This is a genomic window from Clostridiaceae bacterium (assembly GCA_012840395.1).
Lineage (GTDB): Bacteria > Bacillota > Clostridia > Acetivibrionales > DULL01 > DULL01.
On the sequence record DULL01000103.1, the window covers coordinates 1 to 42,053 of the forward strand.

Consider the following 42,053-nt stretch of genomic DNA (forward strand, 5'->3'; position numbering starts at 1 on the left):
AGCATCCATAATCATAACCGCGCCTATCGGAGCACTGCTTATTGACAGAACATATAAGAAACTCCTGTCAAAATAACGTAAGGTATGAAAATGGGCCCAGGACATCAATCCAAGCGGCTCGTGCCATGTGGAGTGCTTATTATTGATATCCTGTAAGATATAATATTACATATAGCCAATACATGGTCGCATATTTTACTTATAATTTGTGAAAGGATGTTTTAAATGGAGATACTGGATGTTGTTGATGAATGCGGCAATCCGACAGGAGAAACAGTCGAACGAGAAAAAGCTCATGAGGAAGGTATTATGCATAGGACATCTCATGTATGGGTTCTCAGAAAGAACCAGGATAAGGTTCAGATTCTGCTTCAGAAAAGAAGTGAGACCAAAGAATCTTTTCCGGGCTGTTATGACATTTCAAGTGCGGGGCATATTACTGCAGGAATGAATTTTGTCGAATCTGCCATAAGAGAGTTGCAAGAGGAACTTGGCATTTCAGCTTCTGATGATGAACTTCTATACTGTGGAGACAGAATTGTAATCTGGGATGATTGTTTCTGTGGGAAACCTTTTCATGACAGGCAGTTTACGCGAGTATTCATTTTGTGGCGTGATATGGACGAGGAAGAATTTTTACTTCAAAAAGAAGAGGTCGATAGTGTACTTTGGATGGATCTGGACGAGTGCATTGCAGCAGTCGAGAAGGATCAAATAAAGCACTGCATTTATCCTGGAGAGCTGAAAATGGTAAAGGATGCATGCGAATGAAAGTTAATGATACCAACCAATCTCTGGCTCTCAGAATATATTACTGCTTATAAGTGATAGGTTTATGAGTTACTAATGTATTGAAATGAATGAAACTCCCAGACATTGATCCTTCCCCTCGGCTGTTCTGCCTGAGGTGATAATGTCATTGCCTCGGCGGATAAACCCTGCAGTGGAATTGGACTGCGTTCCGGTTAAGGAGGGTTGCTCATTCGTTAAGCAGCTGATCTCTCCTTCTCACATACCATTCAGTATGCAATAGTTCAACAGGGAATCACCATTGGAAATCAACAGGTTTTTCAACCTGCGGATAATCATCATACGAGCATTCGCCTGGTATGATCCTTTCATATGTATCGGTCTCACAATTATAAACGGCAACTCCTGTCTGCCATAGGTTCATATCCTCGGCAAAATAGTAAGAAAGTAACGCCTTTTTGCTATCGGGGCTCCATTCCAGAAAATGAACCGCCGGATTGTCCCACTGATATTCACCAATTTTATAGCCGAATTCCTCGCTGTTTTCAGCAAGAAATGCGTACAAACTCTGTTTATTTGCAGAAAATGAAGACATATTAAATATCACCGTATCCGACCATGTCCGTCCGCCATTTCCAACAGCCAGCTTTTGTCCATCAGGACTCCAGTTAATATAGCCAGCGCCACCGCTGTCCCCTCCAATGCTTATAAGCTGTAAAATCATTGACAACTGATGACTTTCGAAAGAATAGATCCACAGCTTACCATCATTAAAACGGGTATTTCGATAAGGATTGAACGCGACATATTTTCCATTGGGAGAATAAACAAATTCCGGACCCGAAAAGGTCTCTGCCAGCACCTCCATAGAGAACCTGGCTGAATCCCGTACGTGTTCATCAGGGTCAGTCAATAGCGGCTGCAGGGCTGTAATGATTTCCTGCCTTCTGGGATCCGCAAAATATTCAAACGCTTTATAAGAGCAAACCCAACGAACATAGGAATTTTCATGCTGCATTCCGGCAAGATACAATGGCAGCAAATCAACATCCATAGGCAGATATTCATAATTAGCACGTGAACCACCATAATTTTCGGCAAATGTATCCCAATAGGACACTAAATATTTCTCCGGAGATTTATTTACCTTAGAAGTTTGTGGTCCTTCTGATTCGCTGACCGATTGGCTGCCAGTTGGTTGTTTTTCATCAATCGGTGCTATAACGGATGAGCCTGTGGAATCTGACGGTTCATCCATGTTTATTACGTTTTGGCTTTGGCAACCAGTCAGGTTCAAACAAAAAATCCATACTATAGCAATGACAAGCAACCTTTGTTTCATAATACATTTTCATCCTTTGTCTATATTTCAAGCTTTTTCTGTTTGCAGGACCATTCCATTTAATTATAGCAATGGAAGCAGTTGCCTGCAATACGGAGATCTGCCTGCAAAACAGTATTCAGGCACTCTTCAAAAAACATATGATGATCCACATTACTACGTCGATTTTGGAAAGGAATAGAGGTAATCTAAAACAACTGCATCCATTGAGAAAAGCAGAAAGGCTGTAGATACTATTCCTGGAATTGTTAAAATAATAATACACTATTTAATTCAACTTCTGATAATGTTTATAAAGAAATCAATAAGACAAAATTGATTCATCACATTGATGCAGATGATGATAATATGACTTTCTGTTTGGTGATGCAACTCAAGAAAAGGGATAAACTATTGGCATTTGTGTATGACAACGAGGAAATTCATCACATTCACTGACTGTTTAAACCTGAGAAACTAAGTGATATTATTAATGGTGAAACAGTTTTTAACATGCCATGAGGAAACACAGTGTTTAATGCAAGCTTTGAATCTACACATAGTTATACTTTGAAAAAAGAAAAGATGTGATAATATGGTAATATGTGGCTATTAGAAAAATAATTAATTGGTACTTACTCAAAGGAGGTTAAAGTATGGTAATAGTTTATGAATCAAAAACAGGGTTTACTAAGAGATATGCTGAAATGCTTGCTGCGAAAACAAGACTGAAGGTATTCCATGTAAAGGAAATCTCAAAAATCAATCAGGGTGAAGAAATTATTTTTCTTGGCTGAATAAAAGCCGGGAAAATACAGGGCCTTAATAGAGTGAGAAGATTTAATGTCAAAGCTGTTTGTGCCACCGGTACAGCGCGAACTGTTGAACCTAATGTCGAAACGGTTGTTGCCAGGAACAATATTGAGGGTATACCGTTTTTTTACTTGCGCGGAGGCTGTTTACCGTTGAAAAAAATAAAGGGTATGGATAAAATCATGCTGTCAATGTTTGTAAAGATGTTAAAAAGCCGCAAAGAAAAAGATGAAAGAACAGAAGAAGCAATTGATATTATTGTAAACGGATTCGACGGTGTTAGAGAGGAAAACCTTGAACCTTTGCTCGAATGGCTTAAGAACCAGCCCACATTTAGGAGCGATGAATAGATATATAGTGTTATGCGGATGAATTAACAGTTGATGAACTTGAAAAATATTCAAATTTTAAAGGGTGAGTGGACATTCATTAATGCCTTTTACATTGTTGTAACAGATTGAGGTGAATAAATTTATGGAAAGACGGTTGACGTACCGCTTGTTTACCAATGTCACAAAAATGCATTGAGCATAAGAACTCGCTATTGTCGGAGAAAATATGAATAGGGACCGTGTAACTGCTTATCTCACAGGACGTGGCATCCACAGATTATTGATACATATAAAAAGGAAAATTGCTGTAATATGGAGAATACTGCTGAGCATTAAAAACTGATTCAGAATTATAGTAGAAGTAAAGTTATTGAGTTTTAAATACTCTGGAGGTATAGGTGTGGTTGAGAGTATATTAAAAGGTGAAGTGATGCTTGCGACAGCCGATGATATTCCAAATTGGATGAAACTTGTAGATGTAGTAAAAGAAAATTTTCCTGGACTTCAGAAAGAAAGCTACCTAGTAACCCTTCGAAAGAACATAGCTCGAAAAACGGCTCTTTGCTTTAAGGAAAATGGTAATATTGTAGGGATACTGCTTTTCTCACCTAACCAAAATCGCTTGTCCTGTGTGGCAGTACATCCAGATTACCGTCGCCTTGGAATTGCTTCAAAATTGATTGAAAAGATGCTGGTATTACTGCAACCTAATAGGGAAATCACTGTAACAACTTTTCGTGAGGGTGACGAAAAAGGTGTTGCTCCAAGAAAACTGTACAAAAAATTCGGATTCGAAGAAGCAGAACTTTTGACGGAGTTTGGTTATCCTGTGCAGAGATTTGTATTACGCCCAGATAATCTGGATTGTATCCTTGGTGTTAAGCACTCTGAAGTAAAGCTTGTGCCATATAGTGAATTGTACAATTTATTATTTGCACATGAAAGTAAGAAAATTGCAGAAGCTCTTGGAGATAATGTGTTCCAGATATACCATGTAGGTAGTACAGCAATAGTAGGGGCTATTGCAAAGCCATTACTTGATATTTCAGTATGTGTCAGAGATATAAATGCAATAGATGTACATGCTATGAAGACTTTGGGGTATGAATGCATGGGCGAATATGGTATTCCCGGAAGATGTTATTTTGTAAAAAGAAAAAATGAGGATATTTCAACACATCATGTTCATTGCTTTACTGATGGAAATGAAAACCTTACTAATCAATTATTATTTCGGGAATATTTGAATACCCATCCCGAAGCAGTTCGTGAATACAATAAATTAAAGCTATCACTATTCGAAAAGTATCCAAAAGAACGGCATAAATATACCGAATGCAAAACTGATTTCATTATGAACATAGTACAGTTAGCACAAAAAGGTAGATGAAATAATGTATAGAAAGAGATTCTTGATAATGATCTTTCAACTTTTTGAAAAAACAAGTGAGCCATACTGTGTATAAGGAGAGTTGTCACATGAATTATGATTATGTTATAAACGCTCCGATTTCTGTAAAGCAGATAGCTGACCTGCGTGAAGCGGTTGGCTGGAATCGCATGGAGAGTTGTTATGAAAACAAGCTTATGACCTCTTATTTTCACATAAGTGGGGTAACATATGCAAAGTGTTTGAAAAAGCGTATATTATGAATGGGATATTACCGGAAAAAGCATGTTTTTATGCAAAAGAAGCGAGGAGACATATTATTGCCCCGGAGCATTATAAACTTTACGAGGATACTTTGGAGATATAGATAAAACATTGCGTGATAGACTATTGTCATCAGAATATGCATGATTGAGCATCTCAAGGATGGGATAAAGATACGGCCTTTAAAGCTGTAAATAAATAAATTTCAAATATTTAGCTTTTTTATTTCTACTTTATCGGATGTTGTAATGTAAGGAAGTACTTATTTATATCGTTAAAGAGAATACACAAATGGTTCTGAAAATTTATATTTTGTTGGCAGGTTGTTTTTCTTTAGTGAGGAGGAGATATATTGAGACGTTTTGTACGTTTTTGTGAAAAGGTTCAATATCTGGGCCTTCTTGGCCTGCTAAGTTTCATTTTTGACAATAAATTGCTTGGGTTACTATGGCTGTTCTGGTTATTTGGATTAATCCCCATTTTTTATAATCCCGCCGTATTTTTACAATCGCTGAAACAGTTAGGGGGGGCGATGATCATTTACTTACGATATGGCTCTGGCATCCCAAGTGCGGAGTACTACAATGGAAGTGTAAAATTTTCATTGCCCTTTCATGGGACATGGACGGTAGTTAATGGGGGAGTTGAAAAAGCGACTTCCCATTCCTGGGGAATCCTGACACAGCGGTATGCCTATGACTTTTTAATCCTTGATGAAAAAGGGCATAGCTTTTCTGGTAATCGCATGAATCCTGAGAATTACTATTGCTATGGGAAAGAGATATTAGCACCAGCGGACGGTGAAGTTATTGAAGTTAAAGATAAATATCCCGACAGCGTAATATTGGATAATGGTAAAGCGGATTGTGCTGCAAAAGATATCCGGGGTAATTATATTCTCATTCGCCACGCGGACAAGGAATACGGATTGCTGGCTCATTTGAAACATGGCAGTATTCGTGTGAAGCCGGGTGATATTGTAAAACGTGGACAGCACATTGCAGATTGTGGCAATTCCGGCAACACGTCGGAACCACACCTTCACTTTCACGTACAAGATGGCAGGAGCTTTTTTACATCTACGTTTCTTGCTTAAGCTAACCATAGCTGATGTAAAGATTACTTTTCTAAGCAACTTGGAACCTCGTTTAGACATCTTGTTTCCAGCGCCTTCAAATTGACCAGATTGTGTAACAGAGGGATCGATACCGAAGTAAGCGACCAGCTTCTCCGGCTTGGAAAACACCCTGAATCCTCAATTTCACCAACAATTATAGCCGCAGTGAGAAGTCCGATATCTGGGATGGAGCAAAATATATCGATAGTAAAGAATAAAACCGACTAGGCTTTTTAGCATCTTCTTCTAACAGCTTAAGTATTGACTCAAGTACTGCTGCATCCAGGGATGCCATCAAAGTTTTTATCGTAGCAAGAGATATTCTCTTATCTTACCAGCAATATTTATACATTACCTTTTATACATCAGCATACACAAATGTCAAATAAGAAAAGCCTCCTGTTCAAGTTTTATGTTTTTCTCAAGCATTAGTTTGATAACTTCACTAAATTCACTGTAGTATTTATTTTTCAGTAATAATTTTAGTTTTTCCGCATACTTGAGATCAAATTTTTTTCCATACTTGATCTTGCTTTCAAATGCTTCTATATCCATTAAATAAGGTCTTAAAGACGGGATAATGCTTGATTTAAGTCTCTGAAAAATCATAAAACCACCCAGATCAATATCACCCCAATGGAAGAATTCAATTCCGTATGGATGGGCTGCATCGTATAACTTTTTAAAAAACGCCCCCTTAACGGGACTATAGAAACCGCCATGAAATACGACCATCAATGTATCGTCACTGTTTTCATTGAGCAATTGAATATAATTTGCTTTGTTTTCGATAAAGAGAATTTTACGGACCCTGCCAATTCCAGTAATGACTAAATTCTTTACTGTATCGGCATTCAAGGAAACACCATATATAAACGATGAAAAATCTATCTCTTTTCCACCTAATATACCAACAATTCCACCTTTGAAATCAATCTGCTCTGGCGACTGGAGTATCCCAACCTGTGCCAGTATATCATCGTCTGACATTTCATCAGGCACTTCCTGAGCCAGGTAATATCTTTTTATAATTTCCGTGAGTCTTTTTTTGACTTTCTTTCCAAAATATTTGGAATCATTGAAGCATCGAAGGCTGAACACTCTTTCAAGGCATTGGCCGCCATTCAGATTTCTGAGATAATCCAACGCTTTTAAAACCGCCATTGCATGCTCCTCATCGGAGGGAAGCAAACCGGCTGTAGATGACTTTTCCTTTATAGCTTGTTCTGCGTCCGCCAAAAAAGACGATATCCAACTGCTCGTAGTCTTTTCTTTAAGATCCGTAATCCTCTCAAGCAATGCATCAAGAACAGCTTGTCTGGCCTTTCTTCCTGTTTCGGTGTAACAGTCTTCAACTTTTGAAACATTCAGCCATACCTTTTCAATAATATTTCCTTCTTCATACCGGGCCCATTCGAAATTGACCAGGCCCTTATCAGCAAATTCTTTAATTACGCTGTTGAAAGTTTCTCTCACCAATGGCTTTTCTATGTCATACTCAGGCATGTCGCCCCTCGTCATTTTTAGCATGATTCTTCTTCTCGAATTTTCATCTTTAAAGGATTTGCTCTTTTCATACCGATCAAGAAGCCTGTTCAGTACAAGGTTTTTATACTCCATCAAATTCCTCCTCCATAAGCTTTTTAGGTTCGAACGCCTTAATTATTGATGTGTTCTTATCCCTGATAACACAAAGCGTTCTATCTACCAAAGGAGCAATATCGCCTATCTTTTCCGGAGGCGCTGAGAGGATGCACTGGAAATCGAATTTCCTGAGGAGCCGGACGCTTTCCCGTATTCTTTCGCTGTCCATCTTGCTGAAGGCTTCATCGAACACGATGAGCCGCATGCGGTTATAAGCGGGATCATTAATTTTGTACATCTGGGCAAAAGATGCAAGTACAGAAATATAGAAGGGCGTCTGGGTTTCTCCACCTGATTTCTTCCGGAGAGTTCTGGAAAGTCTCTGGGTTTTTTCCTCCTCATCAGTGACAATGAGGTCAAAACTGAGGTAGGTTCTATAGTCGGTAAACCTCTTAATATTTTTTTCAAGTTCTACCCTTGCATCCGCATTGAGCTCGGAATCAACATCCGTTATCTGCCTGAAAAGTTCATCTATGGCATCCCGATGTTTATCCCTGAAAGCCTGCGAAGCAATATTATAGCCTTCCATCAGCATCTCTTCGGTAATCATATCATAGTACTTTTTATATTCAGGCTTGGGTGAGCAGGTAAACCTGTACCGTTCATTTCCCCATCTACTTTCCTTGAGAGCATTATTCAGTTCATTTATTTGCGACTTTACGGTATCGATATTTGCTTTGAGCTTCGCAAGGAAATCGTCCTCAAACTGTTGAAATGCCTTATCCTTGGCGTCCCCGATCTGGTTCTTGTATTCAGGAAGCCTGATATTCCTGAGCTCTTCCAACTCCTTGTCATAGGATGAATTGTTCTCCTGCTTAATATCATATGACATCGTATATTCTCTGTTATAGTCAGACCTTGCCTTTTCCAGATCATCTTTCTTTTTGACAGTCTGATTTTTAGTTCTCTCAAGTTGTGAGCTGAAATTCTGGATTATCTCCTTCGATGATTTTCTATTCTCCAATTCTCTTAAAAACCTGGGTTCTCCTTTTTCATTAACCCAGGATGTATCGTACCGGGTCAGGATCACCCTCGCTTCTGCTTCTCGTTCCCCGGCATTAGGCAGTTTTTCCTGGACGATTGTCTTCATTGCATTTTCTGATTCTGCAATAGAGCTTATACATTTCTTCTCTTCTTCTTCAAACCTGGTTATCCTGTCCTCGCATTTCCTGATTTTTTCGTCCAGGCTGAAAAGCCAAGTAAGGTCAAGTTTATCCAATTCATCAACGACTTCATTCAACTTGTTTTTCAGATCTGGCAGTTTCCTGGCCTCCTCGATTACCCTCAGGTACTGCACATACTCATTTGGATTAATAACTGTTATATTAGCTGCATTTGACAGAATGTCGCTTAAGGATTTACAAGCCTCAAGCTCCTCCTTATTCTTTTCTATAGCTATTTTCACGGTTTCCTTCTGTTCTTCCAGCGCTTTTCTTCCTATGAATGGATATTTCCACCTATCGGGATTAAGCTGTCTTGCAACATAGCCCTGGTACAGCATGCATGAATCGGTGATGGCCCTGTCATGGTTTCGCAATTCCTCGACCTTGTCACATTTGATTACTCTTCCCATAACGTAATCGATAAACATCCTGGCATAAATATTGTCTGTAACGACTTCCTCAGCAAGACTTCCTTCCTGTGCCTGAGGACTAAAACGTTCAAGTTTGCCTGCATCAATAAGGCCCCAGTCATAAAAGCCCTTGCTGAACTTCAGCCTGTCATATACCTTTAAGGCGTCAATAAAGTATTTTGGTTCCACGAGCAGGTAATATTTCTGGGTGTGCAGATATGCCTCCACTGCATTTCGCCAGCGCATATTCCGTATATCGAGAAGGTCGGCCAGGATATACACCGGGATATCCTGGCCGTACTTCCCGGCAAGTTCCTTCCTGATCTCATCACGCAATGCCATGAGTTTCGGGTCATATGATTTTATCCCTTTTTCCAGATCAGCAAGGGTTCCTTCCAGCCTTTTCATTTCCGACTCCATATCGACTTTCTTCCTGCTTGCGGAATACAACAGCAGCGCGGACGAATTTTTAAATCTGTTCAAACCTTCAATTATGCCATTGAACTTATGGGCTGACAGCGTGTCAAGGCTTTTATCATCAATATCCAGCAAGCTTACTGCATAACCCTGTGCCAATGCTGCACATTTTTCTACATCCTGTATTTCATTGATAAACGAATCCTTTATCTCACTTTCGGGGAGGTGCTGCAGGCTTGAACACCATTTTACAGCCACTCTCCATTCATGAGCATATTTCCGAAGTGTCTGAACGGTCGCATCGACCTCGCTGTTCAGCTTTTTTATCAATTGAGAAAGTTCTTCCTTCCGTGACTCCAGCTGCTCCTTCTTTGTATAGATGTCTGACCTTTGCTTGGCAGCAATAAGTTCGTCTCTTTTTTTCCTTTCATTCAGAAGCTCCACGGCAATATCAGCTTGTTTTTTGGAATAGGCGGCAATCTCCTTTTCCAGCCTTTCTATCTCTTCATTAAGAGTTTTTTTCTCATCAAGTATAATCTGCAACTTTGCCCTGTCTATCAGGTAGCTCTGTATTTGCAGTCTTTGTTTTTCATCCAGGTATGATCTGTACATATCAGCAATGCTCTGAAGCGCTGACACACGTTTTTCAAGGAGATCTGCCTCAAGTTCCATACGTTTATACTGCCTTATGTTTTCCTGCATCAGCGATATATCCACTGGATTCTTGACATCACACACATAGTCAGTGATAAACGTCTCAATATCGGTGATGGGAGTGAATGAAACAGCCTTCTTGAAAAGGTCGAAGTACTTATTTTTCAGGCCGCCTAGCTTTCCCTTCAGAATCTCCTGGTATCCTCTGTCTGAATCGGGAAAATCGAATTTTCCTTTTTTGTAGTTTTTATTTACATATGTTCTCAATTCCTTGTATGACATCGGAACATTATTGACAATAAAGTGATTTTCCGGCAGTTCGGAATCCAGGACAAAAAAACGGTGTTCATCGGAGCTATCCTCATAACATTCAAATACAATGCCCAGGGTGAAGCTTGATTTTCTTACATCGTCATAAAACTCGCAGGCAATATAACTGGTAAAACGGCCTTCTCTCAGATATCTGAAACCTGCGTCTCCGTCATCTCCAAGCTCGCCTCTCAAATACCCTTTAAGGCTCCTGGCGGATTTTTCATTGGCAGCCTTATTGAAAAAACTCCTTCCGTTCACATCTCCAAGCATAATGACCTGCAACGCATCAATCATCGTTGTTTTGCCTGATGCGTTTTTCCCGGTAAGGAAGTTGATTTTATCGAATTCTACAAGTTCGTAATTAAAGAAATGCCAGTGTATTAAAAGAAGCTTTTTCAGCAGCTTCATGCATCTTCGCCTTCCCCTCTTATGATTTCGGATACCGTTACATTATATTGGCTGTTCTCATCCTGAGTATATTCTCCGTTTTCAACAAGCTCATAAATCCTGCTTATTCTTTCATTGGATACCACAAAGAGCACAGAGGGCAGTATTAGGATTTTGGTATCCGCGTTTTCCCATGGGCCCGATATTTTATGGATCATGTTGTGGTTTGACAAAAGCCTGAGAGAATCCGAAATGTCATGATCCGAAGGTTTCTTTTTTATAAGGTTTAGGTTGATCATTTTGTGAATTATCTGTCCTGTGGTAGTTATGACCTCATTTCTTAAGGAAATGTGTTCCCGCTCTTCCTCGTATATCAGTCTGATTGTATACAGAATAAAAGTGGTGAACCGGTCCAGCTTAAGCCTGTTGTATTCATATATGCTTTCAATTGAAATTACGCCATATTGGTTATCCTTGTGCAAATCCCAGCCGGAACAGGAAAAATAACCGGAAAACAGGTCAAAATTCCGCTCAATAAACCTGTACTCCGGGCTTATCTTCATCATCTCTTCCTTGTTGTCATAATAGTCCCTTATTATGAACGTCTTTGACAGCAGCATGTTCGCAAGGCGTTTGAATTCTTCCTTTTCAGAGTTTGTAAGTTTTTCATAAGATTCAATCCACATTCGTTTTTTCTCTCCTTATAAACCTCATACGTGGTATGGTATACCCGTTGCACTGGTCATACCCGTCTTCAAATTCCACCTTGTAGAAAACGCCTTTTTCGCCTTTTTTCAAAGTTGCCAGAACGATCATGATAAATTCATCATCGTTGGCAATTCTGATTTCAGAACTGTTCAGAACATGCTTGTCCCTCATAAGCTCTTTTATAAATGCCATTATTTTTTGATAGCTGTACTGCTTTCTTGCCTTCTTCAGAAAATCTTCAAAAGCTTTATCACCGATATTTTCGTCTATTATCTCAAGGCCAAGGGGTTTTCCTTCTTTGCGCCCTGTTCTGTTAGGTTTTACATACAGTGACCTTTCATCTATGTAGCCCTGTTTGAACAGATTTACATTGTCAACCAGTATTTCCGCCCATCTTTCCTGATCTGCAGCAGCTACAGAGAGAATGCCCGCAATCTTGCCTTTTATACTCCTGTCAGTAGTCAGAAGATACCGCATTTTTTCCATTGATGCCCGGGTGTAAGCCGTCTTCTTTCTGTCAATTTCAGCAAGCATTTCGTCCAGGTCTTCATATATATCGTTTATTTCATTTATTCTACGTATGATATCATCCATAGCATCATCCATGATATTATATTTGCCGCGCTGGACGGCCTGCTCGGCCATTTTTTGCCTTATTCCGAAATCTGAAAGCCAGTCGGACAGGATTTTCATTATGGGAACCTTGTAACGGGGAACTGAGTCCATAGTTTTAAGCGGATGGTATATGCGGTCCATGATAAGTTCCTTGTATTCATCGAAATGGCCTTTCAGGATATCATTTACGGTAAAGTAATCATTGAGGGCTTGATGATATCTTCTTATATTGTTATGCAGCGTCTTCAATTCATCCACAAGCTTCAGGGTGTTTTCATGGGCTGTCAGCAAGGCGTTATACATGAAATCGTCTCTTTCTGCATCGGCTGTGCGCAGAGAGGAATAGGTGGAATAAACATATGAATTATACTCGCTCACCGAATCATCCGTAAATGAATATAAAAGGTCCAGGAGTTTTATTGTATAATCGGGAAGAGTAATAATTTCCTCAAACGAATCCATCTGATACTCAACTTCAATCCATTTTGTAGTCATGAGCCTCCTGAGAATCAAATGCGCGGTGGCAGACTGTCCCTGCCCGTTTTTTAATTCTTCCTCTGCTTCTTCAAATTCATATTTTTCTGCTTCCAAATCAAGATCCAATAATGCTTCATCAAGACCGGCAATGAGCATTGCCACAAGATCACTCTTGCTTATGATCATATGTTGCTTAAATGCCTTGCGCAGGACAAACAAAGCTTCAGCGTAAAGTGCCTTGTTCTTGGAACCCAGTATGGAAAAAAGATTAGGAGGCAATCTGTCAAAAAGCTTCATTTGTTGATTCCTTCCAAGCTTTCTTTGCATTTATTGACACAACCTTACTCATAATGATATTTAAGCATATTAGAAATTATTTTTCAACAATGCTATGTTCAGAGCTTCATGAACTGGCTGGTGAATTCATTAGATAAGTCAGTATCTTATATAAAACTTTCATTTAGATGTATAATAATGGATATCACTTATATACCTTTTAAGGTAAAAGGTCGAAACCAAGAACTAATATGAAACTTCGATATATAAAAACTAAGTTTTCTGAGTATTTAAGTTGGCATCAGTCTGAAAGAAAAAATTAAAAAGAAATCCGAAATGCTTTGATTTTTTTTCGTATCTTTACTATTATATATTGTGATTATATACTATGATAGGACATTATACAGATTACACATCGTCAAACATGCCACGAAAAAATGGATAATATCTTAGTGCAGGGTACAAGTAATATGTTAACAAGGCTGGAAAAATCATATCTATCTAATAAAAGAAATATGAGGGAATACGAAATGGAGAAAAATATGGATATTATCAGGATTTTATTAAAGATCATCATGTGGTTCTTAATAGCGGAGTTTGGATGCAATTTTATTATGCAAACAATAAGCTATTCATTTTATAAGAACGCAAAAAAGATGACAGATATTTCTTGTACTCCGCAATTCATTCAGTTTAAAGATACATTAACTGGTTATGGCAATAACCTTGATTCGAAAAATAACAGTAAGATCATATTGTTTTTTGGTGGTTCTAATTATATTGCGTACAATTCTGTTGGAAAATATTCCTCTAAATTTAATTACCCGTTTATTTCAGTAGATTATTACGGAACTCAGGATAGCAGTGGTAAATTGAATTTAAAAACGATGAAGCAATCCGCGGAAGATTTATATGAATGGGCAAGGAATCGCTATCCCGATAGTGAGATCATAGTAATTGGACATAGTTACGGAGCAGGAATCGCAACATATCTGGCAAGTGTCAGGGAATGTCATTCTTTGGTTATCGCCGCAGGATACAGAGACATTTCGGATTTATATAATAAAATTATTCCTATATTCTGGGGTCCACTAAAGGTATTTATTTCAAATAATATACGCACTTCAGAATATGCTGAAAATGTTGAATGTCCGGTTTATATTATTGGATCTGCCGGTGATAAAATTTTAAGTTCTTCTTTACAAGAAAAACTATCATGCAGTTTCAAAAACGTGAAAATAAAAATATTCGATGATATTGCTCACGAAGATTATTTTCGCTCGGATAATGTTATTAATTTTATAAACCAGGTTATAGGATAATAGTAAAGAAACTGAAAAATTCATGAACTCATTCTTGGTTTAAAAAAGAGTTATGTAAAGGGCAAGAATGCTTGCTTTGCAAGTCAGTACTCTTGCTTTTTACAAAATATAAATTCCATATATCCCGATTTATGATGCGTAGAATTTTACCACCTTATTATATTCCTTCATAATGTTCTCCAAAATATCAACATGCTTAAAATCACTGTGATATAGAATATTGATTTCTCGAATCATGCTGAGGTTTTCTATCGGTAATACAGTAATCTTCCCCTTTATTAGTTCGTCAAGACATGCGCTACGGGCAAGTATAGACACCCCTATATCACGCCTTATAAGGTCTTTAATTGTGGCAATGTTATCTACTTCCAGAATAACATTAAAATCATCAAGTGACATGTTCTTACTTTCCAGATGTGCGGCAAACAAGTTTCTTGTGCCTGATGAAGGTCTGCGAAGTATTAAAGGCTGCTTTTTTAATTCACTAATGGTCACCATACTTTTCCTGGCTAAAGGATTATTGTTGGATACCACCAACATTAAAGCATCCGTGTCAAGTAGAAGTGAATTGATACTCGGATCTCCAACTTTTCCCTCAACAACAGCTAAATCTATCTCGTAATTTTTTAGCATATTATAAAGATTATTTATAGAATCAGAAATTATTGTTATGGTAGTACCCGGATTATTGGAACTGTACCTTCCCAACACTTCTGCTACAGCATTACTTTCAGCAGTGTGAGTAATCCCAACCGTAAGCCGCCTTACATGGCGTTGTATATCCAGAATACTCTGCTTCATCCTCTCATATAAAGCAATATTTCTACGGGCATATTGAATAACGATATTTCCTTCATTTGTCGGCTTAATCTCTTTTCCGACACGGTTGAAAATTTTAACATTCAGTTCCTTCTCCAATTGCTTTATATGTTGAGTCACAGCTGGTTGTGTCAAGGAAAGATGTTCTGCCGCACGTGTAAAACTGTTAAACTCAACTACCGCTAATAAGGTATAAAGCCTAATATCAATCATCTTGTACACCCCAAACATAACAATTTTTTATAATATGTTAAAATATTATAAATTTACATTATGTGATTTATGAGTATAATGATAACAAATATTAGGAAAGGTGGCAATGATAATGAAGCAAAAACTTATATTTGTATGGCATGTTCTTATTTTTAATATCATTAAGCCACTACCTAATTCTTCAGATTACTTTAGTAATTATTTTCAGTTGTCATCAAAAAACTTGTACAATCATGATTCTTACTACAAGAGAATTGTAAAATTCGGAAAGGAACAGTCAGGATGGGTAGGAGTTATTTTAGCAAATATTGCACTTATGTTTTTCTGTTTACCAATTTGCTTTCTGGCAGATCTAGTAATTCATAGAATATATCTGCTTTCTGGAAAAATAGAAATCAATGGAATCCTTATACTGATTATGTTGGAGAAGTTTGATATGCTCCGTTTTCGAGATGATCAAAGTATTTTAAAACTCTTTTATCTTTTTAGCTGTTTACTCTCATCATCATACTGGACTTTAACATGTTTGTTTTTAGCCGCATTTGAAAATATAGTGTTGTAAAGGAGCGTTAATTAATGAGTAACTTTTTAAATCATTTAAATGATACAACTATTATTTTATTATCTTTATCAGTAATGTTGCTTGCCGGATTTTTACTTACACGAATCACAAAGTTGCTAAAGCTGCCTAATGTAACTGGCTATATTATTTCCGGTATGCTGATAGGGCCGTATGTTTTAAATTTGATTCCACGTGAAATGGTTGACAACATGGGGTTTATCAGCGACATAGCTTTAGCATTCATTGCGTTTGGTGTAGGACGATTTTTCAAGAAAGAGAATTTCCAGGAAACCGGATTTGGCGTTATTGTGATTACTTTATTTGAATCTTTATTGGCTGGAATAATAGTAACTATCTCCATCCATTACGTATTCCATTTAAATTGGGACTTCTGCCTGCTTTTAGGAGCGATTGCAACAGCGACAGCACCTGCAAGCACAATGGTTACTATCAGGCAATATCATGCACGTGGAAATTTTGTAAATACCTTGCTGCAGGTAGTAGCATTTGATGATGCAATATGTCTCCTCGCATTCAGCATAGCTTCCACCTTTGTCAACGCTAATGTGGGAGCAAATATTTCTACTTCTGAAATCATCATGCCTATAGTATATAATATTGGTGCTTTAGCAATCGGGATTGTAAGCGGAGCAATTCTAAGCAAGCTAATGACACCAAAACGGAGTGAAGATAACCGGCTGATATTAACAATATCACTTCTTCTTGGAATTGCGGGTCTATGCGCTGCGGTGAATATTTCTCCCTTGCTTTCCTGCATGCTGTTTGGAACCACCTATATCAACATGACCAAAGACAAGGAATTATATAAGCAGGTTGAAAGGTTTACCCCACCTGTTTTGTCAATATTCTTCGTCGTATCAGGAATGAATTTGGATATAACGTCGTTCAATACCCTGGGAGTAATAGGTATAGCCTATTTTATAATACGGATTGTAGGGAAATATCTCGGTGCTTATCTGGGATGCATTATAGCAAAAACCTCAAAGGAAGTAAGAAATTATTTAGGGTTGGCTTTAATTCCTCAAGCAGGGGTAGCCATTGGACTCGCTTTTTTGGGCAGAAGAATTTTAGCTGGCACTATGGGCAATATGCTTCTGACAATTATCTTATCATCTTCGGTCTTGTATGAGTTAATTGGACCTGTATGTGCAAAGATTGCCCTGCTTCGCTCCGGTGCTATAAAAATGGATAATACAACTCCTGAAGAAGGCAGAGATAAGCTAAAAACCGAAAAAGTCAGTGAAGAAATAGCGTCTTGATTACAAGTCTGTAAGCATTGATTAGTAGAACACCCTCGTTCGCGGCTTAATTTAAATTGTAGATACCTGTCAAATCATAGTGACATGGGGTAAATCACAAATTTTTCAAAAATTTCCACTTTCACATTGACTCTTTCGATTTGACGTATATAATATATCATATCGAAGTTTTTAGATTTGAGGTGATGTTATGGACTACTACCTGGAGAACACTAAGGTTTTTAAAGCTTTGGGAGATCCCAAAAGAGCGATGATTGTAGATATGCTTTCCTGTGGAGAACTTTGTGCCTGCAATATTCTGGAGAAGTTTGAAATGTCCCAATCCACGCTGTCTCACCACATGAAGCTCTTGTGTGAATGCGGTCTGGTCAAGAGCAGAGAACAAGGTAAGTGGACTTATTACTCATTGGACAAAAATACTGTCAGCAGAATAATGGGATTTCTCTGTGACATTACCTCTGCTAAAGAAAATTGCATCTGTAAAGAAGATACTAGCTGTTGTAAAGGATGTGATGAAAATGAGTAACGAGAAGTCATGCTGCTGCTCGTCTAGTAGTTGTTGCAGCACAGAATTCATCACGCTGTATGATAAAAATGATGAATGGGTAATGGATGAAATCCATACTCCTAAAGGCAAAGTGCCTGTGGTTTCAACATATCTTCACTTCAAAGACATTCTCGGAGCGTGGAAGGTGCGATGGGGTATCGGCAGGATGAATTACAAGATCAATCCGGGGCTTTATGCTGTAGGTAAGCCTGATAATACATCTCCAGTGCTTGTAAGTGCGAACTACAAGCTGACATTTGATGTATTGAGGCAAGAGTTGTCTGGCCTGGACTGTTGGATTTTGATACTTGATACAAAGGGTATCAATGTCTGGTGTGCCGCTGGTAAAGGGACATTCGGAACTGATGAATTGGTAAATCGTATATCGAAAACCGGACTGCCTGAGATTGTATCGCACAGGAAACTGGTGTTACCACAGTTAGGTGCTACTGGTGTGAGCGCCCATGAAGTGAAAAAACAAACTGGGTTTTCTGTTGTTTACGGGCCTGTGAGGGCGAAAGATATAAAAGCTTTTTTCGATTCAGGCTTCAAAGCAACTGAGGAAATGCGTACCGTAAAATTTACCATGCGGGACAGATTAGTTCTCACTCCAGTGGAACTGGTAACCGCAGCAAAGTCTTCATTGATGGTTTTTGGTGTAATATTTCTCCTAAATCTATTTGTTACAAGGCCTTTCGGGCTAGCAGATTTTATCGCATATGTGGGTGCCGTGTTAACAGGAACTGTCCTAACACCTTTGCTTCTTCCTGTTATTCCTGGGAGGGCTTTCGCATGGAAGGGATGGCTGATGGGACTGTTATGGACGTTGTTAATTGTCTGGTACAGTGGCTGCTTTGTTCCTGAATGTTTGTTTCTTGCAATAGGGTATTTGCTGGTATTACCGTCATTGTCAGCTTATTTGGCGATGAATTTTACAGGTTCGTCAACATATACATCTTTTTCTGGTGTCATTAAAGAAATGAAAATTGCCGTTCCGCTTATTGCTATTTCATCAATAGTAGGGATTGTATTGTTGCTGATAAATAGTATCTGGGCATAAAGGAGGACACTATGAAACATAGATATTTAAAGAATGTTGTAACACTTCGTCTGTCAGCTGATAAATGTATTGGCTGCGAAAGATGTGTAGAAGTTTGTCCCCATAGAGTATTCAGTATGAGCGATAAGAAAGCAAAAATTGAAGATAAAGACTTTTGTATGGAGTGCGGCGCTTGCGCGAAAAATTGCCCGACAAATGCCATCACCGTTAATGTCGGAGTAGGATGTGCTCAAGCAGTGATTATGGGCTGGCTTAAAGGAAATGAACCAAGTTGTGATTGTTCATCCGGTGAAGGATGCTGCTGAATGGAGAGGATGGTTATGAGTGAAGAGATTAATGCGGGTATAGGCATTTTGAAAAGTATTTGACATTAGTATCAAAAATGCAGGCAAATATGCTAACGGTCTTTTTGTTACATGGATACATGAGGAGGAAATATAAATGATATTAAGAAGATTAAAAGCAGACGAACCAAACTTTACAGAGCTTTACGGAATGATTTCAGCTATGAATGAAATGCTGGAAAACAGCCCAAAGTCGAAACTGACCTTAGAAGAACTGCTTATGTTTCAGGATGTTGATGGTTCATTCAAATTATTTGATACTTATAAAGTTCCAAGTGATGTTCGGGTAGATTTTTGTTATATGCCAACCTATTTTGGTTCAGCAATATTAATGAAAGAGTATCTTAATGGTAAAAAATATATCGCTCCTCAACTAGAAAGGGCGCTTAAAGCAAGCTTGAGGTGTGGTTTTCTCGGCCATGGGTATGAAGCTGAGAAAGAGAGAATTGATGCAATAAAAGTTCTTATCAAAGGTGGACTTTGCAGATTTCTTGAAACAGAGCGAGAAAATTGCCCTGAGTTTCACAATAAAGTGAATAACATTGTGCATAGATACAATTCATGTTTGCTGCGTGGAGATGATTACATGAAAGGCTTTTGGAATGAGGATTATAGTTTACCATGGCAAGAAATTGTAAATCAGCTTAAGCTTGATAAACGTTTATATGTTGCATATGGTAGCAACATGGACAAAACTCAAATGGAAATACGTTGCCCAGGAGCAAAAGTATTAGGAAGAACATATCTCGAAAATTGGATGCTCACTTTACCGCACTATGCTAATATTGAAAGAAGCAAGGGGAAAAGGACTCCTGCCCTTATATGGGAGATAACAAGTAAAAATGAAAAAGTATTAGATCGTTATGAAGGTTATCCGGAATGCTACGATAAAATAGATATTATTATATGCGTGGATGGAAAGCGTATGTCCGCTATGGCTTATGTTATGACAGACGAATATAAAAAATGCGATAAAAAACCCCGCAGTGGGTATATAAATCAAATTTTGCAGGGATACCGTGATGCAGGATTTGATGAAGCAGAATTCCAACCAAGTGAAACTAAGTGTTAGTTTGACAAAATGCTTTTTTCATAACTGGCAACAACCTTATAACTTTGGAAAGTCTAAAAAACTGTTGTCATATTCCCTTGAAAGTTGGTTTTCGGGAAAAGTGCCAAAAGCTCATTAATATGTTCCCGTAAACGCAAGGTTCAAAAAATCAGCCCAAGACATCAATTCCATCAACTAGTGGAACTATGAATGCAAGTGTGGTTATAAAGAGCATAGAGATATACATGGCAGTAAAAATATATTATCGATGTATAAATTTGGTAACATAAGGTATTTAGGAGAAACGAAAGAGATAAAGTATCTACGTATTGCCTAGAGCAAGAAGTAGTAGAAGGTGTGGACCCACCCTATCGAAAGATAGTTGCTTAGTTAGTGAATTGCTATACTTTCGTTGCCAGCAACGAAGATATGTAACAACATATCAAAGAAGGTAGTAATGCATGATGCTAAGAAACTCCAACCTCTAAGCAAAGCGAAGGTTGGAGAGGTTCATGTATGATATTAAATTTTAATGATATTTTTATTCCTGCCAGGTCTTTTCTGCTCCTATCAACCCAAGATGAACAAATTGAATGTTTAAAAAATATATATTCTCACTTAAATAGTGGCGGAAGATTTCTCATTAATTTTTTTAATCCAAATTTTAGCTATCTTCTAAAAAACTCGGTGGCCAATGATCAATTTAGATATATTGACACATATGATCATCCTTATCAGCAAGGCGAAAAAATAGAATTGTACTGCTTTTAACGCAGGCCATGTTAAACGTTGGTTTTAATATGGAAAAAGTGAAAATAATAACGCTGGCAATACCAGGATATAAATAGTATAATCTGTATTGAATACAAATTATGTTTGTGTAGGAAAAATTATGGAGAATTCATCTAGTAGAAACAAATTAATAGTCATTCTAGAATCGTTTATCCTGATGATCGCATTTCAGGGAATCACAGAATTAGCTGAGTGGTTTATTTCACCTTTTTTCCCCAAAAAATTTCCAAACGGTATATAATTGCTACCTGCATAACAACCGTACTTTTTATTATAGCTCCGTCCAACTATGTTCAAGGATTCACTTCGGTTATGAATATTATTTATGGCAGTATTGTAACACCGGTCTATGAGGAATTGCTTTTTAGGGGATATATTTGGAACAGGTTTAGCAAGGTAATGACGAGTAAACTACATATCTGTGTTTGGAATATCGCTCTGTTTACAATATGGCATTTTTTGTATATTGTTCCAAATATGATATCAGGAAATTGGGATGTATTACAATTGCTGAAACTTGCAGCAGGAATAGGCTATGGAACAGTACTTGGACTTATCAGATTGAGAACTGAGAACTGTTGGGCGACAATATTAGCTCACGGAATTATGAATTTTTTTATGATTTAAATTTAAGAACTTTGTGAAATTTACTACCTTTACAACAGATGGCGAAAATTCGGAAATAGGTTTTGAAAAATAAAATTGATGTTTCAGTAGTGTTAGTTCTCGAGTGTATAGACATGTTTATACAGTATTTTGAGTAGATAGTTTGGACATGTTTATATTACTCGGAGTGAGATAATTTGAGACTGGGCAATGATGAGAGAATGCCGGTTTTCTGGCATTCTCTTTTCATATATAGATATTAGTAAGATTGTACATAGCAAACTCGCTTCACCCGGGGATTCAGTTGAGGTCTTGCAATTCCCAACTGAACAAGGTTGTTATTAATAATTTACATCAATTCAGTTCCTGATTATAGAAGCGAGAGACTTCTTGATAACATGTCAAAAGGACAATCTACGGGCATGTGTTATATTCTACCAAATATGGATACAAAGGATATTATTAACCAATCTATCTGTAATAATAATCTGGCCTATTGACAAACTATATAAAGATACAAAAATTGTGTTATGCAGGATAGGAGGATATTTATGGCCGAACAGGATAAAACTAACAGTGAAGTAGCTGTTATCATAGAAAACATGGTAGAAAATGGCAAGAGAGCTTTAAAAGAAATGGTTAAATTAAACCAGGAACAAGTGGACTATATTGTTAAAGAAATGGCCCTTGCTGGTTTAGCTAACCATATGAGGTTGGCAAAATTGGCAATTGAAGAAACCCAGAGAGGGGTCTATGAAGATAAAATTATTAAAAACTTATTTGCTACTGAATACATTTACCACAGTATAAAATATGAAAAAACTGTAGGTATTATTAATGAAAATGAAGAAGAAGACTATTTTGAAATTGCAGAACCAGTTGGCATTATTGCCGGTATTACACCAGTTACAAATCCTACATCAACTACATTATTTAAGTGCATTATTGCAATGAAGACGAGAAACCCGATTATATTTGCTTTCCATCCCGGTTCACAGCAATGCAGTGCAGAGGCTGCCAGAATTGTACGAGATGCGGCTGTTAAGGCAGGAGCTCCGGAATACTGCATTCAATGGATAGAAAATCCCTCCATAGAGGCTACCCAGGCATTGATGAAAAATGATGGCATTTCTTTAATACTGGCCACAGGCGGCTCATCCATGGTTAAAGCAGCCTATAGCGCCGGGAAACCTGCATTGGGAGTTGGTCCGGGTAATGTACCCTGTTATATAGAAAAAACAGCGGATATAAAGAGGGCCGTAACAGATTTAATATTATCAAAAACCTTTGATAACGGTATGATTTGCGCCTCAGAGCAGGCAGTTATTATTGACAGGGATATCTACGAACCTGTTACGGAATATATGAAGAAACTTGGCTGCTATTTTGTCAATGAAGAAGAAAGAAAAAAGCTGGAAAGTCTTGCTATTGATGAAAAGAAATGTTCCATGAACCCCAAAATTGTAGGCAAATCTGCTGAAACCATAGCACAAATGGCGGAAATCAAAGTCCCGGAGGGTACAAAAATACTAGTTGCTGAAATTGAAGGGGTAGGGCCTGAATATCCTTTATCCAGGGAGAAATTATGTCCCATATTGGCTTGTTTTAAAGTAAAAAATTTTACTGAAGGTATCCAAAGAGCTGTAGAAATGGTTAATTTCGGAGGGTCTGGCCATTCTGCGGTTATCCATTCCAACGATGAATATGTAATCAATGAGTTTGCAGAAAGGGTAAACACCGGAAGAATTATTGTCAATCAGCCTTCCAGTCACGGGGCTATAGGGGACATATATAATACCAATATGCCTTCACTCACATTAGGCTGCGGCTCCTTTGGCAGAAACAGTACAACTGCTAATATCACTGCCGTTAATTTAATCAATAAGAAACGTGTAGCAAGGAGAAGATACAATATGCAGTGGTTTAAAATACCGGAGAAAATCTATTTCCAACCTGGCTCTGTCCAGTATCTGTCAAAAATGCCTAATATCTCACGAGCTTTTATTGTTACGGATGAAGTAATGATCAAACTTGGATATGTAGAAAAAGTCCTGTACTACTTAAGAAAACGTGAAGGCAGAAACTATGTCCATTCAGAGATTTTTGACAGGGTACAGCCAGACCCGACGGTTGATACAGTAAGAGAAGGTGTCATTGCAGCAGAAGCCTTTAAGCCTGATGTTATCATTGCTCTGGGAGGAGGATCGGTAATAGATGCTGCTAAAGCAATATGGCTTTTTTATGAACATCCTGAAACCGATTTCAATGATCTTCGTATGAAATTTATGGATATCCGCAAGAGAGTGTTTAAGTATCCTCCTCTAGGGAATAAAGCCAAATTGGTAGCTATTCCTACTACTTCGGGTACGGGCTCGGAAGTAACATCCTTTTCAGTAATAACAGACCCGGAAAAAGAAACGAAATATCCGCTGGCAGACTATGAGCTAACACCAGATGTCGCCATTATTGACCCGGAATTTGTGCAATCAGTACCTGCATATGTTACAGCCGATACAGGGATGGATGTATTAACTCATGCAATCGAAGCTTATGTGTCGGTTATGGCATCGGACTACACAGACGGACTTGCTATGAAGGCTATCCAGCTTGTATTTGAATATTTACCAAAAGTTTATATGAATGGTGATGATCAAAAGGCACGTGAAAAAATGCATAACGCGTCATGTATAGCAGGTATGGCCTTCACTAACGCTTTCTTAGGTATTAATCACAGCCTGGCACATAAATTAGGTGGTAAATTTCATATACCTCACGGAAGAGCCAATGCTGTTTTACTTCCTCATGTTATTAGATACAATGGCTCAAGACCGGCAAAGTTTACTGCCTTTCCAAAATATGAACACTATATAGCGGATCAAAAATACGCTGAAATAGCTAAATATCTTGGGCTACCCTGCCGCAATACGGAGGAAGGTATAAACAGCCTGATATCTGCAGTAATTGACCTGATGAAGCAGTTGCAAATGCCCCTGTCCATAAAGGATTGTGGGATATCGGAAGACCAGTTTATGCAGGTTTTGGATGAAATTGCAGATAAAGCTTTTGAAGACCAATGCACAACAGCAAATCCAAGGATGCCTCTGGTATCGGAATTGAAAGATATTTATTTAAAAGCATATTATGGAATATAAAAAATACCCGGGATGCCATTGGCTTTTATTTATACCAATGGCATCTGATTTTATTGCGACATATTTCTTAATCCATAATTCCAATAACCAGAGTTTTGATATTTATCTTGTTAATATAACTATTCCAGGCAGTAGAATGGATATAAGCCCAGAAGTATTGTCCCTGAGGCAGCTGTTTTATTTTTCTTGCTCAAATAATATTTTGCAAGCTTAAAATATGTATTGTTGGAAACAATACAAAAAATACTCACCAAAAACTTCATTCACTCTATCCCTTTGTTTAACCAGGCTTCAAGAAGTCTCTCGCTTTTATAAGCGGGAGCTGAATAGATGCAAATCCACACATTTACGTATAATTGTAGCTTCAGGTATACCGGGGCCTTAACTTTTAGTCAAGAGTTTTATTCGACCGTAAGGGCTATCTGCGTCAGTTAATCCTTTCAATATATTCCTAAAAGTGGTATAATCACTCATGTATATAGGACCCTAAAGTCTGTCAAGCTGCTAAGTTTTAAGGCGGAGCGAGTGTATTGAAAAGATAGCCATAATTGAATGGCTACAGCAATACTTGTTTAAATATAGATTAGATGCGGGTGATGTCTTGCGTGTGTACAGCAAAGAAACTATGACAGATTAGTTTTGAAAAATCGAGAACTTGCAATGACCCAGTGTACATAGACGCTTTGTGAATGGCATGGACGCTGCCGGGAATGTGTTGCATTGCATAGATTTCATAGAGATCATGTTCTTTCTTGCTTACAGTCATTTATAAACAATAAGATTGATGAAATGTAAAAATTTATAAAAGAAACATTGGAGCATGAAATAGACACACTTCCGTATAATGCTCAACACAGAGATCGCAAGCTTCAAAACCTTAATCGTAGATTAGACAAAACCTACGACGAATTAATTGGCATTGAGAAGAAGATAGATGCCTTTCTGTTAAAACGGGAAGCCATTGAGTATAATGCTCTTACACTTGAATAGGTATATAAGGTGTTGGAAAATTTTTAACAAACACTTTGATGCGATGTCTGGTGAAGATGAGCGAAAAACTATAAGCTATTTGAACACAAAGCTTGTTTCGGAGGATAGTTAGCGTGAAAAAACAAAACTGCTGGAAATCATTTATTTGTAGTGGATATACTTAAAAATGGCAACAAAATAATAGACCCAATTTAGGATATGGTATAAAATGGGAAATAGGAGAAAAATGTATTAATTAATCATTGCTACTTAACTACTTTTTCTACTTTGTAACCAAGAGATTCAAGTTCTTTAACCATAGCCCTTTGTTTTTGATCAGATATCATTTTCGAATAATTGTCATGACCCATATCCTTAAAGGGTTCATTATTCTTAAACATGTGGTAGATTGCTACAAGCATAACCCTTGCTACAGCTATTATGGCTTTTTTGTGACCTCTACGAGATGCAACTGATTTATACTTGGCACACAGGAATGAACTTTTGGATTTTACAGCTGCATTTGCACATTGACAAAGAATAGGTTTAAGGTAAGAGTCACCTTCACCGATTTTAGTACTTTTCTTTTTACCAGCACTTTGGTTATTACGTGGAGATACTCCAGCCCACGAGCATAAGTGTTGGTCTGAAAAGAAAACAGACATATCGGTACCAATTTCAGAAAGTATAGTTTGTGCTGCCTTTTGCTTTATGCCTGGTATAGTTTCAAGAAGACTGATATAATATTGGTACGGTTTGGTTTTTTCAAGAATCAATAAGTCAACCTCTGCCAAGCATTCGTTAATTTGGAAGAAATGCTCCAGGATTACTTTGATTTTTGAAATTTGGTGCTCGGTTAGCTTACCATTAAGAGCTTCCTGAAGGTCAGGAATTTTCTTGTGGAGTTTTCCGTGGACAAATTCTCTTAAGTTGTCAGGAGATAGGTCTTCACCATTTAGCAGAGCTTCAATTATTTTGCGTGAAGACAAACCAGATGTATCAGAAACAACGTTTGAGAGCATGATATTACAAACGGTTAAAGAGTTCTGAAGTCTATTTTTTTCAGAAGAGCGCATATTAGTAAGCTTGGTACGATAACGAGTCAACTCTCTTAGCTGTCGAATATCTTTTGGAGGAATAAAGCTACCGGGTACCAAACCGTGTCTGTGCAATTTTCCCAGCCATCTCGAGTCGTTAGGATCAGTCTTTTTACCTGGCATGTTTTTTACAAAACGAGGATTAGCAAGAGTTATGTTACATGAATCTTCAAGGATGTTGAATACTGGAATCCAGTACTTACCGGTTGATTCCATAGCAACATCTTTACAGTTGAATGATTCTAACCATTGTTTTAATCTGATAAGGTCATTGGTCATGGTAGAGAAAGTTTCGGTGTGGTCTGTAAATGTACCATCACTATTTGAGTTAATTAAAGTAGCAACAACAAATTTTTTGTGGACATCAATTCCACAACAAATAGGATAAAGAATATTAATAAGTCAAAACCCCCAGTTAAATATTTAGGCATTGGCTGGATAACCTACAGACTGAGTTTATACTCGAAAATTAGCGTACGTGCTCTATGGCAACAATCATTTGTGCTCAAAGGTTATCCTACACATGTTAATATGCGAGCTTATCACAAAGGTGATTACATCAGTCGCCTCCTCGTGGTTTGTAGCATACCTATAATAACAATTATAACACTGGGGCAATTTTTAAAAAGCTGCACACAGTGCACAGATTTTTCATTATCATTTGTGCCGCTGAGAAGCAGCGGAATGGAGGTTAATATGGGAAATAGTAATGAAGTATATAATTCAATACTTGAAATAATGGATAGACATTCCCCGTGTTTATTTGGAATAGCTGATATCTCGTATTCAGATTACGCAAGTCAATATAAATGTGCTTTGGTTATTGCTGTTCCTCATAAGAAGATCATGACAAAAGATGTTTATTCAGAAGAAGAACTTGATGAATTAATATGTAAGGCATGTATAGATTGCGATGGGATAATCAGCCAGGTAGCAGATTTTTGTAGAGAACAGAACATAGAATACCATATTCCGCCAATAGCTCAGGAAAGTGAAAAATCATTAGTTGCTCCATTTTCATATAAATTTGCTGCGGTGAATGCCGGGCTTGGCTGGATTGGAAAAAACGACTTATTAATTACAAAAGAATACGGTCCTAGAGTAAGGCTTGCAGCTATACTATTAGGCTTTAATCTTCCAGTAGGAAAACCTATAAAAAATATTAAATGTGATGACAAATGCAATTATTGTGTCGAGGCATGTCCTTATAATTTTTTGAAAGGGGTAAAGTGGGATGTCAATAAATACAGGGATGAATTAATAGATTATCATTCATGTAATAACAAAAGGAGTCTTTATATAAAGAAACATGGCAGAAAAAATGCATGTGGTTTATGCATGGTGTCTTGTCCATTTGGAGTTGTCAAGGAGTGGTCAAACAAAGTGACTTCTGGGTTATAGAGCAGTTTGAAACAATGAGCTTGCAAAACATTGATATGTTTCCTGATTATTAATAGTTATTTTTTATTAAATATTGATTCAATATGTCGCTTTACACCTGCAAATAATTTTCTCTGAGTAACTTCTTATGAAACACATTAATATGAACAGCTAGGAAGCATACCAAACCTATAGAAATGCAATCATGAAGAATCAGGAGAATTGGCAACTGTTCCAGAACCATACCAAACAAACCGGTAAGAAATGAAATCAAAATCATTGCCAACAGAAGCTAGCGCTTGTCACCTAGTTTTTTCGATATGTAATGGTATGTACGATACTTAAAAGAAGAAATAAAAGTTGATACTTGTTGATACCAAATGATACTTGATTATACATATAACATTTTGATAAAATTATAATAAAAAAAAGCCAACTCAAATTACCGCGACTCAGTACAGCACCTCTCCGCCAAATTTTATGACAAGAGGTAAAACGATGCCTGAAAAATTAAAACGAGGGAAAATTCCTGACACTTCAGAGAAGATCCTGTTTCTGTACTTCATCTTATTTGCGGCCGCTTTGTTTTTTGCTGCGTTTTTCTTTAATACACCCAAAGAAATATTGAGCGGGAATATTAAAATCATTACCTCTTCATCAAACCTAATTACTGATTATTTTCATATCGCAAATATAGGCGCGACGTTTGTCAACGCCGCAATCATGGTACTTCAGGCGATTGTGGTAATAAAAATCAGCAAGGTACAGATAAACGGACTTATTGTTACCGCGGTTTTTACGATTGCCGGCTTTTCTCTTTTTGGAAAAAACATTTATAATTCAACGCCAATCATTTTTGGGGTGTTGGCTTATGCAAAGATTAGCAAAACACCGTTTCGCGCGCTGGTCCCGGTTGCCCTTTTCGGAACCGCGCTTGCCCCGCTTGTAAGCGAGGTTACCTTTAATTTCGGATTGCCCGTTTACATGGGTATACTTTGCGGAGTACTTGCAGGCTTTATTTCGGGCTTTATTATGCCGCTTCTGGCTAAGCATTTTTACGACTTTCACAAGGGATTCAGCTTGTATAACATAGGTTTTACGGCAGGAATTGTCGGCACATTATGCATTGCTGTTTTCAGAAGCTTCGGGGTGGAAGTCAATACCGTTTATTTTGTTTCCAGTGGAAATAACAAGCCGCTTGCAATCTTCGTCTTTTCCATATTCGCGGGTATACTGTTGGTCGGATTGTGTCTTAATCGTCTGTCGTTCAAAGACTATATGAAACTTCTTCGCGAATCCGGACGAGGATGCGCCGACTTTTTGGACGGTTACGGTATCGGCTTGGTATTAATCAATATGGCGGTTTTGGGTATACTTTCAACGCTCTATACTCTTATTGTCGGAGGAGAGCTAAACGGACCGACAATTGGGGGAATCCTCACCGTCGCAGGTTTCGGAGCATCGGGGAAGCACCCTTTCAATGTCATCCCGATATTGCTAGGCGTTTTCTTAATTGGCTTTTTCAGCATCCATGACGTTAGCTCAACCTCGGCTCTTCTGGCCGCCCTCTATGGCACGACGCTTGCTCCGCTTAGTGGCCACTATGGTATTATACCGGGCGTGATTGCCGGTGGAATACATATTGTTTTTACAACCAACCTTACCTTTTTACACGCAGGCATGAACCTCTACAACAACGGCTACTCGGGCGGATTTGTCGCTGCCTTAATGGTGCCGATTCTTGATAAGATATTTGAAAACACTAATAAGAACAGCAACTGGTTGAATGAATAAGTAAAAAATTGTGCGACCAAACAGTGGTCGCTTTTGTCGGTGATAAAAATAAAATTATGGCACAGGAATGGGCTAAGCCGTTCTACAAATCCAAGGCGTGGCAAGTTGTATGGCAGTTTTTATAATATCACGGTACGCCTTTGCGAACGGTGTGGAATGCCCGGAAAAAACGTACATCATCATAAAGTGTATTTGACGCCCGGGAACATCAACAACCCTCAAGTATCTCCGCCTTATCTAACCCTTTGCCTTATCCCATCCACTGTAAGTTACGCTTGTCAACGGGCATAATTTCGCGCATCCGTTATAGCTTGTTTTTCTCTGAACAGATAATACCCCATAAAACTATGCTCGACCTATTCCAAAAAACGTTTAAGTATTTCTTCTATATGGTCTAAAGAAAAACTTAGTTTCATAGGAGAGAAATTCAGGACTATACTTTGGTTAAAGGATGTTATAGTTGATTTTTATAAGCATAGTATTCTACAATCTATTTAGGAATTAATTATTGATCAAGGAGATGGATTTAGTGACATATGTTTTATTATGGACACTAATCTCTATAGTTGTCTTTATAATGTTGTTTTACGTTCTATGGATAAATGGCTATCTGATTAAAAGCAGAAAGACCTCTCTTTTATTTGTAGGTTCACTTAGACCCCAAAATAAATGTAAGTTAAAATTTATAGATTGTAATGGTTATATTAAAAAAGTTGTTAAAATAAGAGAAAGTCGTAATTATAAATTTACTTTTAACAGTAATATTACAGATGGATATGTCACAGCTGAATTACAGGACGTAAACAGAAGGATATTGTTGCAGTTAGACAAAGACAATCCTGAATCAGCTGTAAAATTAGAAAAAAATTATCGATATTATCTTGTTTTGAGGTTTGTAAAAGCAGGAGGTGAATTTGATCTTACTTGGAATTAGAACTACCTATAACAATGCTGTTTATAATGACTAAATAGTGATAATTCTTACTTTTTCGTTTGCTGCTTGCAATATGGGCAAAAATGAAAACAGCTTGTCGATTGACAGTTTTGAACAAATAAATACGACAACAGGCGTATTACCAACCGATGAACAGAATACCTTAAGTTCACTCACTACTTCGGAATTACTCGGTTTTGAGGGCGGCAATATAGGAGCAGGAGGCTTGGTTTGTAGTGGAAAGGATGGCTGCATCTATTACCGCAGTGAAAGCGATGGTTGGAAACTGTATAAAGCAAAACCTGACGGCTCTGGAAAAACAAAACTCAGTAATCGTGTGCAAGGGTATATAAATGTTCTTGAAGGATGGGTATATTTTTGTGATTTTACGGACGATTTTTCTATTTATAAAGTAAGAACTGACGGTACAGATGAAACAAAACTTGTTGATGGATACTGCAATAACCTTTATGTCACTGAAAGCGGAATGTACTTTGACATGCGTGATAGAAATAATTCTCCACAAATATATTATGCGGACTTGGACGGTAAAAACATGAAAATGCTTATGCCAGATGCATCTCTAATGTACTATTATAAAGGCAAGATTTATATGGGCACAGGGCAGCTTGGAGTATATGACATAAAGACAGGAAATGAGAAAGTACTTGTCGAGACATATGTACATAATGTTTCCGTTGATGACAGTGGGATTTATTATTGGGCTGCAGACAAGGGAGAATTTCACCGCTTGGATTTGGACGGTGGTAATGACAAAGTAATTATACGCAGTGGTGATTATTTTAATTATTGTGGCGGAAACCTCTACTATGAAGGCATTAGTGAAAACAAAAACGGTCCATGCCACACGATAAACTCCCTAAATATAGCTACAGATAAAATAGTGATTTTACTGGAGGAAGCAAACGAATCGGTGGGATATGTTTATGTTGCAGGAGAATATCTTTATATGCGCGCTTCATTGCGTGAGAGTATCCTTGTAAACGGAAAACTGGATTGCATTGCCAGACTTGATGGTGGAGTAACGATTTGGGATTGAATTACATTGTCATTTTTTATTTCGATATGGTTTTACACGGCTACATCAGACTCTGGAATTAAAAGTCAGACAATTCTTGCCATTGTTCACACATAGGCATATAATAACTTTATAAAATTAAAGAGGAAAGTATATGAAAATAAATTTAAGTTCAACTTGCGGTAATTCGCCTAAAAATAAATTTGTCCAAGATTACACTGTTAAACTTTTATCGTTTGATTTTGACAATTTGGCTAATATGTCGGTTGAAAATGTCAAAATATTGTTCCCTGATAGAGGTCTGATAAAGGGAAAATCAAATCTTATTGATATTAAAAAATATCTAAAAACCGATATTAAAGTGCTAACGATTGATTCCTCAATATCTCACGGAAAATATGGAGCTGTGCTTTGTGAAATCAGTGATAATGAAAAAGACTATAAAATTTCTGTTCATTACATTTTTGAGAACACGAAGGCTGAACTCATTGAAGAAGCAATTGTTATAATAGCTGAAATAAAAAGATAAGACTTTTTGGAGGACTTACTAACCGGGGAAATTGCCAAACAGCTGAATATCAACGAAAACATTGTTTTACAATTTATTTCAGATGTCTGAAAAACTTCGGAAACTCATGGACAAAGAACAAGGCCAGGCAGAACTCAAGGAGTATACCTGTCATGAATGCAAAGCATAGGAATTACTGCTGAAGTAAATAGAAATGAAATACCTTATCTGGTGGTGGCTAAAGGGGTATCCCAGGAAGGTAGCTTTGGCATCGAATTTATTGAGTCCCCTCAAGTTTTATCTTGGAAAAAATGTCCCCATGGTTTTACCATTCCGTGGGGAGAGAATCTGTCGGGGGGTCAGCATAGGATGTTGCTGTCTTTTGATTTCAAAGATATCTTGTAGAACATAGTTGAATCATTAATGTTAATAGTCACAGTTTGCCGATATTAATATAAATACTATTTTAGCAGGAGGTAAGGAGATATGATAAATTCAGTCAATTTTTCGGGTGTAGTAAACCCAATGAATGTAAATGAGAAAAATGCTTCAAAACAGGAAAATAAGATGGAAACAACTGTCGAACAAGAAGCTTATATTGTTGATATTGGGAACATATCAGAAAAGAAAGTAACCTATAGTAAACCAGGAGTTGTGAAGCCTGATATCAAGAGAATAGAGCAATTGAAAAAGGAAGCAGAAGACGCATTAAGACCATTAAGACAAATGGTAGAAGAATTATTAAAGAAGCAAGGAATGTCTTTCAAGGTTGCAAATCCTAAGCCATATGAAGGAAAAATGGTTGAAATTGATGACGAGACAAGGGCAGAAGCTCAAAGGCTTATTTCTGATGACGGAGAATATGGCATTGAGAATACTGCCAATAGACTTTTTGAATTTGCCAAAGCAGTATCAGGTAATGATAAAACAAAGATTAATGAATTAAAATCAGCTATTGAGCTAGGATATAAGGCAGCAGAAAAAGCTTTTGGCGGAGAATTACCTGAAATATGTAAAAAGACACTTGAGCGTACAATGGAAAAATTGGATCAATGGGCAGCGTCAGAATAGAAATAAGTATTAGTTATAAGGCATCTATCTACCAGTAGGTGCTTATTTTTTTGCCCTTCACAACCCGGATTAGTCCGATTTTTGTAGAAATTGATAATAATTTGAATATATTGACGGTTCATAGGCAATAATGGCATTTATGAAAAATGAAGAACATTTACAGATATCCTTTTGACTCATTACATAGGGTTGAAGGTAGGATATTTCAGAAATTGGGTTGAAATCTTACTATTAAAACATGTTTCCTCATACGGATTATTTTCAATAATAACCGAGAAACACATTGATATGTTCCCATGTACAGATGGTTTCTCAAAATCCTCACAGACATCAATTCCATCAACTTGAACCACGTTGAGGCTGTAGTTCTAATGTGTGCGTCCGGCCAAGCTGGCAAAGCGCTGACAGGTGAAAGTCTTGTAGACAAAAAGATATAGCTCGATAAGAAAAAAAGAAATTTTTATTGAGATAAAATTATGGTTTATTTGGTTTATCGTGGTTATGAGGGCAAAAAGGGAGAACGTGTTCTGGGTAAAAACATTAAAGTGCTGGGCAGCGAGACATCAGTAATAGAAATATGCAGTAATTGGATAAAGAATTCAGAATGAGGATTATAGTTTACCATGACATAAAATTGCAGGTCAGCTTAAACTCGAAAAATGTTTATTGGTGTGTTTGCCTGTCTTAATTTTGGGTATTAATATAATATATCAAAATATTCCAGGGCAAGTCGATGATTTAATAATTATTTATTCTGAACTGTTAAATTTCAGTTTGCCGTGAATCAATTAATAAACAAATGAGGTCAGTTTGATTATAAAAAAGGAGGCCGTCCATATGGAACGAAGAATTAGTCAACAAGTCAGAGGTTATAGAACTAAGGACGGAGCTGGAGTAAGTTTGGTTAGAGTATTGTGGAACCAAACTGTTCATGTATTTGACCCAATTTTACTGCTCGATTCCTTTGACAGCACAAATCCGAATGATTATAAAGAGGGATTTCCCATGCATCCTCACAGAGGTATTGAGACAATCAGTTATGTGTATCGTGGCTTTATGACTCATAAGGATAGCTTGGGTAATGAAGAAACAATTGGTGATGGAGAGGTACAATGGATGACTGCAGGCTCTGGTATTATGCATGAAGAAAAATTGCCGGCTGCCGAGCGCTTGCTTGGTGTACAACTCTGGCTGAATCTTCCATCAAAGGACAAACTGGCTTCTCCAGCTTATCACAGTATCAAGAACTCAGACATCGAAGAATTATTTTTTCATTGGGGTAAGCTAAGACTATTGGCCGGCGAGTTTGAAGGGAAAAAAGGCTATTCGGGCAAATATCTTCCTCTTAACTATTACGATTTACATATAAACCCAAAACAGGCTGTTATGATTAATACAGAAATTGAGAGCTCTGTCATGGTATTTACTCTTCTGGGAGAAGCTTATATCGGAGGTGAGCTGGTAAAGGAAAAGACAGCAGTAAAGCTTTCCTTCGGTGACCATGTTGAGATAAAAGCCGCAGATAAAAAATCACAGGTTTTATTCATCAGTTCAAAGCGACTGGGAGAACCGGTGGCTTGGGGAGGTCCTATAGTAATGAACACTAAGGAAGAATTGAAAAAAGCTTTTGATGATTTGAAAAAAGGCACATTTTTAAAAGAAAAAATCTCTTATTGAGGACAGATACAGAGTAGAGAACATCAAATTGAAATAATTAAAGATAACAGCCTTTGCGGACTTTCTGCACGAAGTACACTATAACCGTTAATTCTTGCTGGAGGTAAAACAATAATAGCTTAAAAATGCTTGAAACTGACCAGCATTTAATGGCCTTAATTAAGGATATTCACGGATTTGATAGTACCGGGTATGTTTTAATAATAGTATTTGATATGGATACAAATAGTTACTTATTTGTTGAGAATGTATACAGGTAACCCGGCCATCCTGGATTTAGGCGCATACGGGAGCAAAACCACCCGTAAATATAAATAATGAGGAGAATAATTATGAGGAGCTTTACAACATTAGAACTGCAATATGCACACAGATTCTATGGATTCAAAGGCGAAGCACAGTACTTGCACGGACATACAGGAATACTGACTATTGAAGTTGAGGACGACATCAACATGGGAGTCAACATGGTATTTCCATGTAATGAAATCAAGAAAATTGCCTGGGATGTTTTACAAAACTTTGACCATGCATTGATTTTAAGGGAAGATGATCCCTTGCTTCCTGCAATTCTTGGCGTTTACGAATCGCAAGGCATCAGAAATGGTGCACCGACCAATAAGCAAAAAGGTCCAGCTTTCAAGACGGAGCTTGCAACAGCATACCCAGAATGCCGTTTGGTTGTCACGAAGGAAACAATGACCGTTGAGGGTATGATCAAAATCGTTTACGAATTACTTAAGGACAAGCTGAACATCGTTAAGATCACATTTACAAGCGGGGTAAATGGCGCTACAGAAGAATACGAACCCCGAAAGACTATTGAGCGGTGTCCGTTATGCGGTATTGCATTAGGTGAAAATGGCGTGTGCCCTAAATGCGGATACAGGAAATAGTCTAATTGGATATTACATCTTGCTCTGATTTTGGCTACCTGCTATATGAACTGAACCCCAAATGTTGGACAATTTAATTAAGCAACTTCGACGGACTGGATCCGGTATTGAACCGGGCTCAGTCCATTTAGTTTGCTTTTAATTCTATAATGGTTGTAATAGTCTATGTAATTTTCAGGTTCCTTTCGGAACTGCTCAAATGAGCTGAACTCCCTTTAATAAAGCAATTCTGATTTCAGTATTCCAAAGAAGTTTTCAATCACTGAGTTGTCTAGGTAGTTCCCTTTACCTCATACAATATTGCCATGTTTCCACGAACGGACACTTTACAAAAAAAGCTAAAAACCCATTGACATTTTTTCTCGAACAGATACTATAAAAATAACCCACAGACATCAATTCCGTCAACTCAACCCATGTTGAGTGTGCTGTATTGATTACAAGGTTGTAAGCCTTGATTTTACCGGGTTTGCTGGATTGCATCAAATTTGTCTGCTCGATCTAAAGCGCTAAAATGCGTACATGGGAACACGTCAAGGGGGTATTTTGGTGATGAATTTTTATTCGAAAACTAGGTAGGGTTGAGTTAACAGATTAGACAATGGGCATTTTTCATAAGGGCAAGGAGATGTAATGTATGATTAACTTAGTTCCATACTGATGCGTGAATTCAATTGATGTGCTATTTGAAATGGAAACAAGGGTACACAACGATACGGATTTATTTGTGGAAAAATCAATAGTAAAAAATTTATAGATATAATAAAAAAAGGCTTTGTCGAATTCACAGAAACGTATGCAACTTCATATCATACGTTTTGGATAGACGCTAAAGGTAAGATTTTTTCTTTATATATTTGAATTTAGCGAACGATGCTGAAAATCAAGTTTTTTCACTTGGGGTATGAGTATTATGAAAATGATGTTCATGATGTAAGACCACTGTGCGAGAGATTTAATATTCCTGTTCAGAATGAATATAAGTAACTAAAATTGACAATCAGAACCTAATATCATGAACTTATCTCGTTTGAATCCACCGGTGAAGATACAAACACAATAATACTTACGATGATTGCTTCTGGTATCATCCAGTCAAAAGGAAGGGTGTTAAATGAAACAGACTGACAGCCATAAATTAAGACATGAAGTTATCTTATTCTATGTAACTACTATTTTTTTCACTTGGCTTCTGTGGGTTCCTGCTTTTCTGATACAAAATCATGGTATCTCTATGAGACTCTCTTACGATTTTTTTATAACCGTCGGAACCTTTGTTCCATCTATAGCCGGTTTTTTCTTTACATACTTATTCGGCGGAAAAGCTGAAGTATATTCATTATTAAAATCATTGCTAAATATGCATATCAGTGTAAAATGGCTGCTATATATCTTTTTAGTCATGCCAGTAGTATCTGCAGTTTCATGCCTGGTTTATTATCTTTCAGTGGGCGCTCTTCCGCAGATGCAGTTTTCTCCCTGGTTTATTCCTATCGCTTTTGTGTATATTCTTATTTTTATGGGACCACTGGGTGAAGAGGCAGGATGGCGGGGATTTGCGCTTAAGAAGATGCTAATATATTTATCTCCAATGAAAGCCGCGGTGCTGCTTGGAATTATCTGGTCATTCTGGCATCTACCCTTATTTTTTATAAACGGAACAACACAAAATGCCTTGACTTCTTACGGTAGTATTCCTGCAATTTTGGGATATGCTCTATATACTGTTATGATCTCTGTTTTAATAACTTTAATATATATTATGAGCAATGGCAGCGTGTTTAGTTCTATACTACTTCATACAGTGGGAAATCTATCGCTTGGTGTTGTACCTTTAATTTTTTCAAAAAATGGAGCGATTATTATTCTTATTACTCTTTGCATTACTGTAACTGCTATTATATACAAGTATAAAAAAATAATGTTTCACAAAAGTTTTTATAGATATTAATTCCCTGCTGTGTTTCTAAACACAAAAACAAGTAAAGCACCTACAGTTATACTCGTAAAATGCCTTGCTCTTCACCAAAAATGGACGACAGATTCCTGCTCTAAGGGATTTTGCTGTACGATTCTTCATTTTTTATTCTGGTAGTGTACTAAGATGTGCGTCAAAGCTCGTGCAGCTTTTAATATTAGAGTCCTTATGTTGCTTTGAAGTGCTCAAGCTCGTCTTTGGTATTGAATCTATAAATCGAAGATGCTGAATTGCGTTTTGTATGTAGGAAATCCATTAGTCAGTTTCGCCAGGTTGTATCTGAATTGTCCCATCCTGAAACACAAGCTCGCCTGATGAAACAAGCTCCTCCTGCATAAATTTCCGCTTTTCTGCAATCAACTTACCATTCTTCATATTCAGCACATAGTCGTAGTTTATTCGGTCAGACAACTCATAGATTGCACCTCTGGCATAATCATAGATAATAATGCGGTTATCTATGATTCCAGAACCAATGCTGATTGTCGAACAAAGCTCTGGTTTTCCATCTCCTGTCAGATCACAGAAATATACGTTCCAGATCGGCATACCTGCGTAAAGGGTAACTATTTCTTTGTCAGTTACTGCTTCGAGCTTCTCGGCGTGACAACGGAAGGTTACGTCCGGAAATACATCAAGATTGATTTCACGCACGTCGCCCCATATTATTTCATCACCGTGGAGACCGTCAAACCATTTTGTTGCAGTTGATTTAATAGAATCATCTTCAATCAGGCTAAACACCCACCGAATACTTGTATCATCAGAGCCGGGATCGTCCTTTTCTGAAGCGTCATAATAACCGTAAGTAAGATATACGTCTCCGTTTTTCTGCAAAAGTAAATAGTAAAATACCGTATCTGACAAGTCAGTTACCAACAAACACCAGGCTTTTTGATTATTACTTCGCAGACTGCTGGCAGGTTCGCGAACTCCCCAAAAGTATCTATCAAAATTGTCTTTTGTTAACCTAATTTCTTCAAATGTGCCTGCATTCACCCAGTTGGTGGAACCCTTGTCCTCTAATACCAATAACTCTTTTTTATTTGTGACGAAATACTTTGGTGCAGTTTCTGTTATATAACTGAAGGCATATGCGCCTGACTCATAAATGATATCTCTTACTTTATAGTATTTTCCAAAAGGATCTATTCTTATAGAATCAGAATCTTTTGGATTTGTCAAAAAGCAGACCGCAACCACGATTAAGGTAACCACGGCTGCAATGATAATCCAAAATGCCGGCTTCCTATAATTCATCACATGTTTTACCCTTTCTTTCACACCCACCTCGCCGAAGGCCAGCGGGGAGGCTGCAATGCGCCGGTGGTAAGTACTGCAATTGAGAAGTGCAGTGGAATATGCCCGTAAAGCCTCTCTGTCCATCTCCCTCACGACCTTCTCATCACAGGCGGCTTCAATATCCCGGCATAGAAGGATATACGCTGCCCATAAAAGAGGATTGAACCAATATACCGACAGAAGCAGGAATCCCAGCGGCTTCCACCAGTGGTCGAGTCGCTTGATATGTGCCTGCTCATGGACGATAATATAAGCAAGATCAGCATCATTCAGCTTGTAGGGCAGATAGATGACCGGATGTAAAATGCCTAAGACAAAGGGCGAATCTACCAGCTCGCTCTGCTTAATGCCTTTTTGATAAAGCGTTGCGTCTGCCAATTTTCGTTTCAAAAGCAGGGAACTGATCAGAGTATAGAGCAGCATGGCCGCCGCCACGGCAAGCCAGACCCACGAAAGAAGAAACAACCAGAACTTCGTCGGGGTTACACTGACCCCGACAGCCGGTGCCATAGACTCCCACGGCAAGGAATTGATGACTTGACCGACGGCAGAAATCCCACTTTGAATCTGAGGATTGGCCGAATATAAAATTTCCTGCGGCAGCGGTTCGGCACAGGGAATCAGACTGAATGCGCTCTCAATGGAAAACGGTAGTATCAGCCGTAGCGCAACCAGTCCCCACAGCAGGCAAAATAGCCATTTCGGTGCTTTGCGGAAGAGAAGTCTCACAAGGATGACTGCCAGCACCATGACACTTGCGGTCAGACTGAGGTTTACAAGCTTCAGAAAGACAGCTTCCACGACGAATCCTCCTTACTTATTGATAATACGCCGAATTTCTTCGATCTCGGCATCCGATAAGTCCTGCCGTTTCGCAAAGGCGGCGATAAAGGCAGGAAGTGAATTTTCAAAGGTCTTTTTAATCATTTCGTCCATTTCCGCAAGCTGGATCTCCTCTTTACTGACGAGGGAAGAAACGATGGAGCCTTCGTTTTTGACAACACCCCGGTCTATCAGCCGCTTGATAACGGTGTAGGTTGTCGTTCTGCTCCAGCCCAGTTCTTCATTACAGAGCTTGGCGAGCTTTGCGCGGGAAATGGGCTCATTTTTCCAGAGTATCAGGCAAAAACGGTATTCACTTTCAAATACTTTCGGTACAGCCATGATAATGCCTCCTTGTGTCTACTATATTAGACACAATTTAGTCTAACAGAGTAGACACGGTAAGTCAATGGGGTACTTGAATGTTTACAGAACTATCGCAATTGCAAATGGGTGGATATTGCGTGGATATAAAAAGGCTCTCCACCGTCGAAATTCATAATGTAAGAGTAATATCTATCAGGCATCATTTAACATATTTGATGCAACTGAATATTTCTTTTTTCAAAAAACACCTCTAAATGCTAGAATGGCATCTATTACTCGGAGGTGTATAGCTATTCATAATTATTCCTAAAGATTATGGCGAATACCCATTGACATGTTCTCGTGAATAGATAATATAAAAGTTGCACACGGACATCAATTTCATCAACTCGAACCATGTTAAGAGTGTGGTTCTGATTAGTGCGTCCAGCAAAGCTAGGAAATGCTAACAGGTGAAAACCCTGTAGCATTAAAGGTAGGGCAGCTACTTAGTCAGCAACCAGTGTATGAAGTAATTTTTTGAAGATCCGACGACCTCAACCAGCTTTGGTAATCTTGCATTAATTACTGTATCAGGGAATTCGAAGTTTCCTAATTTACCACCAGGAGGGAAAATCAGTTCTTACCCAAGTACTATCGAGCAAAGTCTTAAACTTAAGATGAAAGAAATGGTGAATTTCGATGATGGTAAATGGACGGTAGAAAAAGCACGTAAACATAAAGACGAAATGTTTAGAATTCTGAAAGATTAGTTTTACATATATTGATGTATTGGATGAGAGAGGACTTTCTAAGGAAGAGGTTGTACAAAATGAAAATAACGAGGTGGGATTAACAATGAACTATCAAATAATGGAAGCCAAAGGAAAGAGATACCTTTATATTAAAAGTAAAGATTCATTAATTAAAAGTGAACAAGATGCTCATGACATTATTTCACTTTGTATTGAACATGACACGGATGCAGTACTCCTTGAGGGTGATAGTTTTTCAGATGATTTCGTGAAGTTGAGGACAGGCCTTGCCGGGGCTGTACTACAGAAGTTTGGAAACTATATCAAAGTGGCTGTAACTATTAAAGAAGGACAGGATTTCCCTGTACGTTTTAAGGAAATGGTTTCCGAGCTTAATACTGGAAATAAATTTCGCATATTTACCAATTTAGAAGATGCATTAAATTGGATATTAGAATAAGGACAATATATTAGCTTTTTTATTATATTTAAAGATAAGATAATCCTGCTAAAACAAAGGGGATTTTCGGGGAATGGGAAGTCAAGATTAATATAAATTAGAAGACTAAACGGAAAACTAATTTAGCAATGGGCTATACGTGGAGCTGTTAAGTAAAAATGAAAAAAGAGCTGAATTTCTCTTAGAATAACTAAAGAATTCTAGAGAATGCAGCCCCAAAAGAATAATAGCTATAAAATTTTGCCAGTCAAGGATAAAGTGAACGGG

General features: G+C 37.8%; 34 protein-coding genes and 4 pseudogenes. 27 read left to right on the forward strand and 11 right to left on the reverse strand.

Going from position 1 to position 42,053, the window contains the following annotated elements:
• Positions 1-225: 225 nt before the first annotated feature.
• Positions 226-771 carry an NUDIX domain-containing protein gene (locus tag GXX20_10935; protein HHW32166.1) on the forward strand — a complete coding sequence of 182 codons (546 nt, stop codon included), beginning with the start codon at positions 226-228 and terminating at the stop codon, positions 769-771.
• A 274-nt stretch (positions 772-1,045) separates the two neighbouring features.
• Here GXX20_10935 and GXX20_10940 read toward each other — a convergent pair whose 3' ends face one another.
• Positions 1,046-2,092, reverse strand: coding sequence for a hypothetical protein (locus GXX20_10940; GenBank protein ID HHW32167.1), 1,047 nt, complete (start codon positions 2,090-2,092; stop codon positions 1,046-1,048).
• A 635-nt stretch (positions 2,093-2,727) separates the two neighbouring features.
• Between GXX20_10940 and GXX20_10945 the strand changes: the two are divergent.
• The 4 genes and pseudogenes from GXX20_10945 to GXX20_10960 all read left to right on the forward strand — a co-directional run bounded on the left by GXX20_10945 (position 2,728) and on the right by GXX20_10960 (position 5,966).
• Positions 2,728-3,234 (forward strand): annotated as a pseudogene (locus tag GXX20_10945) (flavodoxin domain-containing protein).
• Positions 3,235-3,616: 382 nt separating this feature from the next.
• Entirely contained in the window at positions 3,617-4,606 is a 990-nt protein-coding gene (locus GXX20_10950) for a GNAT family N-acetyltransferase (GenBank protein HHW32168.1), read from the forward strand.
• 89 nt (positions 4,607-4,695) lie between these two features.
• Complete coding sequence (locus tag GXX20_10955; protein ID HHW32169.1) at positions 4,696-4,869, forward strand: hypothetical protein; 174 nt, start codon at positions 4,696-4,698, stop codon at positions 4,867-4,869.
• Positions 4,870-5,222: 353 nt separating this feature from the next.
• Positions 5,223-5,966, forward strand: a complete 744-nt coding sequence (locus GXX20_10960) for a M23 family metallopeptidase (protein HHW32170.1) — start codon at positions 5,223-5,225, stop codon at positions 5,964-5,966.
• On the opposite strand, the pseudogene GXX20_10965 reads toward GXX20_10960, so the two are convergent.
• The 5 genes and pseudogenes from GXX20_10965 to GXX20_10985 all read right to left on the reverse strand — a co-directional run bounded on the left by GXX20_10965 (position 5,943) and on the right by GXX20_10985 (position 13,101).
• Positions 5,943-6,116, reverse strand: a pseudogene (locus tag GXX20_10965) (IS110 family transposase). The gene GXX20_10960 and the pseudogene GXX20_10965 overlap by 24 nt on opposite strands.
• A gap of 252 nt (positions 6,117-6,368) precedes the next feature.
• A complete protein-coding gene (locus tag GXX20_10970; GenBank protein HHW32171.1) occupies positions 6,369-7,607 on the reverse strand; it encodes a hypothetical protein in 1,239 nt (412 codons plus the stop codon).
• Positions 7,597-10,995: a hypothetical protein gene (locus GXX20_10975; protein ID HHW32172.1), complete on the reverse strand. Its 3,399-nt coding sequence runs from the start codon at positions 10,993-10,995 to the stop codon at positions 7,597-7,599. The genes GXX20_10970 and GXX20_10975 overlap by 11 nt, the downstream gene beginning before the upstream one ends.
• On the reverse strand, positions 10,992-11,660 hold the full coding sequence (locus tag GXX20_10980) for a DUF4194 domain-containing protein (GenBank protein HHW32173.1): 669 nt from the start codon (positions 11,658-11,660) through the stop codon (positions 10,992-10,994). Before GXX20_10980 ends, GXX20_10975 begins: the two co-directional genes overlap by 4 nt.
• Positions 11,650-13,101 carry a hypothetical protein gene (locus GXX20_10985; GenBank protein HHW32174.1) on the reverse strand — a complete coding sequence of 484 codons (1,452 nt, stop codon included), beginning with the start codon at positions 13,099-13,101 and terminating at the stop codon, positions 11,650-11,652. Before GXX20_10985 ends, GXX20_10980 begins: the two co-directional genes overlap by 11 nt.
• A gap of 563 nt (positions 13,102-13,664) precedes the next feature.
• Between GXX20_10985 and GXX20_10990 the strand changes: the two genes are divergently transcribed.
• Positions 13,665-14,372, forward strand: coding sequence for an alpha/beta hydrolase (locus GXX20_10990; protein ID HHW32175.1), 708 nt, complete (start codon positions 13,665-13,667; stop codon positions 14,370-14,372).
• A 129-nt stretch (positions 14,373-14,501) separates the two neighbouring features.
• Here GXX20_10990 and GXX20_10995 read toward each other — a convergent pair whose 3' ends face one another.
• The gene (locus GXX20_10995) at positions 14,502-15,404 is read right to left on the reverse strand and encodes a LysR family transcriptional regulator (GenBank protein HHW32176.1); all 903 of its coding nucleotides are present in this window, start codon (positions 15,402-15,404) and stop codon (positions 14,502-14,504) included.
• 112 nt (positions 15,405-15,516) lie between these two features.
• Between GXX20_10995 and GXX20_11000 the strand changes: the two genes are divergently transcribed.
• The 9 genes from GXX20_11000 to GXX20_11040 all read left to right on the forward strand — a co-directional run bounded on the left by GXX20_11000 (position 15,517) and on the right by GXX20_11040 (position 25,788).
• Positions 15,517-15,966: a hypothetical protein gene (locus GXX20_11000; GenBank protein HHW32177.1), complete on the forward strand. Its 450-nt coding sequence runs from the start codon at positions 15,517-15,519 to the stop codon at positions 15,964-15,966.
• A gap of 14 nt (positions 15,967-15,980) precedes the next feature.
• Positions 15,981-17,246: a cation:proton antiporter gene (locus GXX20_11005; GenBank protein ID HHW32178.1), complete on the forward strand. Its 1,266-nt coding sequence runs from the start codon at positions 15,981-15,983 to the stop codon at positions 17,244-17,246.
• 190 nt (positions 17,247-17,436) lie between these two features.
• On the forward strand, positions 17,437-17,772 hold the full coding sequence (locus tag GXX20_11010) for a helix-turn-helix transcriptional regulator (protein ID HHW32179.1): 336 nt from the start codon (positions 17,437-17,439) through the stop codon (positions 17,770-17,772).
• An 82-nt stretch (positions 17,773-17,854) separates the two neighbouring features.
• The gene (locus GXX20_11015) at positions 17,855-18,853 is read left to right on the forward strand and encodes an acetyl-CoA synthase subunit gamma (protein ID HHW32180.1); all 999 of its coding nucleotides are present in this window, start codon (positions 17,855-17,857) and stop codon (positions 18,851-18,853) included.
• Positions 18,854-18,864: 11 nt separating this feature from the next.
• The gene (locus GXX20_11020; GenBank protein HHW32181.1) at positions 18,865-19,158 is read left to right on the forward strand and encodes a 4Fe-4S binding protein; all 294 of its coding nucleotides are present in this window, start codon (positions 18,865-18,867) and stop codon (positions 19,156-19,158) included.
• Positions 19,159-19,783: 625 nt separating this feature from the next.
• Positions 19,784-20,269 carry a gamma-glutamylcyclotransferase gene (locus GXX20_11025; GenBank protein HHW32182.1) on the forward strand — a complete coding sequence of 162 codons (486 nt, stop codon included), beginning with the start codon at positions 19,784-19,786 and terminating at the stop codon, positions 20,267-20,269.
• A 1,083-nt stretch (positions 20,270-21,352) separates the two neighbouring features.
• Entirely contained in the window at positions 21,353-21,667 is a 315-nt protein-coding gene (locus GXX20_11030) for a CPBP family intramembrane metalloprotease (GenBank protein ID HHW32183.1), read from the forward strand.
• 530 nt (positions 21,668-22,197) lie between these two features.
• Entirely contained in the window at positions 22,198-24,798 is a 2,601-nt protein-coding gene (gene adhE / locus GXX20_11035) for a bifunctional acetaldehyde-CoA/alcohol dehydrogenase (protein HHW32184.1), read from the forward strand.
• Positions 24,799-25,611: 813 nt separating this feature from the next.
• Positions 25,612-25,788 carry a hypothetical protein gene (locus tag GXX20_11040; protein HHW32185.1) on the forward strand — a complete coding sequence of 59 codons (177 nt, stop codon included), beginning with the start codon at positions 25,612-25,614 and terminating at the stop codon, positions 25,786-25,788.
• A 245-nt stretch (positions 25,789-26,033) separates the two neighbouring features.
• Here GXX20_11040 and GXX20_11045 read toward each other — a convergent pair whose 3' ends face one another.
• The gene (locus GXX20_11045; GenBank protein HHW32186.1) at positions 26,034-27,263 is read right to left on the reverse strand and encodes an IS110 family transposase; all 1,230 of its coding nucleotides are present in this window, start codon (positions 27,261-27,263) and stop codon (positions 26,034-26,036) included.
• Between the two features lie 297 nt (positions 27,264-27,560).
• On the opposite strand from GXX20_11045, the gene GXX20_11050 reads away from it, so the two are divergent.
• The 9 genes from GXX20_11050 (at position 27,561) to GXX20_11090 (ending at position 36,163) form a co-directional block, all read left to right on the forward strand.
• Positions 27,561-28,265 carry an epoxyqueuosine reductase gene (locus GXX20_11050; GenBank protein HHW32187.1) on the forward strand — a complete coding sequence of 235 codons (705 nt, stop codon included), beginning with the start codon at positions 27,561-27,563 and terminating at the stop codon, positions 28,263-28,265.
• A gap of 477 nt (positions 28,266-28,742) precedes the next feature.
• Complete coding sequence (locus GXX20_11055) at positions 28,743-30,038, forward strand: DUF1576 domain-containing protein (protein HHW32188.1); 1,296 nt, start codon at positions 28,743-28,745, stop codon at positions 30,036-30,038.
• Between the two features lie 529 nt (positions 30,039-30,567).
• Entirely contained in the window at positions 30,568-30,972 is a 405-nt protein-coding gene (locus GXX20_11060) for a hypothetical protein (protein ID HHW32189.1), read from the forward strand.
• Positions 30,973-31,045: 73 nt separating this feature from the next.
• A complete protein-coding gene (locus GXX20_11065) occupies positions 31,046-32,032 on the forward strand; it encodes a DUF5050 domain-containing protein (protein HHW32190.1) in 987 nt (328 codons plus the stop codon).
• A gap of 133 nt (positions 32,033-32,165) precedes the next feature.
• On the forward strand, positions 32,166-32,540 hold the full coding sequence (locus GXX20_11070) for a hypothetical protein (GenBank protein ID HHW32191.1): 375 nt from the start codon (positions 32,166-32,168) through the stop codon (positions 32,538-32,540).
• A gap of 156 nt (positions 32,541-32,696) precedes the next feature.
• Positions 32,697-32,924 (forward strand): hypothetical protein, encoded by a 228-nt coding sequence (locus GXX20_11075; GenBank protein HHW32192.1) that lies wholly within the window; start codon positions 32,697-32,699, stop codon positions 32,922-32,924.
• Positions 32,925-33,005: 81 nt separating this feature from the next.
• Entirely contained in the window at positions 33,006-33,590 is a 585-nt protein-coding gene (locus GXX20_11080; GenBank protein HHW32193.1) for a hypothetical protein, read from the forward strand.
• An 837-nt stretch (positions 33,591-34,427) separates the two neighbouring features.
• Entirely contained in the window at positions 34,428-35,267 is an 840-nt protein-coding gene (locus GXX20_11085; GenBank protein ID HHW32194.1) for a pirin family protein, read from the forward strand.
• A 332-nt stretch (positions 35,268-35,599) separates the two neighbouring features.
• Entirely contained in the window at positions 35,600-36,163 is a 564-nt protein-coding gene (locus GXX20_11090) for a rubredoxin (protein HHW32195.1), read from the forward strand.
• A gap of 77 nt (positions 36,164-36,240) precedes the next feature.
• On the opposite strand, the pseudogene GXX20_11095 reads toward GXX20_11090, so the two are convergent.
• Positions 36,241-36,450 (reverse strand): annotated as a pseudogene (locus GXX20_11095) (IS3 family transposase).
• A gap of 827 nt (positions 36,451-37,277) precedes the next feature.
• On the opposite strand from GXX20_11095, the gene GXX20_11100 reads away from it, so the two are divergent.
• A complete protein-coding gene (locus GXX20_11100; protein ID HHW32196.1) occupies positions 37,278-38,114 on the forward strand; it encodes a CPBP family intramembrane metalloprotease in 837 nt (278 codons plus the stop codon).
• 282 nt (positions 38,115-38,396) lie between these two features.
• Here the strand turns inward: GXX20_11100 and GXX20_11105 are convergent, their stop codons facing one another.
• Both GXX20_11105 and GXX20_11110 read right to left on the reverse strand, forming a co-directional pair.
• Complete coding sequence (locus GXX20_11105; GenBank protein HHW32197.1) at positions 38,397-40,244, reverse strand: peptidase M56; 1,848 nt, start codon at positions 40,242-40,244, stop codon at positions 38,397-38,399.
• A gap of 12 nt (positions 40,245-40,256) precedes the next feature.
• On the reverse strand, positions 40,257-40,607 hold the full coding sequence (locus tag GXX20_11110; protein ID HHW32198.1) for a BlaI/MecI/CopY family transcriptional regulator: 351 nt from the start codon (positions 40,605-40,607) through the stop codon (positions 40,257-40,259).
• Between the two features lie 511 nt (positions 40,608-41,118).
• Between GXX20_11110 and GXX20_11115 the strand changes: the two are divergent.
• A pseudogene (locus tag GXX20_11115) lies at positions 41,119-41,344 on the forward strand (DUF1524 domain-containing protein).
• Positions 41,345-41,429: 85 nt separating this feature from the next.
• Complete coding sequence (locus GXX20_11120) at positions 41,430-41,786, forward strand: DUF4180 domain-containing protein (GenBank protein ID HHW32199.1); 357 nt, start codon at positions 41,430-41,432, stop codon at positions 41,784-41,786.
• The last annotated feature ends 267 nt before the right edge of the window (positions 41,787-42,053 follow it).

Excerpts from the sequence above, each read along its gene's own strand:
- GXX20_10975 (HHW32172.1), bottom strand. The coding sequence starts at position 10,995 with ATGAAGCTGCTGAAAAAGCTTCTTTTAATACACTGGCATTTCTTTAAT.
- GXX20_11080 (HHW32193.1), top strand. The coding sequence starts at position 33,006 with ATGATAAATTCAGTCAATTTTTCGGGTGTAGTAAACCCAATGAATGTA.
- GXX20_11085 (HHW32194.1), top strand. The coding sequence starts at position 34,428 with ATGGAACGAAGAATTAGTCAACAAGTCAGAGGTTATAGAACTAAGGAC.
- adhE (HHW32184.1), top strand. The coding sequence starts at position 22,198 with ATGGCCGAACAGGATAAAACTAACAGTGAAGTAGCTGTTATCATAGAA.
- GXX20_11000 (HHW32177.1), top strand. The coding sequence starts at position 15,517 with ATGAAGCAAAAACTTATATTTGTATGGCATGTTCTTATTTTTAATATC.
- GXX20_11075 (HHW32192.1), top strand. The coding sequence starts at position 32,697 with ATGCAAAGCATAGGAATTACTGCTGAAGTAAATAGAAATGAAATACCT.
- GXX20_10940 (HHW32167.1), bottom strand. The coding sequence starts at position 2,092 with ATGAAACAAAGGTTGCTTGTCATTGCTATAGTATGGATTTTTTGTTTG.
- GXX20_11005 (HHW32178.1), top strand. The coding sequence starts at position 15,981 with ATGAGTAACTTTTTAAATCATTTAAATGATACAACTATTATTTTATTA.
- GXX20_11110 (HHW32198.1), bottom strand. The coding sequence starts at position 40,607 with ATGGCTGTACCGAAAGTATTTGAAAGTGAATACCGTTTTTGCCTGATA.
- GXX20_11015 (HHW32180.1), top strand. The coding sequence starts at position 17,855 with ATGGATGAAATCCATACTCCTAAAGGCAAAGTGCCTGTGGTTTCAACA.
- GXX20_10985 (HHW32174.1), bottom strand. The coding sequence starts at position 13,101 with ATGCAAAGAAAGCTTGGAAGGAATCAACAAATGAAGCTTTTTGACAGA.
- GXX20_10935 (HHW32166.1), top strand. The coding sequence starts at position 226 with ATGGAGATACTGGATGTTGTTGATGAATGCGGCAATCCGACAGGAGAA.
- GXX20_10995 (HHW32176.1), bottom strand. The coding sequence starts at position 15,404 with ATGATTGATATTAGGCTTTATACCTTATTAGCGGTAGTTGAGTTTAAC.
- GXX20_10980 (HHW32173.1), bottom strand. The coding sequence starts at position 11,660 with ATGTGGATTGAATCTTATGAAAAACTTACAAACTCTGAAAAGGAAGAA.
- GXX20_11010 (HHW32179.1), top strand. The coding sequence starts at position 17,437 with ATGGACTACTACCTGGAGAACACTAAGGTTTTTAAAGCTTTGGGAGAT.
- GXX20_11120 (HHW32199.1), top strand. The coding sequence starts at position 41,430 with ATGAACTATCAAATAATGGAAGCCAAAGGAAAGAGATACCTTTATATT.
- GXX20_11070 (HHW32191.1), top strand. The coding sequence starts at position 32,166 with ATGAAAATAAATTTAAGTTCAACTTGCGGTAATTCGCCTAAAAATAAA.
- GXX20_10955 (HHW32169.1), top strand. The coding sequence starts at position 4,696 with ATGAATTATGATTATGTTATAAACGCTCCGATTTCTGTAAAGCAGATA.
- GXX20_11020 (HHW32181.1), top strand. The coding sequence starts at position 18,865 with ATGAAACATAGATATTTAAAGAATGTTGTAACACTTCGTCTGTCAGCT.
- GXX20_10970 (HHW32171.1), bottom strand. The coding sequence starts at position 7,607 with ATGGAGTATAAAAACCTTGTACTGAACAGGCTTCTTGATCGGTATGAA.
- GXX20_11030 (HHW32183.1), top strand. The coding sequence starts at position 21,353 with ATGAATATTATTTATGGCAGTATTGTAACACCGGTCTATGAGGAATTG.
- GXX20_11050 (HHW32187.1), top strand. The coding sequence starts at position 27,561 with ATGGGAAATAGTAATGAAGTATATAATTCAATACTTGAAATAATGGAT.
- GXX20_11055 (HHW32188.1), top strand. The coding sequence starts at position 28,743 with ATGCCTGAAAAATTAAAACGAGGGAAAATTCCTGACACTTCAGAGAAG.
- GXX20_11100 (HHW32196.1), top strand. The coding sequence starts at position 37,278 with ATGAAACAGACTGACAGCCATAAATTAAGACATGAAGTTATCTTATTC.
- GXX20_11090 (HHW32195.1), top strand. The coding sequence starts at position 35,600 with ATGAGGAGCTTTACAACATTAGAACTGCAATATGCACACAGATTCTAT.
- GXX20_11025 (HHW32182.1), top strand. The coding sequence starts at position 19,784 with ATGAAAGGCTTTTGGAATGAGGATTATAGTTTACCATGGCAAGAAATT.
- GXX20_11065 (HHW32190.1), top strand. The coding sequence starts at position 31,046 with ATGGGCAAAAATGAAAACAGCTTGTCGATTGACAGTTTTGAACAAATA.
- GXX20_10990 (HHW32175.1), top strand. The coding sequence starts at position 13,665 with ATGCAAACAATAAGCTATTCATTTTATAAGAACGCAAAAAAGATGACA.